Below are 57,671 nucleotides of genomic sequence, written 5' to 3'. Positions count from 1 at the left end.
TGTGAATACGCATAGAAAATCATCGGCCCCACGGATCCAACGGAAAGAATCGCAGCGGTTCCCATCAAAATTTCGATTGGAAGATCATAAAAATCGAATCCGGACCAGTAGTTCATTAAAAGTAAAGGAGCGCTAAATAGAATATTGATTACCATCAACGGATGAACGGAATAATTGATTAAATGAACGATGGCTTCGGACTTGATCCTCCAGGGAAGGTCCGCACGAAAAATTCTCGGAAGCAATTTAACCGCAGTTTGGATCGATCCCTTACACCAACGGAATTGTTGGGATTTATAAGCGGATATCATCGCCGGAATCTCTGCCTTACATTCAATATCTTTAAAATACCGGAATTTCCAGCCTCTCATTTCCGCGCGGTAAGAAAGATCAAAGTCTTCCGTGAGAGTGTCGTGTTCCCATCCTCCCGAATCAATGATACATTCCTTTTTCCAGATTCCGGCGGTTCCATTAAAATTCATCCAAAGATGAGAACCGTTTCTTGCAACTTGCTCAATCATAAAGTGCCCGTCGATACCGAACGATTGAGCTTTGGTAAGAACGTTGTAATCCGCGTTGATATGTCCCCAACGAACCTGAACCATTCCAATTTGAGGATCCTCAAAGTAGGGTACGGTTTTAATCAAGAAATCAGGGTCCGGCATAAAATCCGCGTCGAAGATTGCAATATACTCTCCCCGAGCCACTTTCATTCCGGCTTCTAAAGCTCCGGCCTTATGTCCGGTGCGCTCCGCTCCGGCTCTGTGAAGGTGATGAATATCAAATCCGAGCGCTTTGTAATGATTGATAAGATTTCTGGACTTTTCGACCGTCTCGTCCGTGGAATCATCTAAAAGCTGAATTTCAAGTTTGTCTTTCGGATATTTGAGAGCTACCGTAGTTTCAATCAAACGATCCACAACATAGAATTCGTTAAAAATTGGAAGTTGTACGGTTACTACCGGCAAATTCGGATCATTGACGTCTAGGACTTTATCTGGCTCGGATTCGCAATATGCATGGTTCTTTTTATAAAGATATACCATAATATAAGTATGAATCCCGAAAAAAAAGAGAGCAACAATGTCGATCCCATAAATGGCCAGAAACAGTACAGTTACGACGGTCAGCATAATGATAGCCAGAAAAAACTCTACCCCTTAAAAGTCAAAGATTTTGCACCGCATAAAGTCTTTAGTTTTTTTAATTCACATCCATATTTTTTAACCCGAAGCCTAATGTGGGAATTCCTACAACCGATACTTTTCAATGGATGGACAACAACCTCCCTGGTTGTGTTCCTCCACTGCGAATTTTCATTTTGAAATGGACGGGGGGACGAAAGTTACACCGTCCCCTTTTTTTGTAGCCTACTCTTAAAACTTTCCGAGAATCAGATCTAATCTTTAGCAAATATTTTTTGTATCATCTTTTTCCAATGAGGATTTCCCACCGACTTTCGTAATCGTGTCTCCACCCCCATTTCTCATTTCTATCTTCCAGAAAAGTTCAAATACGGCGTAGCGACTCAGAATTGCCGAAACATTTTGTTCCTTACCACACGAAGCATTCAATGATTTAAACAATTCCTTGCCAAGTGAACTCGAAAGACTCTTCCGAATAATGATCGAGTTTTCCGATAGAAATCTTAATCCTTCTTCAAATCCAGAAATAAAAGAATACCCAAGTGGATCAAAGCGATACAGGGAAAAATTCCACCGATCAGACAAAAATGCGGGAACTCCTAAATCAAAGAAAAATCAACGATTCTATGCCTCACTCCGTCCAAAATTTAAAGGGATCTAAAAAATCAACTCATCAAAATCTTCTTAGAATCATTGACTTCCGGTTAAGCAGGTTTAAACAGGAATAGAACCCTGCTAGCCTAATTAGACTGAGGGATTTTTGAAAATTTTCAGGATATCTAATGTCAAAATCAAAAGTACAGGGCCAAACTCCTATGACTGCAATCCAAAGCGATTCTTCCGACAAAAACGAACCTGAAATTCATTTGAATAACCCGAATATATTTTTCGATCGGGAACTTTCCTGGATCGATTTCAACCGACGCGTATTGGAAGAAGCAAACGATCCCGAAAACCCGCTTTTGGAAAGACTGAAATTCCTAAGTATCACCGAAACAAACCTAGATGAGTTTTATATGGTCCGGGTCGCCGGACTTCGTAACCTCGTAAAGGAAGGAAACGATGAAAGAAGTTTAAACGGAGATAGTGCATCCGAAATTCTTTCCGACTTATCAGATAAAGTCCGCACATTCGTCCGAGAAGAATATGAGACCTTTTCCAAAACATTAGAAGAATTGAAAATGGCCGGAATCCATCTCATTCTCAATCCGGAAGAATTGACAATCAACGAGATCAAACAGATTCAGAATTATTACAAGGAAGACGTATCTCCAATTCTCACCCCTCTTGCAATCGACACGGCACATCCCTTCCCTCATATTCTCAACAAGTCCTTGAACCTCGCCATGGTCTTAAGCACCGAAGACGAAAAGACCGGAGGAAAAAAAGATTTGTTCGCAGTTGTACAAGTACCGTCTGTGCTTCCCCGATTCCTACAATTGAAAGGGAAAGGAGAGGAACGAAGATTTTTTCCTTTGGAAGAAATAATCAAACTACACGTAGACGACCTTTTTTACGGAATGACCGTTAAGGAAATCTATCCGTTCCGAATCATAAGAGACGCCGACATCTCCATCGACGAAGAGAAGTCTGTCAAAGACTTACTCATCACGATGAAGGACGAACTTCGAAACCGAATCTGGGGAGACGCGGTTCGGATGGACATACATCAGGGGACTTCTCCCTTTATTAAAAACACATTGAGGGAACTTTTGGAACTTCAAGATCATGAGGTATTCGATGTTGCCTCCATCTTGAACATAAACGACGCGATGTTCTTTTACGGATTAGATCATACGTCCAAACTCAAGTATCCTTTTTTTCAACAGAAGATTACCCTTAAGTTCGATACTCCCGAAAAGATTTTCGAAGCGATTAAAAAGAAAGATAGACTTCTTCATCATCCATACCAATCCTTCTCGGCCATTGAGGACCTGCTCAGAATCTCTTCCGAAGATCCCAAAGTTCTCGGAATCAAAATGACCCTATATCGTACAAGCGGAGATTCTCCCATCATCCAGTATTTGGGAGAAGCGGCGGAAAACGGAAAACAAGTGACCGTTCTTGTGGAACTTAAGGCACGTTTCGACGAGGAAAGAAACATCAAATGGGCTCAAAAACTCGAAGCCCGCGGAGTTCACGTAGTTTACGGCTTAGTCGGATTAAAAATTCACTGTAAAATGCTTCTGATCGTTCGAAAGGAAGACGATCATATGGTGCGTTATGTGCACCTTGGAACTGGAAATTACAATTCCACCACTTCCAAATATTATACGGATCTCAGCTTTTTTACGGTCAATAAACAGATTACGGAAGACGTCGCTACGATTTTTAATACAATCACGAGTTATGCGAAGATGCCAACTCTAAATTTCTTATCTGCGTCTCCCCATAATCTGAAATCGACTTTCATCACGATGATCGATCAGGAAAGAGAAAATGCGCTTGCGGGGAAACCGGCAAGAATTATATTCAAAATGAATTCACTAGTGGATCCTCATATTATTCTTTCCTTATATAAAGCCAGTCAGGCCGGAGTAAAAATCGATCTAATTATCCGAGGCATTTGTTGTCTCAAACCGGGACTAAAAGGAATTTCAGAAAACATAACTGTTCTTTCCATCGTCGGAAGATTTTTAGAACATACGAGAATCTATTACTTTCATTCAAACGGTTCCGAGTCCATTTTTCTCGCGTCCGCCGATTGTATGCCAAGAAATTTCGAGAGAAGAATCGAAGTCCTTTTTCCAATCGTGGAAAGCAAGAACAAGGATCGAATCAAAAAAATCTTAGACGTTCAACTGCAGGATAACGTAAAAGCAAGATTTTTACGTCCAGACGGACATTACATAAAAAGAATATTAGGAAAGGATGAAAAACCGGTAGATTCCCAAATCGAAAGAATGATCTTCGCGGAATAAAATTTCAAAAACAAGCATGACCACGATCTCCACAATCAACAAATCGGAACTCAAATCCCTGATCGGCGCCGGAAAGATATTCTTTAGAAACGATCCGGACTTTGACGAAACGACCTTTCTTTCTTTCGGAACGGATAGAACCAAGGTTTATAAACCCGATTTCGATATTCTCGCTTTTCCGACTACGACGGAAGAAGTTGCAAAAATCGTAAAGTATGCCTACGAAAACGAGATTTCGATCGTTCCTTCCGGAGGAAGAACCGGATACGCAGGCGGAGCGATCGCAAAAAATAAGGAACTTGTTCTTTCTCTTTCTAAAATGGACAAGGTCTTGGACTTCGATCCTTTTTTCGGAAGTATCAAAGTTCAAGCGGGAATGATCACTAAAAATCTTCACAAAGAAGTTGAAGAAAGAAATTTTTATTTTCCGGTGGACTTTGCTTCCACCGGTTCTTCTCATATCGGAGGAAACATCGCCACAAACGCAGGCGGAGTTAGAGTCGTCCACTACGGCCTGATTCGTCAATGGGTGTTAGGACTCACCGTTGTTACAGGGACCGGAGAAATTTTAGAATTCAACGGAGAATTACTCAAAAACAATACGGGATACGATCTTAAACAATTATTCATCGGTTCGGAAGGAACGTTAGGCGTTATTACCGAAGCAACCTTAAAGCTGACAACAAAACCTCTAGACAACCGAGTTTTACTCGTAGCAGTTCCTGACTTTTCCTCCATTCTTTCCTTATTCAAAGAAACGCACCAGGTTAAGGTTGCTTTGCTTGCATTCGAATTCTTTACCGAATACTGTCTCGGAAAAGTAAAAGCCCATCTCGGAATTCCGGATCCGTTTCAATCTCCAAGCCCATATTACGTTTTGATGGAATTTGAGATTGCGGACGAATCCGACGACGAAAAACTGTTCGGTTTTTTAGAAACAATCACACAAAAAGGCCTAATCGCCGACGGAAGTCTAGCGCAAAACTCCAGACAATCGGAAACGTTTTGGAAATACAGAGAAGGAATCAGCGAAAGTATCTCCATAGAATACACAGTTCATAAAAACGACGTTTCTCTTCCTTTGAGAAACATGGAACCATTCCTCGCTGATATGGAAGCTTTGTTAAAAGAAAAATATCCCGGTTTTGAAATCGCCCTTTTCGGTCACGTGGGAGACGGAAATCTTCACTTGAACATTGTAAAGCCTAAAGATCTTTCCAACGAGGATTTTTTCAAAAAATGCAAGAATGTGGATCCGGATATGTTTCGTTTATTACAAAAATATCATGGATCGATCAGCGCGGAACACGGAATCGGTCTTTTAAAAAAAGACTTTCTCCATTTTTCCAGAACCCGGGCGGAAATTCTCTTGATGAAAGAAATCAAAAAATCCATGGACCCTAAAAATATTATGAACCCGGGCAAAGTGTTCCAATGATTTCCACAAACGGTTCCGGCGGCAAAAAACCGAGTAAGAAAAAAAGAAAAATCCAATCCGAGCACAGGATTGTTATGCGAAGCCTTACTCTGGAAGATTACCCAGACGTAAAGGAGATTATGGATATTGTTTTTTCGGAATTCGACGGAGCCTGGAAAAAAAATCAATTCGAAGCTCAGATCTCTAAATTCCCTGAAGGACAAATTTGTATCGAAGACAACGGAAAAGTCGTCGGGGCGGCCATCGGCCAAATCGTCAAGTGGTCCGATTACGGAGATAATCACACTTACGAGGAAATCGTAGGAAAGGGTGACCTCAAAAATCACAACGAAAACGGAGATTCTCTCTACGGCGTGGATATTTTCGTTCATCCGGAGTATAGGGGTCTGCGTCTTGGCCGAAGACTTTACGACGCGAGAAAGGAACTCTGCGAAAAACTGAATCTCAAGAGAATCGTGGTCGGAGCCTGGATGCCTGGTTATGAAAACTACGAAGATTCCATGACTCCGGCTCAATACATCGAAAAAGTAAGAGACAAAGAAATCTACGATCCTGTGCTTTCTTTTCAGCTCGCGAACGGGTTCCACGTTCGAAAACTCAAACGGGGATATTTTGGGCATACCAAAGGTTTCAGCTCTTACGCCGTTTTATTAGAATGGTTGAATATATATTACGAGAAGGAAGAAACCGCCTTGATCGGAGGACAAAAAACCGTCGTCCGTGTGGGAGTCGTTCAGATGCAGATGCGTCCCGTGGCGGGAATCGAGGAATTGATGCATCAGGTGGAATTTTTCGTCGACACCGTGGCGGGATACAACGTTGACTTCGTATTATTTCCGGAATTTTTTAATGCGTCTTTGCTTGCAAGATACAACGACAGAAGCCCTTCGGACGCGATGCGCGCGCTTTCGAGCCATACCGAAAGCATCATCGAAAAGATGGTGGAATTTGCAGTTTCATACAACGTAAATATTATTTCTGGTAGTATGCCGGAATACAGGGACAATACTCTCCATAATGTCTCTTACCTCTGTAGAAGAGACGGGACTTACGAAGAACAATATAAACTTCATGTAACTCCGGACGAAGATTTTTACTGGGGAGTTAAGGGTGGTTATAACCTTTCGGTATTTAATACGGACGCGTGTAAGATCGGAATTCTAATCTGTTTTGACGTGGAGTTTCCGGAACTTCCTAGGTTCTTAGCAGAACAAGGAATGGACATTCTATTTGTTCCATTCTATACAGATACAAAAAACGGTTACAATCGAGTCAGGCACTGTGCAATGGCAAGAGCGATCGAAAACGAATGTTACGTCGTGATTTCCGGTTCCGTCGGCGCGCTTCCTCATGTGGAGAATATGGACATTCAGTACGCACAGTCCGCCGTCTTTACTCCTTCCGACTTTGCATTTCCTCACGACTGTGTGGCTGCGGAATCCGTTCCGAATACGGAAATGACTTTGATTGCCGACTTGGACTTGGATCTTTTAAAGGAACTTCGCAAAAAAGGTTCCGTTCGAAATCTATCCAACCGAAGAAGAGATCTTTACGAACTCAAATGGATTTACGAATCATGAAAATTTTTTCAATCGTTACGATTTTGATCTGGCTCGTTTTTGCAGGACTTCAGTGGAACGACCCCGATCCTTGGCTTTGGATTCCCCTTTATATGAGCGTCGTCGCATTATATGCAGGATTTTTAATATATCCCGAAAAAACGGAACTTTGGCTTGGAGCGTCTCTATTTCTTTTGGTATTTTTTTCAGCGGGAACCGTACTTGCTGCGATGCAGATCCAAAACTTATCCTTTGACGACGAGGTCACGAGGGAAATGGGCGGTTTGATTTTATCGGCGGTTTGGTCCGGAATCTTAGTGTATTGGATTCGTAAGAGAAAGACGAGTGCAATTTCAAAAAGATGAAATCTTTCAATACCACTTTTTATTCCGACTTGATCTTTCTAGGTTCAGTTTTACTCACAGTGATCTTTTAATACCAACCGCTTCCGGGATCCTTAAGAGCTTATCCTAAAACCTTAGTTGCAATCATTCGTAATCAAGCGTAGGAATTCCTCCAGATTACATCCCTTTTAGTAGTTTATAAACTTTCTAACGAACTTTATCGTTGGAACGTTTCCGTAGGAATAACATCCCTTTTACAAAGAAACACTTTGAAAATGATGGAGATCCCACATTACAACCCACAAGGGACATGCAGGGCTTGGTCCGAGAGACTCAAAGGCACCTCGTTCTTTAAGAGTTGTCTCAAAGGACCGAGCGGGACTTTGCGAGCCGGGTCTGCAAAACGGATGTAGCCGAAAAAGTTTTACGGGAATTTCCCATAAATTCTGTTATTTTTTTTGGGTCCTATTCCTAAATTTTTCCTTCGAACTCGAATCTTTTCTCTTCATTCTCCCTTGACTCTGAAAGCCATCGACAAATATTGAGAATCATTTTCAAAATTTAAAGCCCAATGGAACAAAAATCAATTCCGTCTTTTTGTATTTTTCTCCTTTTCCTACTTTCTGAGGGAGTTCTCGCACAATCAGAAGAAACACAACGTCCTTCTTTGAATGGAGAAGAATCTGAACGCGCAGCCATTTCGGTGATAGGCAAACGAAAGGTAGACCTCAAAAGAATTCCCGGTTCAGCGATCGTCATTGAGAAGGAATTTTTGGAACAGACGAAACCGGTTGATTCGATGGAAGTTCTGAGAAGAGTTCCCGGAGCTTCAATCCGTTACCAAGATACTGGTTTGATTTTAAACCTGGGTTTTCGAGGCGTAAACAACGATCTCGGAAGAAAAGTTCTTATTTTAGAAGACGGAATTTTTACATCTCTCAATCCTTACTCCGCGCCAGAACAATATTATACTCCAAATATCGATCGTATGGAAAGAATCGAAGTCATCAAAGGTTCAGGGGCGATTCTTTTTGGGCCTTCTACAATCGGAGGAGTGGTTAACTTTATCACAAAACGTCCTTCGAAAGAACCGATTCTTTCCGTGTCCGCACAAGGTGGCTCCTACGGATTCTTTTCCTCTCAAGTTTCTTACGGAGGAACTTTCGGAAATACCGGTATCGATATTTCGCTTCTCAGAAAACAAGGAAACGGATTTCGAGATCACCAAGACTTTCGGCTGCATGAATTTTCCTTTAAGTCCATAACCGATCTGAATGAAAAACATATTCTCACTTCTAAATTTTTAGCAACCGCCCAAGATGCAAACATGACTTATCTCGGTTTGACGACCGCCCAGTTTTGGAATCATTCTTCCTCCAACTTCGCAGAACAGGATAACCGAAAACTTCAGAGATATTCCGGCGATATCGGCCACGAATGGAAGTTCACCGATCATTCCAAACTCGTGACAAAAGTTTATGCCGCGTATACTGAAAGGAACTGGGCAAGACAGAATTACCTTAGAAATACGGGTTCCAACTTCGGCGCTATTCCGGGCAACGTAATCAAAACCTATGATACAGAACCATTTGTGAATCGCCCTGGCGATACGGTTTATATGTTGGACAGCGTAGGTCACAGAAACCGTTCTTATCGTTTTGTAGGAGCAGAATCCCGCTATCAACAAGACTATCAGTTTTTTGGAATTAAGAATCAACTCGACGCGGGTCTGCGTTACCACTATGAGACGGCGGATATCAAATACTTAGACGGGCCGCCTACTCCCGATTATGCGATCTTCGGCAACGGCTTTGACAAGCCCGCGACCGGAGCCGCTTCTTCGGAATATTCCCTCTCCAAATCGGGAAACATAAGAGACCATGAAGTCAATCAGACAAAATCCATCGCGGGTTTTGTTCAAAACAGCTTCAAGTTCTACGATCAGTTTTCGGTGATTCCCGGAATTCGCTACGAATCGTTTGCACAAAACAGAACGATTCTTCGTCAACAGTCCCTGGATCCGGTTACCAACCAACCTCTTCCGAATTCCCCCTCCCAAGAAGTGGATAAAGGAAGCAAACATACGTATCATGTTGTAATTCCCGGTCTCGGACTTACTTACGACCTCAATAAAGATGTGACTTGGTTCGCAGGTGCACACAAAGGCTTTTCACCTCCGAGATATCAGGACGCATTGAACAATTCCGGCGTCGTCAATCGGATCGATCCAGAATATTCCTATAACTACGAAACCGGCTTTCGAGGAGATATTACAAATTACTTAAATGCCCAGGTAAGCTACTTCGATCTGAACTACATCAACCAGATCATAATCACTTCTTCCACTTCCGGAAACGACTCCGCCTCCTCTGCAAAAAACGGAGGAAGAACCTACAGTCGAGGCCTGGAAACCAACGTCACGTTCGATCCGGCCAAATTGTTCGAAGCCTCCTTTAAACTTCCGATCGACTTGATTTACACAAGAGCAGATGCAAGAATGAATCAGTATTCCATCGACGTCGCAAAAATCACACCAAATCAATCTCTTCTCGATTTTACCGTCACGCAGAAAGATAAAAACGGTAACTATGTCCCTTACGTTTCCAGAGACACCGTGACCCTCGCTCTTGGTTTTATCCACCAAAAGGGTTTTTATTCAAGAGTAGAATATCAATATTTCTCCGCCCAATATCACGACGACTCAAACACTCGAACCGTATACTGGGCCGACCTGATCACAGATCCTCTCGGCAAAAAAATATTACAATATCTTAATATTACTTCGAATAGTTCCGGTGAAACCGGTGTGATTCCCGCATATGGGCTCATTAACTTTTCCCTGGGTTATAAAGACCCGATTAAACGTTGGAGTCTTTTTGTCACCGGAAAAAATTTAGCCGATGTTCGCTACATTTCCGGGCGCCTTCCCGAAGGAATTCAAGTCGGTCCGTTTCGCCAGATCAACGTAGGTGTCACTTTTGAACTCTGATCTATGTTTTAGTAATTTCCCTCAAGAATCGGAAAATCGTATGAGTTCCCACATTTTAGAAAAAATTTCTCTCTTCAAGACTCTACGCAAAAAATGCATAAACTTTCCCCTCAAACTAGAAATTTTTTGTGGGAATTCCCACAAATTCACCCTAAAACAAATTTTTCGTTTGACTATAATTTTGATATTGAGAATTGGTATCAATATCATAACAACCAGTTCATCGAAAATTCCCCGGTTGCGGATAACGCTGCCGGGATCTTTTTAAAAACTTTCAGGAAACTTTAATGAATCTCAAAAAATTTACTTTCCCCTTTTTTCTTTCAATCGCGGTACAGGCCTTACTTTTAAATTGTAAGCCGGGAGAAAAACCAAACGATTCCTTACTCTCTCTACTTGCAGTAGGATTCCAACCGACCGCGACTAAAGCTCAAGTAGTCGATCGTTATCTACAACTCGGTTACGAATCGTACGACCAAAGCTACAAAGACGCTATCAATCTTCAAACCGCAGTAACGGCATTCGCTGCAAATGCAAATCCGAGCGCAGCGGATCATGCAAATCTTAAAAATCTATACATCATCGCAAGAGCTTCTTATCTAGTAACCGAAGCGTTCCGTTTTTCTTCCGGACCGATCGATAACGTAGACGTCTTAGGTTGCGGAAGTAATCCGGATGGATCCGGAGAAGAAGAATGCGAAGGTTTGATCAACTCATGGCCGTTAGACGAAAGTGCGATAGATAATTATATTGGTGACAATAATGCGCAAACAAACTACGCCGCTATCCTAACCGCAAACGGAGATGCAGGAGTACATAATGCTGTCGATGGTGACGACGAAACCGCAATCACGGTAGGATGGCACGCAATCGAATATATTCTCTGGGGACAAGATTTGTCTAACGGAGGAGTCAACGAAATCGCAGGACAACGTACCGCAAATGAACTTGCAAACGCAAATGCAAACGGAGCCAGAAGAAGAGCTTATATGAAAGCCGTTACGGACGGACTTGTTCTTCAACTAGGACTGATCCGAGATCAATTTGCGGACGGTTCCAGATATTCGGACGCACTGAAATCCAATCCTAACGCCGCAATCACTACTATCTTTCAGGGTCTTGGAAAATTCATCGCAGGAGAATGGGGTGGAGAAAGACTCACCGGAACCTTTGACGGACAACAAGAAGAAGAACATTCCTGTTTCAGCGATACTACCAAAGCCGACTTTTACTACAATGCTCAAAGTGTATTGAACATTTGGTCAGGATCTTACGAACTGAAAAAAGGAACTGTAACTTCCACAGGGCCGGGACTAAGAAGTCTTTTCGGGACTCTCAGCGCTCCACCAATCAGCGCCCAGGCAACCGCATCCAGAGACGTATTTTGTATCAATCTTCCGGAACAAACAGCCGATCCGAACTACACGACTACTTGCCCAGCCAAATCTTTGACGGGAAGATACGACCAAATTATCAGAAATACAGACTCCGAATATAAAATTCTTTTTGATACCCAGAAGCTGATCGGAGATACCATGAAAAAGACGATCACCGATGCCGCAAAAGGAGTTGGCGTTTCGATTACCGATTTTTCTATTTAAGTTCGATAGGAAAGATGAATGAAAATCAAAATACCATGACGAAAAAAGAGTTTCCCTTTATGATTTCAATCAATTCAAAAATTCGAATAGGATTCCTTAGCGGAATCCTATTCTGTTTGCTCACTCAGTGTAACCTTAAAATTTTTGACCATAAAAAAAACAACGATCAAGAATTGGCGGTAATCCTGCTTATCCTTGCAAATATGGATCCCGGTGAGCAGTATTCCGGCGGCTTAACGACAGTTTTTGATACCACCGTAAACGCCTTCGATCTGGCCGCTGCAAATCTCCGAGAAGGTGGAAATATAGACTTTCAAGGTGGGAACTCATTCTTCAATCGAGTTTGGGTTCAAGGCGGAAATTCCGCTTCCGACGGATTGGGACCGGTTTTTAACAGCACCTCCTGCAATGGTTGTCACGTAAAAGACGGAAGAGGAACTCCTCCTCCCAGTGGGAGTAACGTTTTTTCCACTATGTTGATTCGAGTCAGCCAAAACGGAAAAGATTCGACCACAGGTGGACCGGTAGGACTCGACAACTACGGACTTCAGATTAATAATCGTGGAATTGGGGCAGTCCCACCGGAAGCAACTACAACCGTAAACTTTGCGGAAGAACCAGGAAATTTTCCCGATGGAGAAGCGTATTCCCTGAGGAGACCTACGTTCACCATCACGAACTGGGGTTTTGGTCAACCTCCAGTCGTAAACCAATCTCCTCGAACCTCTCCTATGATCCCAGGACTCGGACTTTTAGAAGCGATTCCAGAATCGACCATTCTTTCCTTTGCAGATGAAAACGATTCAAATGGCGACGGAATCTCTGGAAAACCGAATTTCGTTTGGGACGCAAAACTCCAAAAGAAAGTATTGGGAAGATTCGGATGGAAAGCCAACGAACCGAGTTTATCACAACAAAATCAGGGAGCATTTTTAGGAGATATAGGAATCACGAGCCCTCTTTTTCCAAATCAAAATTGTGTAGGCGCACAGGCGGCCTGTTTTGCTTCCCCTCCTGGCGTAAACGGAACTCCCGAAGGAACCGAAATTTCGACCAAAACTGCGGAGTTAATAACTTTTTACACCAAACTTGTAGGTGTTCCCGGAAGAAGAAACTGGACCCGTCCCGATGTGATTCGAGGAAAAGAAATCTTTTCGGAAATCGGATGTAACGCTTGTCATAAGCCTTACATTTTCACGGGCCACTCGGAGGGTTTTCCGGAAATTTCTTTTCAACACATAAAACCGTATACCGATCTTCTTCTTCACGACATGGGACCCGATCTCGCAGACAACCGGGAAGACTTCGAAGCCTCCGGAACGGAATGGAGAACCCCTCCTCTTTGGGGAACGGGACTCATCCAAAAAGTCAACGGCCATAACCATCTCCTTCATGACGGACGTGCAAGAGGCCATAAAGAAGCGATTCTATGGCACGGGGGAGAAGCTTTGACATCCAGAAATAAATTTGTCAATCTTGCAAAAGAAGATCGGGATAAGTTGATTCTATTCCTGGAATCTCTATGAGAATTTTAGAATCTATTAATATTCCTTTGGCGAGAACATATCTCGCCAAAGGAATCGAAATTCTCACTCTGAGCGCGGCGATCCTATTATCTGGAATTCGCTGCAAAGACTTCGGAAAAATTACAGGAACAGAAACTTTGTTAGTCGCGTTATTCGCGAACGCAAGTACAGGGGAATTTCTGAATTATACGGCCAACCGAGTCGCCGTTCCTCAACTCGCCCATCTTCTAACAGCAACCGACGAGTTAAAAACGAGCGCCGCCTCGTACCAAGCGAATCAGAACGCGGCCACTCTTGCGGATCTTCAAACGAAATGGTTGGCTGCGAGAAGAATTTTCAAACAATCCGAAACCTTTTATATCAACCGATCCTATCTTCCTTCGAACTTCTTTCACAAATTAGATGGTTATATTTTAGGAGAAAACAACCGTCCGACGGCAAACGATTTGAATCTAGCCGCCGCAACCAATCCCAATACGAGTACGGTCGATTCGTATCCTCTTACTCGAAAGGGATTTGCCGCATTGGAATATTTCATTTTCGATGACGGTAACGGGGCGCATACGATTGCCGCAATCAATGCGGCAAATGCAAATGCGGGAAGAAGAGCCTATATCGTTTCTCTCGCAAATGTGATTCAATTGGACGCACAACGACTTCTTGGTTCCTGGAATTCTTCTTCCGGGAATTTTGCGGAAGAATTAGCTTCAGGAAAAGGTTCCTTCGGCGGGATCAAGGATGCGACTGACTCGTTCATCAACGGATTAGTTCAGTTGGAATATACGAATCAAGATATTCGAGTCGGAGTTCCGGCGGGCCTCACGGTTGCAGGAACGACTCAATATCCCACAAAGCTGGAATCAATTTATAGCGATACCGCCTATCAAGATCTATTGTCATCTCTAGAAGGATTAGAACTCGTTTATTACGGTAATGCAGGAGATAACGAAGCGAGATCCCTAAGTTATCTCGTTCAGTTTCAAAACAGCGCGTTAGATGCTCGCGTTAAAACAAAAATTACCACATTAAAATCTCTCATTCAAGAAAGAATTAACGCATCCGCGACACTTAAGGCCGACCTCGTCGGAAATCTCAACTTCGTAAATACGGAAATTTATTTAAGATTCAGAGAACTTCGCATAATCTTTGCGACGGAAATCATAGGAATTTTAGGAGCAAACGCCCTACCTTCCAATTCGGATGGAGACTAAAAAAACAAAACGAATCTAAACTTATCATATCCTTGATATAGTTATGCGGTCAAAAAGAATGATTCGACAAAAAATCTTGTCAAAATGAGTCTGTAGACCGGGATACGAATGTGTTAAACTTTTTTCTTATCCTTTAAATTCAATTCGTACAATTTAATATACTTTAGAAAATTATAATAGAATCCCAAAATTGCCAGAACAAAACCTTGTTTCCCGTCTAGAAATCCAAATCGAATAAAATACATCCAAAACGCCTTGTAGAATCCTTCCAGAACCGCGTAAAAAAGACCGCTCGTTTTCCCAGCTCCATATTTTTCCCGGGCACCTAATTCGGAATATGTATTAATGTAACGGACATGATCTCCGATGCTTTTATAGGAATAATGATATATGGGAGAATTCAATTTTTTGCATATACCTTGAAGTTGAATTGTCTCGTGAACAAGTCCCCCTCCGAATTTTCCTTTGGATTTGTGGAAGAGCCGAATCCTTCGATTGGGATACCAACCTCCATGACGGATCCATTTCCCCAAATACCAAGTGAGCCTCGGAGTGGAATATCCGTCTACAGCGGGGAGCCCGTTTTGAAACAAAGCCAGAATTTCTTCTTTTAATTCCGGAGAGACTTCTTCATCCGCATCTAGAGTTAAAACCCATTCGTTTTTAACGAGAGAAATAGCAAAGTTTTTCTGACTTACATAATCGTCGAATTTTCTTTTGTAAACTTTGGCCTTATGTTTTTTGGCAATCTCTACGGTTTTATCCTTAGAACCGGAATCGACTACGATGATTTCGGAAACGAAATTTAGAGGTCTAAGACAACGCTCTATGTTGTCTTGCTCGTTGAGTGTGATAATACAAACGGAGAGAGGAAGCCGCATTTAATTTTTTATGATCGAGTTTTTCGAACACTCTGAAAATTAGGGGTGAGAGGGATTTCTAATCTTGCAATCGTAACGTCTTCTTGAATGATGATTCTAAAATAGGAAGGATCGATTCCTTCGCCCTTGAGCATAATTAAAATGAGAGCGAGTCCCAGACCAGCACCTTCGGTGTTATCTTCGTTGTCCAAATAAAATTGCGCGATGTCGTTATAACGCATCCCTTTTTCTAATTTCTCGCGGAGAGATTTTTCTTCCTGTTCTGTAATGGGAGCATTATTGACTACTTCGATACGAATTCCGTCCGAAGAGTAATAAAAACTAATAAGACAATAATATCCTTTTTTCTTCGCCTTTTGACCGTAACATTCGGACATTTCTTCGCTGAAAATACTCTTATACTCTCTGACTCCTTTTTCGTAGTCGGATATATCGTTTAGATTCAAACCTTTTTCTTCGAAAAAAATCCTTTTTTGGTTTGCTTTGCAGGCATTGATCACCAACTCTTTTATTATAGTATAAACCGTAGGAATCAAAGTAGGATAAGTTACTCTATCCAAAATCAGTCCGACTGCCTTTTGGATATGCTCTTCGACAGAACGAGTCATCCTATGGGTTTTCAGAGACAGAATTCTTCCGTTCTCAATTGTTAACCGGATATTATCGGATATATATTCCTGCTCCATCATCCATGAACATTTCGGAATCTGTTTTGTTTGTCAAGAGAGTCATTTTAGGAAAAAGAAAAAAGAGACATTTTTCAAGATTCCGACAAATCGGCGTTCTTTTTGAATCTTCCTTTTTTTCTCTCATGTTACTGTTTATCACTTCATCAGTGAATCCCGAATCCATAATCTTAAACCCCGTGAGATATCTTCTTCCCGGAAAAAAAGAATATTCCGAACCTTCCGAGATTAGAATTGAAAAGGGAAAAATCATCTCGATCAGAAAAATAAATTCTTTCTCAGGAAAAGTTTCTTATGCACTTCCCGGTTTTTGTGATGCGAATGTCACTCTTTCAACAGACTCGCTCGGAGGACAAAAAGACAGAGCCGGAATTTTTCTTTCACTACAATCTTTCTTTGCCCACGGCTTTACCGGAATCCTTTCGGTGGGAGATCCGGCTTGGGTCGAAACACTTTTGAAAGACGCACAACGTTTAAAGAGAAGTTCCCCCTGGGTAAAAAAATCGGATACTCCTTGGATCGCCGAAAGTTCCGAAACGAAAAAGTTAGGAAACCTCCCGGGCTATAACGTAATTCGTTCTTCCCGAGAAGCGGTAACGAATATGAAAAAGAGACCAACCTCTCCCGTTCATTTATTCTATCGTTATCAAGAAGGAGAATCGTTTGTCTTTGACGGTCCGTTCTTATATCAGTTGAAAAAAACTGCAGACGCCGAGAAAATCAAACTAGCGTTATCCGCCTTTGGTGACGAGTTCAGTATTTTAGAGGGAATCAACGCGGGGATTCCAATCTTATATCATCCAATTCCCGAAGGAATCACGGAAAGAACCTCTCCAGGTGTGTTTCAGAATCTAATCTGGGGTCCTATGTTTTCCGTATATTACTATCAGAAGATAGCGGGAACTCCTGAATGGGAAGCCGACTTAATTGCCATAAAAGAATGGAGTCCCTACTTTGCAAAAAATATCGCACCCGAACCCGAATTTGCTGGGAAACTGACTCACATTCAGGAAGAAGATCGAAAAGATGCGGAGAAAGAATACAATTCCTATCTTGCTTTTTTAGGAAGGCAAAAAAACCTGAGTCAAAGAATGCTTCTCGCATCCGGCACAGGTTATCTTCACGTGCACCCTGGAATCGGAGGTTGGAAAGAAATGGAGATTCTTGCGGGCGCGCTCGGTAACGAAGAAACGATTCGGATCGCCACTGAATCCACTTGTAGTTTCATCGAAGCTCCGCACGAAGGCAAAATCAGAGAAGACAAACCCGCATTCATAAATATTTTTACGGAAGACCCGCTCGTCGATTTAAAGAATTTGAAATCTCTCCGCAAGATCATCGCCGGAGAAATTTCATATCCATCTGAAAAAAGGGAACCGGCTTCCAGTCAAAAAAAGAGGAAAAAATGAAAGAATCCGAAAAAGAACTCTTTGAGAAAATGTTAGACGCTTCCTTTAAAAAGAAAAAGGCAATGGAATCGGGGACTAGAGTCACCGCGATCGTGAACTCCGCGAAAAAAGACTTCGTTTTCGTTACCACAAAAGAAGGAAACCTCCCCGGAATTATTTCTTCGGAAGAATTTATAGAATCGGAACTTCCAAAGCAAGGCAACGAAATCGAAGCTTATTTTCTCAAAGAAGATCACGGAGACATTCACTTTACTACATGTCTCAGCGGCGATTCTCTGAACAAAGATCTATTAGAAATTGCTAAAAGAGCCGAGATTCCAGTACTTGGACAATTCATCGGACAAAATGACTCCGGAGCCGAGGTTAGAATCGGGGAATTTATTGCATTTTGTCCATTTTCCCAAATCGATCCCGAGTTTAAAAAATCGGGATTGTCCGGGAAACGATCAAAGTTTTTGATCCAAGACACTAAAGGCAAGTTCATCGTTTCTCAAAAGAAAATTTCCGATAAGGCAAAGGAAGCAAAATTAGGAATTTTGAAACAAGAACTCAAAGAAGGAATGTTCGTCACCTGTAAAGTGAAAACGATTCAGAACTTCGGACTTATCGTGGAGATGGACGGCCTTACCGCGCTCATTCCGATCAGCGAAGCGACCTACAAAAAGAATCCCGAACTAGAAAAAGAATTTCAAGTCGGTCAAACTTTAAGAGCAAGAATTCTCCGAATCGATTGGGAAAATCAGAAGTTCGCATTAACGGTTAAGGATTTTCTAAAGGATCCTTGGGCGCAAACCGTTCCGTTTAAGGAAGGAGACATTGTTCAAGGAACAATCGATTCTCTCAAACCTTTTGGTTTGTTCGTAAAGTTAGACGATCATTTCAATGGCCTTGTTCCGGCGAGAGAAACCGGAACTCCAAACCGAGTTTCTTTGACTCAGAGTTTCAAGCCCGGAGAAGTAATTGACGTTTTTGTAATGGAAGTAAATCCGGAAAAAAAACAGATCTCGCTTTCGATTCAGAAAGCGAAGGAGATTCAGGAAAGGATGGACTACAGTAGTTATCTGAGTGCGGATACAAGCGGTTCTACGAGTTCGTTCGGAGCACTCCTTCAAAACTCTTTGAACAAAAATAAGAAAAGATGATTCTATGTCCTTGCACATAGGTCTTTACAGACCCGAAATCCCTCCCAATACCGGAAACATCGCGAGACTCTGTGTTGCTTTAGGAGCGGAACTTCATATCATAGGACAAGCATCCTTCGACCTTTCCGAAAAAGCGGCGCGTAGAGCCGGGCTAGATTACTGGGATAAAGTGAAAATTTCTTTCCATTCTTCTTTAGAAAAATATAAAGCCATCCTTCCATCCGGAACCGATCTATATCTAATTTCAGTTTACGGCAAACGTTCTTACACTGATGTTCGATATAAGGAAGGTGATGCTTTTTTGTTTGGAAATGAAACCTCTGGAGTCCCTACGGAAATGAAAAATTCCTGGAGTGAAGAACGGGTCTTAAAAATTCCGATGGAAGATCCTTCCCGTTGTTTGAATTTAAGCAATTCGGTCGCCGTGATTTCGTACGAAGCAATGCGTCAAATCCGATCCTGGTAAAAACGAATTTACACATTCAGAATTCCGCACCCGAATGGATAAAGTATGAGCTTCCACCTTTCCAGAGGAAAAATCGAAAAACAGATTCAGTCGATGCTTTCTCAGGGATTAACCGGAACCGCAAACGACTTTTTCGCTTGGATTCGGATGGAAACTCTTCGCAAATTCAAAGACGAACCCGACATTGAAAATTTCGTCGTAAGAAATATCCTGGAAAGTTTCGTAGATTCCGGTTACGTGAAACGAAACGAACTCAACTCCAAAGAATTTCATATTCATCCCGATCAAATCCGAGGAAAAAAATTTCCATCTAAAGATTGTTATATTCTGCTCGGTAAAATTGCTTATCAACCGATGCAATACGTCCGAAGTCGTTTCGAATTTTTTCTCAAAAACCAAGAAACTCCAGAAGATATCGTAACCGATGTTTGTATTGGAGTTTTGGAAGCCGTAGAAAACGCAGTCAAATACGGAGACGGCACTGAAGTCGAAGTGGAGTATTCCATAGACAGTTCCCTGACTCTTTTTATCAAAATCATCAATAATCTTAAAGAACTGAATTTGGAACAGGACATTGAAAGAGGAAAATTTTCTTCCACTGCGACTCTGATGCGCGGTATGATGGTCATGCAAAAACTTTTTGACGAACTCGATCTTGAAATTCTAGAGGGTAAAAAACAAGCTCAGTTCAACGCCAAGAAAAAACTGTCTTAGTCCTTATGGCTTCCATTTTTAAAATCCATTCCGCATACGAACCTGCCGGAGATCAGATTAAAGCGATCGAAAATATCGCGAACTCCTTTCAAAAAGGTGCAGAAAAAGTCACACTGGTCGGAGTAACCGGCTCTGGTAAAACTTTCACGATGGCTCAGGTGATTCAAAACCTCGGACTTCCGACCTTAGTCTTGTCGCATAACAAAACCTTGGCAGCCCAACTTTTCCGGGAGTTTAAGGAATTTTTTCCTGAGAATGCAGTAGAATATTTTGTTTCCTATTATGATTATTATCAGCCGGAAGCATATGTTCCCTCTTCGGATACATTTATCGAAAAGGATAGTTCCATCAACGAAGAGATCGACAAACTCAGACTCAGGGCTACGTCCTCCCTTTTGGAAAGAGAGGACGTCGTTATCGTCAGCTCGGTTTCTTGTATCTACGGTTTAGGCTCTCCGGAAGAATATACGAATTCAGTAGTCACTTTAAAAGTGGGAGACACGGTCGAAAGGGACACGGTAATCCGCAAACTGTTACATATCCAATACAATAGAAACGACATAGACTTTTCTAGAGGGAACTTTAGAGTCCGCGGGGATTCGATCGAAATTTATCCCGCGTATCACACAGATGGGATCCGAATCGAATTTTTCGGAGACGAGATTGATTCGATCAGCAGAATCAATCCAGTAACCGCACAAACGATTTTTAAATTAGAAAAAACTTATATTTATCCCGCAAAACACTTTATCACTTCCGGTCCGAAAGTGAAAGAGGCGATCGAAAACATCAAAGCGGAATTGGAAGCCCAAGCCCTTTTTTTTAGGAAAAACGAAAAACTTTTGGAAGCGGAAAGAATTATATCCCGCACGAATTACGATATGGAAATGCTTCAGGAAATGGGGTACTGCAACGGGATCGAAAATTATTCCAGACATCTCACGGGGAGAAAGGCGGGAGAACGTCCAGCTTGTTTGATCGATTATTTTCAAGGAGAGTTTCTTCTGATCGTGGACGAGTCTCATGTGACGATTCCCCAGATCGGAGGAATGTTCGCGGGAGACAAAGCACGTAAACAAACATTAGTCGACTTCGGTTTTAGACTTCCGAGCGCGCTCGATAATAGACCTCTCAATTTTGAAGAGTTCGAAACTTTGACTCCGAAAACTCTCTATGTTTCCGCAACTCCGGCAGATTACGAAATGAAAAAAAGTTCCAAAATCGTGGAACAGATTATCCGACCAACCGGACTTTTGGATCCGATCGTGGAAGTGCGTTCCACTAAAAATCAGATCGAAGATCTTCTTGTGGAAATCCGCAAACGAATCGACGCAGGCGAGCGCATCCTTGTCACGACACTGACTAAAAAAATGTCGGAAGATCTTACTGACTATTACAAAGAGATCGGCCTGAAGGTAGCGTATCTTCATTCCGAGGTGGAAACCTTAGATCGGGTTGCTATCATCCGAGATCTGAGAAAAGGTATCTACGACGTTCTGATCGGAATCAACCTTTTACGAGAAGGTCTGGATATTCCCGAGGTTTCTTTAGTCGCGATTTTGGATGCGGATAAGGAAGGTTTTTTAAGAAATTATAAATCCTTAATACAAACGGTCGGTCGCGCCGCGAGAAACGTGAACGGAACCGCAATCCTTTACGCGGACAAGATCACGGACTCTATGGCCAAAGCGATTGATGAAACAAAACGCAGAAGAAAAATTCAGGAAGATCATAATCTTAAATTCGGAATCACCCCTCTTACGATCCGAAAAGAAGTCAGCGATATTATCGAACGAGAGGAAAAGGAAAGGACTTCGGCAGATCTGGTTCTTGAAGACGTGGAGAAAAAATTTAATTCCAAAAAGTTCCCAAACAAGGAAGAATTGAAGGACAAACTCAGAGAAGAAATGATGAAGGCAGCAAAAGAACTCGACTTTGAAAGAGCCGCTATCTTAAGAGATAAGATGTTATCTATCCAAACGACTGAAAACTAACAAAAAGGAAATCTATTTTGATCACAATACTGATTTGTCTCGTCACTTTCGGTTTAAGTATTTGGTGTTTTGCTTCCGAGGATAAACTAGCTCAGTTTATTCTTACCCCGTATCGATTGAAAAGAAACAAGAATTATTATACTCTTTTCACTTCCGGCTTTATACACGCAGATTGGATGCATTTAATCTTCAATATGATTTCGTTTTATTCCTTCGGAAAAAATTTAGAAATGACTGTAGGTCCCATCAAGTTTCTTCTTTTTTATCTCGGGACGATCTTAATTACGAGCGTCATCTCTTGGAGAAAAAATCTAGAAAACCCTCTTTATGCAACGTTAGGTGCATCCGGTGGTGTTTGCGGCGTTTTGTTTGCTACGATTCTTTTTTATCCGAATCTATCCCTTTACATGATGTTCATACCAATCCCGATTCCAGGAGCGATTTACGCGGTCTTGTATTTAGTTTACACGTATTTTTCCTCGAAAAGCGGACACTCGGACGGAATCAATCACGACGCTCATCTTTGGGGTGCATTGTGCGGAATTGTATTCGCTCTTTTGCTTGAGCCTGAAATCCTCGGTAGAGTTCTTCGGAATATTTCAGGCAGTTAAAAGAACATTCCGTTACAATTTCATCTTAAACTCAATCAAATACAATCATTCAACAAGTTGTAAAAAAGGTAAATACCCAGAAATTCCCGCAGATTACGTCCCTTGATTTTCAAACAGACTTTACTAAATTCTCATAGGAGTTCTATCATCCTATATTTTCAGTACAAGTTTTTAATAAACTTACAATTCCTTTTTTTGAGTCCGACATTTTTCCACGAAGAAAAGAAAAAATCCAATGAACCTGATTTTTAGAGAGTGTCCGTTTCAATCCAGACCTCAGGGCTTTTGAATTTCTCTGATCTCATTCCGTATGTCGAAACCAAAACCGCCGATACAAGAAAGTCATTTTAATTTTCAGATTTAAAATTAATAAAAAGATTAAAAACCCACACGACCCTAGAGGTAGTGTGGGTCCTCACTTTAGAGTCCTACGACTGACCCGCAAGTAGCCGATAAGTTTTTATTATTTGCATAAGATTGATCCGAAGTGACCGCACCTAAGGCGAGATTGATCGTATTCTTCGTAAAATTCGAATGAACACAATCTCCTCCACTTGTAGTACACTTCGCGTTTCCAGGCTTTACTCCTGTAGAAAGAGTCGTGAGCCAAACAAGAAAATTAGTTCCTCCAGAATCCAATCTATACATATCTTCCGATGTGGTGATCGTATGCACATCACCTGGAGCGATATAATACGAATAATTAGCCGCCGCACCAGAGATTCCATTCATAGAAGTGACCGCTTGTTGCGTCCAACCGCAGGTCGATCCGTCCGTAGACGCGAGAGTGCCATCCGGAACCGAACTCCCGTCGGTATCGCCAAACAGTGCGGAATATGTTTTAGAGGAATCATAAGGATCGGTTGTTTTTTCATTCGAATAAGCCGGAGCCGCATTGATGATATTCATTACCTTATAAAAGAATCTTTGGTTTCCGTCAAAAACAGCCGTGTATTGTCCGGTCTTGTCTCCCAAACCTAGATAGTAAGTGGAAACCTTTGTGAAAAAATCCTGGATGGAAGGATTACCGACAGTGAGATAGTTGGCAGTGATCCCTGTTACCCAGGTCGGAAGACTAGAATCAGCTCCCCACTGAGTACTTAGATTGGAAAAAAATCCATTTGGAATCACTCCGTTAGACGCATCGATAAGCATGTTGACCTTTGCGGATGCATTCAAACCCGTAATCGTTTCACGAACAATCGGATAATTTAATAAAGTCCCGTAACCTCCCGCACTCTGTCCGGTAACGAATACATTCTGAACTCCTGGATATTCCGACTGAACGTATTTCAAAGCCGCAAGGACGTTGTCGTAACCCCGATGTTGTACGACGACTTGAGATCCTGTATTTGGGTCAGTATAAGTCATGTCCTTGGAACCGAAGTGAAGATCTCCCGTGCAATACGGAATAAAAACCACATCATAGTCCTTAAACGGATTTAAAGCGTTATTCGCATTCATTACACCTTGAAAGACGAACTTTACAAACAAATCGGGAACACTATTGAGTTGATTGAAATATGTAGTCGTATTCGATCCGAAGCAGTTGTATCCGCTCCAACAAGCTCCCCCTCCCATAAAATTGATGAGAAGTTTTTTATTGGATGTACTTACCTTTTTTCTATAAAAAGAGAATGTAGTATTCCCACTCGACCCAGAACAAGAAGGATTATAAGCTCTATTTGAATAATTTGCTCCAGAAACCGTGATCGTTCCGGCGGAAGGAGTAATCTTTTCGTAAGGATTATGTAAAAGATCCGCTATTATCAATCCTAGAAACATTTTTTCCTTATCATCATCGTCGTCTTTCGCTTTACAATCGGTAAAGACGAGCATAAAGCAAATCGCCACGAGGTATATTATCCATCTTTTCATTTTTTTCGAGCTCCTTTTCTATTGTTTTTTCGATTTTGAATTTTTTAATTATAGTACTTCTCTAAACGAAAGTCAACCGATGCAAAAAAAATCAAACTTGATTCCCCAAAACTCCCTCTTAGGTAAAATTTTGAAGTATTCTTTCGTTTTAGACTTGAATACGGCTTGAGCACAAAACAAAAGTACGATGGTAAAATACGAGATGAGAATAAATTTCTATATAGAAATGCAACTACAAAAATTCATACGCTTATTACTCGAACGCATGAAAAGAATACTGTAATAAATTTATTTAAAAAGTTAGAATGTTCGATCTTATTCAAAAAGCCAACGATTTTGGATTCGATGCAGTTTTGTGAGGACTTCTATATCTTTGCAAAAATCGTCCCTTAATTTTTGGCATCATTTTTATGCATCCGAGTAGTATAATAAAGAAAACTCAAAGTTTTTTTTGGAAAAGATCGGTATAAAATACGAAAATAAATTCTTGTACTGTAAATGGAACTTTCAGACTACAAGGATCATTTCAAACAATCCCATCTAAGTAAGGATTCCCTCGTCGGCATTTGCTTTTATTAACGTTTTCTAAATTGAGATTTTCCGGAAGATTTACAGTCTTTAAAACTTAATCTTTTCTGAATCCATATAAGACTTTTTGCATTTTTATGTACTCAAAAATGCCGTCAAATAACCGGACACTTTTTCTTATACTGCGGGACTTCAGATTTCTAAAATCGCGAAACCTTTTTTGATTGTTTCTTTTTTGTTTCCGATTCGGATTTTACCGGAAACCTTCCCTTCCACTCTTTCCATTGGAATTTTTTTCCCGAAAAAACCGGAAATTATTTGGCGGGTCGTTCTTACCGGAGTGACCGTAAGTTCGATTTGATCGGAAGAGTCGTGAAGAACATAAGACAGAGATTCTTTCTTAAAACTAGCGGTTTCTAAGAATGTAGGAACTCCGTTTTTCCAAAGTAGAATTCCAGAGTTTTTATTGCAGTTCAAACGAAACGAATTTTTCCCCGACCCAAAACCGTAGATGCGCGATTCTGGTAGAAAAGACATACTTTCAAAACCAGTGGTGACGCTATAGGCTAATCTCTCCGAAGATTCCAAATTCCAAGTCCTATCGTCGATAGCAAGTTGACCTCTCACTTGAAGATCCGGAGAAATCAACCGAAATAACCAATCCTTCCCGGAAATTCCCAAAGAAGAAACGGGTTTGTTTGTTTTTTCCACGATGCTTACGAGAGCGTCAAGTTGTAGATTTAAATCCGAAGTAAAAATAGAAGAATGAGTATAACCTTGTTGAATCGTATCATCCAAACGAAAGTTGAATCGTTGATTCCCTTGCGTAAAACTCCAATATCCATTTCGAAATGTACCCTTGGATAAAAATTCTTTGCCCGGACTTCCAACCCATTCGAAGTCTCTAAAATTTCCGGATTCAAAAAACCAAAGATTGAGAAGAGTTTTACAGGCCCCTGGACCTCGAAAAATTCGAAGTCCTAAAAGAAACTCTCCTGTAATCAAATCGACTAAAATGGAGTCTATTTTTTTCAAGGAAGACAAGAAAGAAGTTTTGTATTCTCTAGAGTTATCAATTCCAAGAGTCCCTGAATAGAGACCAAAATTGGGTTCTAATGTTGAAGGGTTGAGTAAATGGCCAATCGCCTCTTTCATGCCAATACCTTTAAGATTGTCAGTTTTTTCAGAGGTTTCAAAAAAAAAAGAAGAATGTAATCTTTTCTTCTACTTAATTTGATACTTTTTATCCAGAATTTTGCTTGTCGGAACCCATTTAATGGATTTTAGTAAATAGATTTTTAAAGAAGATCATGTTATACAGCCAGGATAAAAGCAATTTACTTTCCTACGGCGAGAACTACTATCAGCCTCATTATCAACCCATTCTAGAAGTTACCAATTGTAATATTATAGGATACGAGGTTCTAGGAAGATTTTATTTTCCCGAAAAAAACGAATATCGTTCTCTTGGTTATCAGTTCCACAATCCAGAACTAGATACAATTCGTCTCATCCAAATTGACCGACTAATTCGGGAAAAAGCGATCCGTCATCTTAAAGACTCGGGCGTAAAAACCAAACTTTTTCTTAACATGATGCCTAACTTTCTCTCTATGATTCATACGGGAGATGTTTTAGATCTCAAAAGACTTCACGTTCTGAATCTTATGGAAAAATACGACATTTCACCTTCGGAAGTCGTTTTAGAAATCACGGAAGATAAGTTCGACGGAAGTATCGAAAAACTTCTTTCGATCGTAAACGTATTCAAAGACTACGGGTTCAAGATCGCGGTCGACGATCTTGGAGTTGGGTTTTCCAATTTGGAAAGAATCGGTTATATCCATCCAGATATAATAAAGGTCGACATTAAGATCATGCGGGAAAGTTTAAACCGAAGGTCCTTCAAAAATGTACTGAGTGCAATCGCCGACATGTCCCAAAAACTAGGTTCCGATCTTTTGTTCGAAGGAATTGAAACCGAAGAAGAATTACATCTCGCGCTTTCCATGGGAGCAAATTTACTCCAAGGATTTTATTTTTCAAGACCACAAGTCGAATTTCAGGATAAGAAACAATTCAACAGAACTCTTAGAGACGCTTTGGAAAAGTTCTCGGGTCTTCGATTTATGGAACTGCTGGAAGAATTTCAAAAAGGCCAGGAGATCATTGACGCCTTAGGTGAGAAATTGGAAACGCTTCGTCACAACGGAAGGGATGATCTTCCTTTAGTCCTTCATCTCATGCTCTCCAACTTACCATCCGAAATTCTTTCCGTCTTTGCCTGTGATATCTTCGGTTATCAGATCACTCCCACGTATTTCCGTTCCCATCCCGGAGAAGAATGGGATTCCAACCTGACCGAAATTGGAAATAACTATGCATGGAGACCTTTTTTCATTCGTCATAAGGCAAAGGTAGTTCAGAGTTCTGCGAAGTGGACCGTCACGGAGCCTGTTTATGATATGGATCTTCATAAACAGGTTGTAATCTTTACCTATACGCTCAGAGATAATTACATTCTCGTTATCAAAATGGACTGGGAAAGGGTTTAATCTTTTTCCCGTTTTATATCGAGAAGTACTACGTTTTTACTAACCACCGAGTCATTATGATTTCGTTGAAGTTTTGGAACAAGTTTTCAGATATCCGCTTTATATACATTATCACATCGGGATTGTTAAAACCTATCTCAAAAATATCTGAGAATGATCGGAATCATCGTTTTAAATAAAGATAAAGTATTTTTGAGATAGGTTTTAGTAATTTTGAAATGACTCCCCACCCTTTAACGATGCTTCCAATTGCAATTTCCAAACGAGAAAAAAATTAGGGAACTATGTTTTGAAGTTTGAGGCGTTTTCGAATTTCCTTACCACGTTTTTGATTCACTTCTAAAACTTGAAGAAGAGTATCAATCGGAAAAACGGTTTCTTGAAACATTCTCCTCATCGTCCTTTCTGACATATCATACCAACGCGCTTTGGAAGAAACCAAAAGTTCGCCAGTTTTGAAAAGATGAATCGTAGCCTTTGTATAAAGCCTTCTTCTTCTTACCATCGTGACCCAACAGCGAACTTCAACCTCCTCGTTGAGTGGAACCGCTTTGTGATAACGCATATAAAGTTGGTCGGTCATTACGAAATGCCCGAGATGAAAGCAAAGAACTCCCTGAGCTTCGTCGAGAAGAGTCGCTAAAACTCCTCCGTGAGCGTAACCCGGCGCCCCTTCGAAAGCTTTTTCTATTTTAAACGGAAATCGAACTTCTCCGCTTTCTTCGTGAAAGGGAAAACTTGCATGAATCCCTTTTGTGTTATCAGGACCACAACCGAAGCAGTTTTTATGATGCCAGTCTTGTCCGTTTTGGCTAGCTTTGATCTCCCGGTAGATTGTTTCTGGTTCCATATTATTCCTTCGGAAGGGTTTTTGTCCCAAACTGCAAAACACAAACAGTTACCCTGTTGCATACTGGGCAACTGTTTTTCGAGGATAGACTTTTATCTATTGATCGAATCACTGATTTTACATTGAGAACAATTCTAATTCCATGAAAAAACCGGATCTTCCTGATTCAAGTGCGAAACCCGAAAAAATTCCGAACTCATAGACGTTTTTCAAGAATAGAATTTCCAAAAATCAATGGGAAAGGATGTATATCTAATCATCTTGACCGACATATCAATGATCTTAATTTACGTCACGTTTTTATAAAGGAGAATGGAAAATGAAAGCCGCAGTTTTAGAATCCGGTAAAAAAATTTTAGACATCAGAGAAGTTCCAGTTCCGCAACTCAAACCCGGACAAGTAAAAATAAAAATCAAAGCCTGCGGAATCTGCGGATCCGATGTTCATCTTGTAATCCATGGAACCCTCAAATGTAAACATTTTCCAAGAATTCCCGGCCACGAATCGTCAGGTGTAATCGAGGAAGTAGGTGAAAACGTAAGTCGTTTTCAAAAAGGAGATCGAGTCGTAATCTCCGCAGGTACCTCCTGCGGAGTTTGTTCCTACTGCAAAGCGGGATACGAAAACTTATGTAAAGACGTAGGAGTTTTCGGATTTGATAGAGACGGAGGTTTTGCAGAATATAATATCGTAGAAGAACGTTATTTGTATTCCCTTCCGGATGCGATCCCGTTTGATCAAGGAGCAATTCTTGCGGATGCAGTTTCCACTCCTTACCACGCGATTCGATACAGAGGAAACATACAAAACGGAGATACAGTTGCTATCTTCGGTTGTGGCGGCCTTGGAATCCATGCGGTCGCAGTTGCGAGAGCTATGACCGACGGAAAAGTAATCGCTTTAGACGTGGAAAGAGGACCATTGGAAAATGCGGCTAAGTACGGAGCCGATGAAATTATCAATTTGAAAGAGATTCGAAACCCGGGAAAAACTCTCAAAGAAATTACAAACGGAGTGGATCTACTCGCGGACTTTTCGGGATATATGTCCAACATAGAAGAATCTCTACGCGCAATGAATCCCGGAGGCAGAATCGTTCTCGTGGGAATTGGAAGACAACCTTTGAAATTTCAGATTCCTTTTATTTTAATCGAAAGAATGATTTCAGTCCTGGGTTCGTACGGTTCCGATCGTAGAGCGATTCCCGAAATAATCGACCTATACCTTAAAGGGAAAATCAATCTTTCTCATTCGATTACTTCCCACCACACATTAGAGGAATTGAATCAATGTCTGGAAGACTTGGACGAAAGAAAAGGAAACCCAATTCGTTTTATCATTCAACCTTGATAAAACTGGAATTAGAGATTTACCCCACACAAACAATTTAAAGACAAGGCCTCGTAAAAGAATTACCCCAAAAAAACACGGAGGTCCCCCCATTTTTCCGGAAACGAAAACCCAGCACTCTTAAGTTTTAGTCAAAACCAACACCTAAAACCGCTCCAAACCCAACCTTAATAATTTGTCCCGCAAACGGTTTCAGATTTTTTAGAAAATTGTGATTGCATTGTATTATGAAAATCACAAGATTCGTCTTTGTTACAAAACCGAACATAGATCCGCGTGACTACACTTCCGATGAAGTCAGCTAATCTTTGTTAGAAATTGAATTTGTAACGGTTTTGTTAGTCTTTAAAAAACGATGTTAGAAAGAATCAAACGATCTAAAACGAGTCCGGCGTCCGGGAATAAAAATTTCCCCTATCGTCTTCCGTTTTTAGTCTTTTTTCTTTTGCATGGAATTACTGCTTTTACGGTATTATCCGTTTTAGTCGACTCGGTTTCTAATAAAACATTAGATCCTATTTTAGGATGGTCTTTTGAGTCGGAAAGTGAATTAGAACCTAATTTGCTTGAGTTACAAAAAGAAATAAACACGACTAAAAAACCAAAGATAAAATCGAAAGAATTAAAAACGGAAGAATTTGATTCAGAAACTTTTTCAGAAACGGTAAATCCAGTTTCTACAAATCAGCCCTGCAGCTTCTCTGTGAAACCTGAAAAGGTTTGTCCGGATATTCGGACAGCGGGAAAGCTACTTCAACAAGAACCGCAAGCGTCACCACTGTTGATCTTTGGTCTATTGGAAGCGGCTTGTTTGATCTGTTCGGAGAACAAGAGCCTGTCGGGAATGGCGCCGTTTAAAACTTCGTTGGGGGAATACCCGAATAAAACACCGCTGGGACGAGAATTGTAAATCGGGACAGCGGTTTCTAAGGTTCGAATGACATCTTGAAAAGAGGCGAGATTTTTAGGAAACAAGAATCTGTATTTCATAATTTTGTTAAGTGCTTCGACCATACTGTTTGAGAAATGAATGTCGACTTGAGCGATTAACTTTTTGATAAAAAGACCGGGTCGATTGAGGAAGGAATCGACTTCACCTGCATTTTCAGAACCGTCGTCGCAGAGAAGTCGAATGGGTTTGTAAAAGAGATTGAATTTTTCGCAAACCTCTTGAAGGTTCGTAAGAGTATTTTTAGAATTCCATTCGACTGAAGCTTTCCAACCGAGAATTGCTCGGGAGAAATTATCCATAATAAAATGAATATATACTTTAGAACCATCTTGCACGCGTAAGATGGTAGTATCCATATGAAGAAGAGTTAAAGGAGAAGAAGCACGAATCCCGGTTCTTCTCCTTGCCTTTCGAATGATTTCTCGTGCAGGACCGAGAACTTTGGCGTATTTGTAAAACGTAGCCAAACTGAAAAACGCGGAACCGTCCTTTAGAATTTTGTAAAATAGAGAACGCAAAGGCCAATTGAAGAATTCAGGATTTTTAAGATATTTGGAGATAATCTGTTGTTCTTCTATCGTAAGTTGTTTAGGATGCAACTTTCTACAAAGATTGAATGCGGAAGATACACAATGAATTTCTTTTTTCCATCTGCGATAACGTTGAACGGAAATCTTCATAAAACGACAGGCACGTTTGAGACTGAAAAAAGGAGCAATTTTCTCAATCAGAGAAGCAATTTCTTTTTTTCGATCATTCCAAATCCTTCTTTTCCCTTGAATATTCTCGGACAAAGAATTATAAAAAGAATAAAGGGAGAAAAGGGACTTGAACGCTTTGATAAAAGTTTTGCTTTCCAACGCTTTTTTGTATAAATTCAAATTTTTAAAGATCGGATCATTCTCGTCATATCCGATCATACTGTTCAGATCACGATTTTTCCAGTCGTGGCGAGTGGATCTCGGAATCATTTCCTTTTCCAAAGTAGAAAGAAGGTTCAATTGTGTTTTTAAAACGAGTGCAGTGTGATACGAGTTTTTGATTTTAAAAGGAATGAGATTCATTTGTAGACCTTTCCGATTTGGGTGTATTAATTTTCCTTTGTGAATATATCGGAATAAAATAATCACAAAAGAATGAAAATTTGGAGCTTTTTTAAAAAATGAGTATTTTATTAGAGAATTTGCAGGAAAAATCCCCGCCACTGATCTCTATAAATTGAGTAACGTTAATTTTATCGCAAAACACTGATCCCACGCAAAAAACATACCGCCGTATAACAGAAAAGAGATTAATTGATAAATTTTAACTGTAATAGTTAAAGTTGATCTTACACTCCGTTCCCGTTTATAACGAAAACTGTAAGTTGTCGAGATACTTATTCTTAGCTAATTCCTTCGTGTCAAGGAAAGTCTGTATCGGAGTTTTACAAAAACAATACTTGCCTTGATGCGTACGTTCCTTGTTATACGAATCGATCCACTGATCCAAATCCTTTTGTAAATCTTCAATCGAATTGTATACCTTCTTTCTGAAAGCAATCGCATAGAATTCATCTTGAATGGTTCTGTGAAATCTTTCACAAATATCGTTGGACTGAGGATGCCTTGCTTTTGTTTTCGAATGATCTATATCTTCCAAAGCAAGGAACAATTGGAATTCATGGTGCTCCCTATTTCCACAATACTTTAGTTCCTCTATCGGTTAAAATCCTCAACAACCGAAGTCCTTCTTCTTCGAACCAGGGGATCACTTTGTCGTTTAACATATCAGCAGCTACTAAAGCGTTCTTCCTGTCGTAAAGTTTTGTCATCGCCACTTTAGAATAGGAATCGATAAAGGTCTGTTGGTAAATCCTTCCTACGCCCTTGATTGTGCCCACGTAATACGTATCTTGGCATCCCAAGTATCCGGGATGTTTTAGTTTCTATCTCACCTTCAACCTGCTTCTCTAATTTTCTTTTTTCTAATGCTTGCACTTGTGATTCGGTTAATACGGGAGGATTGCCTTGGGCCATGAACGCTTCTAAAGCCTTTAGTCTTTTAGAGAAGGTTTCCAAATCGTGACAAACCCATACACTCCGAACGGTTGCAGGGCAACGATGATCCCTTGTTTCTTGAGTTCATTCGATGATCTCTGTTGACCATACGCGGGAAAGTTGATCACCATCTTCTTTACCGCTTCTTCTTTTTCCGGTTCGATACGATTTTTAGAATTCGGTTTACGTCTGCTCAGATCTTGGAGAGCGAGTTCTCCTCCCTTCTCGTATAGCTCTTGAAAACGATAGAAGCTATCTCGGGAATAGCCCATAACGTTACACGCCTTTGAGACGTTCCCCAAAGTCTCCGCTAACTTCAAAAGGCCCAGAACGCGCCCTTAGGAAGCGTTCTGTTGAGTTTCTCTTTGTTTTATTTTAAGAAGTGTAAGATCAACTTCCAACTATTACATTTTATGTGGGTTATGCAGTCCACTGACTCCTTGTAACATTTTCCAAACGAGTTTCGAAAAATGTTCGAAAGAATTCTTACCCAAACATATCTTGATTGAAAAATGAACCACTTTTTAAAGACTTTTTATCTGTTAATCTATCTATCAGTTTCAGGATGCGGAAAAACGAATCATGAGGATCAGAGGGAAAAAGATTTTAAATCAAGACTACTTTCCATCGTTACCGCTGCGGAGAACGGACAAAATCAAAATCCAAACAACGATTCCTACTATGTTGGGGGGACCATAACTGGCCTAGCTTTATCTAGTAGCGTCATCATTCAGAACAACAATTCTGATTTACTGACGATCAATTTAAACGGCGTATTTCGATTTGCAAAGGCCTATAAAAACGGAGACTCATATTCGGTTACAGTGTTAACACAGCCAAACGCCAAAATCTGCACAATCCCAAACGGAGTGGGAAACATTTCCGGAACGAGCGTATTCAGCATACTCATCACTTGTCAATGAGATTTCTCTTCGATCGAATGGGAAGTTTGTTCCTTTGGAACTTTGACTTTTTGACCTTCCTTGAGTTCATTCAAATCGGAAACCGCAATATATCGCCCTAATTCAAGATTTCCTAATACTTCCGCAAAATCGCCTTCCTCTTTAACGATTTCCACTTCCACGCCAAACAACCGATTTTCCTCGTTTGCAACAAAGACGGTTCCATTCTTGCCTTCCTTATTCTTAATGAGAGCTTTGAGCGGAATTAAAAAGGTTTTTTTTCGAGCGTCCTCTTGAAGGATGTAACCACGTGTAAACATACCCGGCTTTAAAAGTTTTTTTTCATTTTGAGCGAGAACCTTTACTTCCACCGTCCTACTCTGCGGATCGACGATTGGGCTGATGATATAAACTCTTCCTTCAAAGTTTTGCCCCGGATAAGCATCAACGATAAAATTCGCTTTCTGATCCTTTTTCAGTTTCCACAGTTCCGATTCACCGACGTTAAACTTCAAGATCACTTTAGAAGTGTCGACAATGATATACAAAGCCTCCCCTTCCTTGACCGCTTCTCCCTGTTCCTTAATTCTGGAAGCAACCATTCCTGATAATGGACTTTTAATATTCGATTCCTTTAATAAAAGTTGTGTGGATTCCATATTTTTAAGCGTCGATTTAAGGTTTGCCTCGGCCATGTCCAATTCGGCGCTCTCAATCATAGTATTTAATTTTATATAAGCATCCTTTAATCCTGTCTTAGTTTTCGGAATCTGAATATTCGCTTTATTTAAATCTTCCGGTCTATAACCCATTCTAAGACTGGCGAGATTTTTTTCGGCTTTGAAAAGTGAAATTTCGGCAGAGTTCAAAGATGTTTCCACGGATTTCAATTCCGTTTCAGAAACAGCTCCGGCTTCGTTTAGCTTTTTTTTGTTTTCTGCGCTGCGCAAAAGATTATTCCGAATTTCTTTCGAGTCCCTCACGTCTGCCTCTGCCTTTTCGATATTCGCCAATTCCCGATCCACCCTTTGTTTGGCGATGAGTAGTTTGGCGGACGCCAGGTCCCTTTGACGGGTTTGAACTTCCACACTGGATTGATCCTTAGATAATTGAATTTCTAAATTCAAAGTTTCCATTTTTGCAAGAACATCTCCGGTAAGAACTGAATCCCCTTCTTCTTTGAAATATTGTTGAATTCTCCCCAAAATTTTGGAAGTAACCTCCGCCTTCTTGAAAAAAGAAACGGAACCCAAAACTTTAAGGCCGGAACTTGATTCGCTCAAATCAATCTTGGCAAGTTTGATCCGATCCTCAAGAGGTAATACTTCTTCCTTTTTCTCGCTTTTTTTACAATCCGTAAAAAGAAACAGTAATATGACAATCCAGGCGCACTTCTGAAAAATCCTATAATAAGAATATGATCCTAATTTCATGGGATCAAACATAACGAACAAGATATCCGTAAGCCGTTATTTACAAATCGTTTTACTCGACTTGATTCCGGTTTTGTGGAACGATTTTTATCTTTCATATCTATATCCTCTTATTGTAATTCAAATAAATGCAAATCGTCTAAATTTAAGCCGGTCGATAGCTCCATCTGAGCAATCGCGTTCAAATATTTCAACCTGGCTCCGATTTGGGCGTTTTTCGCCTCTAAAAAACGTATTTCAGTTTCGGCCAATTGAGGTCGAGTAGCTTCCCCGAGTTTTACTTGCAGTTCCTGTATATTGAGTCTTTTTTCAAATATTATAATATTTTCATCCGCTTGTTTCATAGCCTGCCAACTGATATTCAGTCCTCTAAGAGACTTTCTGATTTCAGTTTCGATAATATCTCCCAATTGTTTACTGGCAATTTTAGCCTGATACGCATCCACTCCCGTTGAAACTATTTGCTTTTTATAACTCAATTGATCGTAAATCGAAACAGTAGTAGAGGAGGAAAGAGAACGATCCGTATCGTCCCTGCGTGAAACGAAGTTCGAGGAATCGGTAATTTGGTTCGGACCCATCAACATAGAAATTCGAAAATTCAAACCCCACTCCGGCTGTCTGGGTGGATAATCGGCTCCCGAATAACCGTAAAAACCGCCTAAAGAAACAGTAGGAATATAAAAAGATTTCGCATAACGATGCTGAGACTCCGTCTGCAATTCCTTTGCCTTAGCCCGATCAAAGTCCACTCTATATTTTCTTGCCAAGGAAATTAAGTTTATTTCTTCAAACTGGATAAAGTTATATTTCACGGAATTTAAGAGATCTCCCTTTAATTCCAATTCGCCGCTCGCTTGAAGACGTAGTAGAATTTTAAAATCCTCAAGGAGATTATTATATTCCATTCGGGCGTTTTCATGCTGCATTTTGATTTCATTCAAACGATTTTCGACTTCCAGAATTCGGATTACGGTACTTTCTCCAAGCTCCAGTTCTTTCTTGCCCAATTCCAATTGTTGTTTTTGGCGATCGATGGATCGTTCGTAGACTTCAATTGCCGATTTTCGACTCAGAACTTCATAAAATTTAGATCTGATTTTAAATCTAAGTTCATTCAGAGCGAGACGAAGATCATATTTTGCCAAGGCTAAATCGCTCATTGCGGCATCTAAAGCGAGAGAACGTCTTCCTCCGTCAAATACCACCTGGTCTACATTCAAACTCAAACGTTGATTTCTACTATCATCCGTATTCGATATGATATTGTGGGAGCGATCCCAGCGAACCGTCGCGGTGGGAAAATAAGCCCTCCAATTTTCATTCAACAACAATCGTTTGATCTGTTGTTGGGAGCTGATTAAACGAATTTCGGGACTATTCTCGACTCCTAGTCTTTCCGCGGAACTGATATCTAGAATAATTTTTTCCTTTGCTTCTAAAATATTCGTATAATGGAATATTCCAAAACACACAAAAACCAGAATCCATTGGAATTGAAGCGATTTTAGAAACAAAAAAGAGAACACGGGCCACACCCAAAATTTAAATAAAATCCACGATTATTTACTTCGTAATAGTTCCACGATCTTATTCGCAAAAACTCTCGCGACTTCCGAACTGTTATCGTATAATTCCAGCGACTCGTCCCCTATATACTGCATTTGAACCACTTGAGACCCGTTTTTATTATAGAGATACGCCATAATGCCTGAACTCTGATCGGGATTTAAAAAATTCCCTGCTTTCGTTTCATGAACAAATCCAGTGATAACATAATCCGAATTTGTCTCGGAACAGATTTCCTTTGCCTGCTCTGGATTCAAAAGATATGCAGAATTCATTTTTTGTGTGGCCGTAACAATGGAAACATTAGAGTTCGGTTGCGGTTCTTCGATTTTAGAGGAAGGATTTGAAATCGTTCCCTTAATACCTTTTGTGTGGAGAAAAAATAACAAATTATCGGAAAAGACAGAAGAAACTATGTCCGCTTGATTAGAAGATTTGGAAAGGAAACGAACGATACTAATGCGATTTCCACCCTTTAAAGCGGTTTTGTCCATTTCAGAAAACGATACATTAAATGTTATATCATGATAATAGCGCAAAGAAGGCCTACACGCCGCAAAACAAAGAACTGTAAAGGTAAAGATTCTGAGTAAAATTTGAAAACGATCATTTAACATAGTTTTTAAGAGATATTCATATTTTCGAATGAGAAAAATCAGTGATCTTAAAAAAACCAATACTTCACATATGGCGTTAAAATGCAAGAAATAGAAATTAATAAAATAAAATGTTATATTAGAATCCAAAAGATTGACATTTTTTCCATTAAGTCGGCTACCTGTCTATTTGGGAAGGGTATAGAAAAGATGAAAAATAAAAGTTATACGGTCTTTTTATGTTTTTTTTTATTTTCCATACTGATTCTAAACGATTGTTCTAAGCGGAAGGAGAAAGAACTCTTGAATGACGCAGAAAAACAAAACACACTTGGAATCAGTGCCTTACAATTGAATGATCTTGAAAAAGCAGAAAAACATTTCAAGGAAGCGCATCGTTTGAATCCTAAAGATCCGAATTACGCGAACAACGTAGGTGTAACATTGATTCCACGAGATCGATTTGAACAGGCGATAATCTATTTTTCAAAATCGGTTGAAATTGATCCGAACTTTCAAAGAGGTTATTTCAATCTGGGAGTCGCTTATCAAAATCTCCAAAAAGATACAGAAGCGTTGCATTACTACGAAAAGGCAGCTGCAATCCCGGCAGCTATGCCCGAGATTTATTTTAATTTAGGTATTATCAATACTCGATTGAACCGAAAAGCGGAAGCGAAAAAAAATTATGAGATCTTCATCCAGAAAGCTCCTCCTCAATTTGGTCAGCAAATCAAAGACGCGTATCTGAAAATTAAAGAATTGGGCATTTGAAAATGAAAAACATCACTTGGGTATTATTTTGTTCCATCCTACTATCCTGCAAGGGTTCGATCGACTTGGAAAAATTTTCATCGGCGCGAATCGGTGAAAGGAAGGGAACTCCAGCGTTGTTTTACTTAAACGAATCCGAATTTTCTGCAAAAAATTTCAGGAAAGAATTTTTTTTCGAAAGAAAACATATTGCGAGGAAATTCGAACCCGTTACGCCCCCGGAAATAGAAGCCGAACTTCAAAGATACATTGAAGAGACTATCATTTTAAACGAAGCAATCGCCAAAGCCGATCTCAATTCAGCCGAAGCTCAAAAGTATTTATGGCCTTTCATCCGCAAAGCGGTCATTTCTTATTATTTATCCAAAGAGTCCGGAGAATTCGAAGTCGCTGAAAACTCGAATGAAGTGGAAGTTTCTGACGAATTGATCGAACAATACTACTCTCAAAATAAGGAACTTCTGAAAGAAAAAAATCCGACGGAACTCAAAAAGAAACTCAGAAACACCGCCATTCTAATTAAGATTCAAGAAAGGTTAGCATTGTCCCAAGAAAAAAAGAAAATCATATTAGGAAAGATGAGACAAAACGACAAAGTTCGCATCGTTCAAAAAGAAGTATTTACGAAAGATTTATATGAAAAATAATTTTGAAGGAATTACCAACGATCTGAAAATCAAATCGATAATGCGACTTAAAAAGCAAGCGTATCACGGCTTGATTTTATTCTCTATAGTTTCCACCTCTCTTATCCTCACTTTAAACGCATGCGGCAAGGATGAACAATCCAAATTGGAAACCTTTCAAAAAGGAAAAAAGGAATACACTTCCCGAAATTTAGAAAAGGCCGCCGAATTTTTTCGACAAGTCGTTTCGGAGGATAAGGAATTCTTACCAGCCCAAATTATGTTAGGTAAGAGCCTCTTTTTTTTGGGAAAAATGGAGGAATCAGAGGAAATATTTCAAAAAGGATTAACTCGTTTCCCGGGAAATTCGACGATTCGATTTTGGATAGCAAGGATCCACATGTTACAGGAAGGCAAGACGAAGGAAGCAAAGCAAGAACTCGAATACATACTGGAAACAGAAGAAACTTTTTTCGATGCGCACTATTATTTGGCGAAAATATATGAAAAAGAAGGAATGTTGAAGGAAGCCTTGATTGAATACAACCGCGCTAAGATGATCAAAATCGGTTTTGATAAAATCCATAGAGATCTGGGCAAACTATACGGTGTTGCGGGTTTACACGAAAAGGCGGCTTTAGAAAAAGGGCTACTTCTCGAAAAAGCAGAATGAAAAAAATAATTCAATATTTTCTAATATTCTTATGTTTTTATTGCAACGCTGATATCAACCAATTAGGAGACAAACTGAAATACCTCGGTCTTGCAAATAGTGGGGAGTTCGAAGCGCCGACCGTCCTTGTAATTACACCGATCTCCGAAGCTAAAAACGTTTCCGTTAACGAAGAAGTATCCGTTCTTTTTTCTCAACCAATGGATAAAAATTCGGTCGAAACCGGAATTACAATTGGAGCCGTTTCCGGAGATAGCTCGGTTCGATACATTTGGACCTCTGACATACTTCTCAAAATCATTCCTAAGTCTCATTTTACCGCCGGTAGAAGATACGAAATCAGGCTCAACCGTAACGTCGTTAAGGACTTGCGGGGAAATTTTTTAGCTAAAAATTTTCTTTCCGTTTTTTATACAACGGGATTCGGACCTCAGCCGTTTATTACGGAATCGAATCCTCCAGTTGCCAACCAAATCGTATACGGATTCGGTGTGAATTCCAATCCCTACGTACAATTTTCTGAACCGATGGATCGAATCAAAACAGCAGAAGCCGTTTCAGTTACCGGCGGCCCCGCAATTTACGTAAAAGAGTGGAATGACGATTCGACTCGTCTCACTCTATCGCTGACAAAAAGCCTGGACCCTTCCACCACATATACTTTCAAAATATTAAAATCCGCCGAGAACGCTTCCGGAAACGTTCTCGATAAGGACTACTCTATTTTATTTTATACCGGAATCGCATCCTTAAATCCTTATATTCAAGATATCGGAATGAGCGTTCCAAGTACACCTTGGCCAGTCCTACAACCCGTTCCCTCTACCAATCCGTTGATCAACGGAGTTTCAAAAAATAGTTTTTTGACGATCACTTTTTCAAAACCAATGGATCAATCAAAAACTCAAAATGCCATTCAGTTTACTCCTCCTATAACAGGTCAATTTACTTGGATATCTCAAAGTTTACTTCAATTTACCCCGACCGATAAACTGACTCAAGGGGCAACTTATAGACTGGCAATCAACTCGACCGCTACGGATACCGGAAATATGCCGCTGGAAAATTCCTATATTGTAGATTTTAAAGTGGATAATGTAGCCGACAGTATTCCGGTAACGGTAACTGGAATTAACAATTTTTCCGTCACTGCATTGTGTGCGCCAACTGCAGACGGGAATGCGAACGCTCCCGTAATTCCCGCAAATCTTTCCACAGTATATAAGATATCATTAATATCGACCGCATGCGCTTTAGAAGATTACATATTTAGATTGAATTTCGCAACGGCAGGTAACGTGCCTCTTCAAAGTTTGGGAGACAACGATATTTACAACCAGGTTTCCGTTTCGTATTTTTCGGGCGGCCCGGGAGTGGGGTCTCCGAACATTTATTATAAAAATTACAATTGTGGTCCGTCTTGTTCCATCGCGGGATCATTCGAATTCGGAATCAAAAACGTACCGACCGGAACCCAATATAAATTCCGATTGAAAGGTGGTTCGGGAGGAGTCAGGGATATCAACGATAACTATCTCACAAACGATATTATATTCCTTTTTGAAAGACAATGAAAACACACAAGCCAAACAAAAAATCAAAGGATACGAAGTACACCTCTTCAACGTTCGTTAAAATTTTATACTGGATATCCGCGATTTGCGTCCTATCTTTTTTTACCGGATGTAGTCAGTTAATAGACAATGGAAAAGGACCTTTGAGTTTAATTCCCGGTTTATCCGTATTTTCGGACGGAGAATCTCCGAGAGTGATCGGAAGCTGGCCATTGAACGACCAAACGATTGCCGATCCAAAGGCGGCTCTTTCCATCTCCTTTTCCAAAGAGATGAATCAGACGTTTACGGAATCCGCTCTTTCCCTGAAAAGTTCACAAAATACCATTGCGGGAAGTTATTCCTGGGTAGGTTCAACGCTACATTTTCAACCCACCGTATCTCTTACGGATCCTGGAATTTATACCCTAACCGTTTCCAAATCTCAGGCGGAAGATAAGCAAGGCAAAAACTTAGAACAAGATTTTATACTGAAATTCAATTATAATGCGGACACGATCGAACCTACGTTAGTTGGCACTTCTCCTTCAAACGGAGCCATCGGAATCACTTCAGACACACACGTACTTCTCAGGTTTTCCAAGCCAATGAACGTAAACCTGGTCCTTACCGAAATTACCGCAAATCCTTCTGTAACCTTCAACCTTCCCGCTACTATTGTATCTCCGGATAGAACGACGTTTGAATTTATACCGATTCAACCTTTGGCTTTTGGTACTACTTATAATGTCACGATTCCAAATACCATCAAAGACAGTATCGGAAATCCGCTTTTACAGACGTATCGAATCGGATTTACTGTCGGTTCTGATTTTGTACAACCCACTCTGACGAACATTAGATCCACTACGAATACTGGAAACTTTGTGTTGAATGAATTCACGATCATCGGAGGTTTTGAAAAGACCGACGATTTTATGATCGATTTTTCGGAATCCGTATTACCTTCCAGCTTATTGACCGGAATTACATTTAGCCCTTCAGTAACGTTTACCGTAATCGAAAATTCGGGAGGAGCCAATACCGGATTTATCATACATCCGAATTCGAATTTATCGATCAATCAAATATACCAGATACAGGTGACAAATTCCGTCAAAGACGCTCAAGGAAATAGCCTGAACAAAACGTTCACTTACAATACTCAAGTGAACGGACCTAGAAGTAAGTATCTTTTCGTACAGAACATCTATCTGAGTAACGCGCATTCCCTCGCAAATCGATTGTTAGACGGTGTAATCAATTCGCTTCAACACGACGGCGGTCTAGGGCCTGCGTATAATTATTCTGCAGGGGGTACGAAAGCGTTTTACATAGCCTTTTGCAGAGACGATTTTAGGTCGAATACTTGTTCCGAAGCCGATTTGAATATGGTATTGTCTTCCGTGCAATTTTCGGTGAGCTTCGACTTCGGACCCAATTCAGGAAATCCTTACCTACTTCTACCTCAGGTAGGAGCAGCGCCTAACATCTATAAAACTTCCATTTTCGGACTTACCGAATCTCCGAACTCTTACATCTTTACGGTAAAAGGCGGACCAGACGGAGCTAAGGATTTGTACGGAAATTATCTTGAACAGGATTATTCCGTCAGATTTTCAGTCTCTCCTTAAAGTTGACTTCAAAATGAGATTTTGTCCGTGATTGAATTTTTCTTAAGAAGAAAGGTAACGACATTAGTCGTATTCTTCTTACTCGTCCTGTTCGGATACGTAGGGCTGACAAAATTAAAGATGGAACTCCTTCCTGATGTAAGTTTTCCGTCTCTCACGATCGTAACGGTTTATAGCAACGTGGCTCCGACGGAAATCGAATCCTTAGTGACCAAACCCATTGAGGAAATCCTTTCCTCCGTGGGAGGCGTCGACAGAATTTTATCCGAATCAATCGAGGGAATATCTATCGTAACGGTAAGATTTCGATGGGGAACCGAAATCGACCAAGCATTGATTCAAGTCAGGGAAAAACTGGACTTGGTCAAAGGTTCACTGCCTCAGGACGTAAAAAAATCCATCGTAATTCGTTTCGATCCGAATAGCGCGCCTATCATGCAGATTGCAGTCAAAACAAACGGTATCGATTTGAAAGACGTTCGACTATTTTTACGTAAAAACGTAATTCCATATTTCGAGCGCGTGGACGGTGTAGCAGCCATCTCATTATCCGGAGGATTTGAAAGACAAATTCAGGTTAACGTAGATAAAGGAAGATTAGAAGCTCATAATATACGAATTCAAGATTTGGTCAATCAAATCGATTCCAGCAATTTCGGATTTCCCGCCGGTAACGTAAGGGAAGGAGATAAAGAAATATTAGTTCGGACCGACGGACTTTTCCCTTCGGTCACCTCCATTGAGGATACGGTAGTTGGGGTTACAAAGGCCGGAGTTCCCATTTATCTCGGGACCGTAGGCGATGTAAAAGATACTTTCAAAGAAAGAACCAGCATCAGTGGTTTAATGGACGAGGAATGTATTTCTATGGTTCTGAAAAAGGAATCCGGAAAAAATACGGTATCGGTCGCGTCCGACTTGAGGGATTTAATCAAGGAACTGAACGAAAAATTCGGGGACAAGATTCATTTTCAAATCATATCGGATCAATCGATATTGATCGAAGACTCCATCGCTTCCGTTGCCTGGGCGGGAATCCTTGCGGTGATCATTTGTTATTGTGTATTGAGCTTTTTCTTAGGAAATATCAGGGAACCGATCGTCGTCATCAGCGCGGTGCCCATTTCGGTCATGGCAACTTTTTTGATGATGTTCGGGTTCGGTCTTACGATCAATACGATGTCGTTAGGCGGATTAGCTATCGGAGTTGGAATGGTTGTCGATTCCGCAACAGTCGTTTTAGAATCAATAGCTTCTAAAAAGAAAACGGTCTCGGATCCAATTCAAGCAAGTATCGAAGGAACAAAAGAGGTATTCGGATCCATTCTGGGATCAACGATCACAAGCGTTGTTGTATTCCTGCCAATCCTATTCGTTGAAGGTATCGCCGCCGAAATTTTCGGGGAGTTCGCATTAACAATTTCATTTTCGCTCATCTCCTCACTTTTTACCTCGGCAACGCTTGTGCCCGTTTTAACACAATACGATTTCTTTTCGAAAGGAGTGGGAACGTTTCCGAAAGCAATCGAAATTCGCAGAGAAAAAATCCTCTCCACAATCAGGAACTCTTTCGCGTCTATGGCAGTTTTTTTCATCCGAAGGAAAATTTTCGCCGTATACGTAGGGTTAGGTTCCGTACTTGTAGCAGGTTTGTTTTTCATCGTGATTCCGAAAGAAATGCTGACCGAGATTGATCAGGGAGAATTCTACATCGATATCGTTTCACCAGAAGGATCCAATCTAAATTATACAAAAAAAGTCGTAGATATGATCACAAAAAAGCTCACTCAAGATAAAACGGTTGAAACCGCATTTTCAAGAATCGGATACGAGGAAAAGGATATCATATTAAATCCAAAAGGGGATTTCGGTCTGAATCGAGCTTCAATCTTTGTCAAACTCTCTGATAAAAACAAAGCCGAGAAGTTTTTAATAGGATTCTCTAAGGAACTATCGGAGATAGAAAAAAATTATCGTTCTAAAATTGGAACTCGAATGGCCGGTAGTGTGTTAGGCGGTATTTTCGGTTCCGGCGGTGGAGGAATCTCCGTGGAAATTTCGGGACAAGATTTAAATCTCATCCGTAAAATCGCAAGCGAAGTCGAAAACGAATTGGTCTCAACGAACAAAACGATTTCCGTTTCCTCGTCGGCTCGGGAAGAAACTCCCCAATTAAAAGTGGAATTGGACCGAGAAAAGATGGCTTACTTCGGCTTAAGCGTGGAGGATATAGCGACCACACTAAAAACGTCCATCAAAGGAGATATCGCCACAAGATTTAGAGAAAACGATTTCGAATACGATGTATTAGTTCGATTTCGATCGGTGGATAGACTTGGATTCGATTCACTACGCGAAATTCCGATTCGTTTACCAAGCGGAAAAAACATTTTCTTAGACGCGATAGCGGAAGTGTCACAAACAAAAACCTTACGTAAAATAATGCGGTTAGAGGGAAAGAGAATCGCGATCGTATCCGCTGTTCCTAAGGAATCGGCGGAAATCATAGAACAAAAGATTTCGGAGATCATTACACGTTTTGAAAAAGATAAGGACATCTCCGTTCTTCCAGGCGAAATTGCAAAAGAAACGAACAAATCCTTCGAAGCCTTGGCCTGGGCCGGTATTTTCGCATTAATTTTGGTCTACATGACCTTAGCGTCTCAGTTTGAAAATTTAATTTTACCGTTAGTTGTAATGGTATCAATCGTGATGGTGGGATCCGGTTCCCTGATGTTTTTAATATCCTCGGGCAATTCATTGAATATAGTTTCAGGAATGGGAATGGTCATGTTAAGCGGGCTAGTAGTTAATAATGCGATCATTCTAATAGAGTTTTTCACCTTGGCCGATAAGGGGAAAAATGTTGAAGAAGCAGTATATGCTACGATCTATCGGAGAATCGACACTATCCTTAATACCACTCTGACTACGGTTTTAGGACTTTTGCCGGCAGCGCTTGCAATCGGCGGAGAATCTCCTCAAGAACCGATGGCCTTAGCGGTGTTAGGCGGCTTAACGGCTTCCACCATTTTTACTGTAGTTATCATACCGGCGGCTTATTTTTCGATCGTAAAACAGAAATAGATAAATGGATTCTTTAATCGGTCTATTATATAGAAGACATATAACAACGTTTATGTTGTTTATAGCGGTCGGGATTTTTGGATTGATTTCCATTCCAAGACTGCCTATTTCGTTAATGCCTCCGTCCAGTTCGCCGGCTATCACCATACTGACTCGATATCCCGGAATTTCACCCAGTAAAATCGAAGAAATCATAACGAAGCCGATAGAAGAACAGATTTCCGGCGTAGGCGGAATCGAAGATATACTATCCTCTTCCGAAGAAGGGGAATCGAGAATCAACGTCATATTCAAACCCGGCACTAAAGTCTCGTATCGTTCCCTTGAAGTACGTTCTAAGATCGATCTCATACGAGGTAATTTTCCCAGAGAAGTGGAAGAGCCCGCCATTCTCAGATACGATCCGACTAACAAACCGATCTTCATTGTAAAACTCGAATCCGAAAAATACAAATTGAAAGAATTGAGAGAATTCGGTGAGAACAAATATAAAAAGAAGTTCGAAAGAATCGACGGAGTAAGTGAAATTCACGTCGGAGGTGGATTTCAAAGAGAGATAAACATAGATATAGACAAAGGTAAGTTATTACAGACCGGAGTCGGGTTGGAAGAAGTCTTATCCAAGATCAGAACTGCAAACGTAGACGTTCCTGCCGGAAATTTACTGATCGGAGACAACTATATCAATATACGAGTGATCGGTAAGCTGATTCAAATTAAAGAGATCGGAAAAATACCGATTACAATCGGCAAATCGGAACAAATTGTTTACTTATCAGATATATCGAATGTGAAGGATGGATTCAGAGAAAAGGAAGACATAGCAAGAGACGCAGGTAAAGAAGTCGTATCCGTTTATATCCAAAAAGCTGGCGATGCAAATTCACTAGCGTTATGTGAAGAACTCCGAAAGGAACTTTCCTCGATTCGTATAGAAGGGATTCAACAAAGTATCAACTATGATCAATCTCAGACGATCAAAACGGCCATCGCAAAAGTTGCGGATTCCGCTATCTCGGGAGGCATAATCGCAGTCGTCGTATTGTTTCTTTTTTTAAGGAACTTCTACGCTACAATTCTCGTATCCGTATCAATTCCACTTTCGATTATTTCAACGTTCGGACTGATGTATTTTTTCAACGTAGGAATTAACGTTATCTCCCTTTGTGGTTTAGCTTTGGGCGTAGGAATGCTTGTAGATTGTTCGGTAGTGGTTATCGACCGTATCTTTTTTGTACACCACGAAAACGGATTCGTAGAAGATGGAATTTTAAAAGCCTCTTCCGGATTATCGAAGGAATTGTTCGCGTCCGTTTTAACTAGCATTGCCGTTTTTTTTCCGATCTTTTTCAGTTCCCGGGAGCTACGAGATCTCTACGGAGGCCTGGCAATTACCGTTTCAGCGTCATTGGTTACCTCTTTAATCGTATCCCTGACTTTTCTGCCTACTCTTGCCAAATTTATTTTAACGAAAGAGAGCCGATTTCAAACCCTCGTTCCACCACAGTACGTTCTTACATATATTTCGAAAATGAAATCTTATATTGAAACCGAAATGTATCATAAGATTCTATCTTGGCTTAAAATTTTGCGGCGTCATCAAACGAAATTAAATCCCAAATCGCCGGATCAACATGAGCTTCTCCGATTTGATTTAACAAAATCTTTACGGTTTCTACTCAAACATTATAAAAAAACTGCGCTTTACTCCACAGCGATCATCGTAGTCTGTTTTTGTCTTTCTTATTTTTTAAAACAGGAATACATTGATCCAACCGATTCCAACGAAATCAGCGCTTCGTTGGAAGTAGAAACGGGAACCCACCTTGATGCGACTGATTTGATCACAAAGAATGTGGAAAGGGTAATCGAAAATAATCCAAACGTGGAAAAAGTATCCTCCAAAGTTGAAAAATGGCATTCGGATCTGATGATAAAGTTAAAACCCGTTTCTTCCCGGGAAGGTAAATCAGCCAATGACGTTATAACCGAACTAAAAAAGGAAACAGACGAGCTAAAGAACGCATTTGTATTTTATACCGAATCCGGTGCCGGAGAAGGGTCAAAAGAAATCGATATTGAAATTATAGGAGACGAAGCTGAAACGATCAAAGAATTAGCCAAAGAATCTGCAAAAGAAGTAGGAGGGATACCCGGAATTCAGCAAGTTGCCCTTCGTTTTAAAGAAGGAAAAGATCAAATCACGTTTTCTATCGATAAAGTGAAAGCCTCACAATCCGGATTGCTACCCAATCAAATCGCAAACTTTATGAAAACTGCATATACTGGCTCTATTCCCACTAAATTTTACGATAAAGATAAGGAGATCGACATTCGAGTCCGATTTTCCGAGGAAGACAGAGAAGGTCCTGAGTCGGTTTTTGGAGTCGCAATTCCCTCTTCTCTCTCGAAAACGCCCTTGATTGAACTTAGTTCGATCAAAAAGGAAAAAGCAGAATCCAGGATTTATAGAAAAAATAAACGAAGAACTTATGGACTCACCGCTAAGTTAGGCGATATTGATACCGGTTCGGCCGTTATCAAAATTGAAGCCGCTTTAAAAAAAATTTCTTTTCCGGAAAATTATCATTACGAAATGACCGGAAATTACAAAAAACTGAAAGAGAGTAAAACCGAGATGATCCATTTAATCATTTTGGCCTTTATCATAATCGTTTGTATTTTATCATCTTTATTCGAGTCCTTTTTACTTCCGTTTCTAATCATACTTACCATTCCATTCTCGGCAGCGGGAGTAATTTTAACTTTATTTGTGTTTCGTATGTCCTTAAATATATCCGTATATATCGGTTTCGTTATGTTGGCCGGAATTACCGTGAACAATTCGATATTAATTGTGGAGACTTTTTTAGAAAAATTGAAATCAAATCGATATTACGAAATTGACGAATTATTAACCGAAGGAATCCGAGAGCGAATTCGTCCAATCCTGATCACAACCATAACCACGGTCCTGGGACTACTTCCGTCCGTCTTGGATTCGGGAGAAGGAAGCCAACTGTGGAGACCCCTTGCTGTGACGGTAGTCGCAGGATTGTCCATCTCGACGGCTCTTACAATACTCTTATTTCCCGCATTTTTTAAAATTGCGGTTCCTTATCTTCTGGAAGATCATAAAAGTATTCCGCTACAAAATAAAATCAAAAAACGTTCTAAAAAAATATGAAGGAGATCCAAGACGATGGAGCCTATCGGTATATGTTTTGAAGATGAATACATTAAGGAAAACTTATATTCTGGAAAGAAAATTCCGATCTTTTTTAGAAATCATATTAGGGATTGCGATCTCTGTCAGGAGAAAGCGAAAATGTTCCATTTTGAAAATTTCATTCCGAAAAGCTCATTCGGAAAAGATTTTACGAAAGTGATAGCTTCATGGAAAACCGGGCTTTCGGACAATTCCCCAAATAACCAGGATATTTTTCCAAATTCCAATCATGTCTATGATACGATACTATTTCAATTCGTGTACAAACACAGGCTTTGGATTTATATAATCGGCTACCTTTCCGTGATAATTGCATTTTCATACTACTGGTTCTTGTTGTAGGTCGAGAAGATACGATTTCGCCAAGTTTATCTCTAAACTTACTTGTACTTGAACAATAAGTTTAACACTAGGTTTTGGGATAGACTCTAAAGTTCAATGGAGACCCCTTTTTAGTATCCGTGTAAAGTTCTGTAATTACGCAAAAACAGCTTGCCAATTCGTTCCTTACAAGGAATTTCACGCATCATGTGTGATACATTTGTCGCCACGCCATCTTTTACCGGAAATGGTTCGATGATCTTTGGAAAGAATTCGGACAGGGAGCCTAACGAGGCCCAGGCTCTATTGAGAGTTCTACCGCACTTACGGGAAGCCGAAACTTTCTGTACTTATATACAAGTTCCCGGAGTAAAACAAACTCAGGAAATCATTCTTTCCAAACCTTTTCAGATGTGGGGAGCGGAGATGGGAGCGAACGCTTCCGGAGTCGTGATCGGAAACGAAGCGGTCTTTACAAAAATCCCTTTTGAAAAAAAGAACCAAGGACTCACTGGAATGGACCTATTGCGTCTCGCTTTGGAAAGAAGTAAAGACGCCGAGACTGCGAGAGAAACGATTCTTCAACTTTTAGAACGATTCGGTCAGGATGCTTGCGGCGGTTATATGAATTCTTCTTTTTACTACCATAACAGTTTTTTGATCGCAGATTTTCGAAATGCGTTCGTATTGGAAACCGCCGGAAAGTTCTGGGCTTGGAAAAGGATCGAAGGTTTTTATTCGATTTCCAACGGACTGACTTTGGAAGACGATTACGACGCGATTCATCCGAAAGCGATCGAATTCGCTTCCAAAAAGGATTGGGTGAAAAAAGGAGAAACATTCTCTTTTCGCAAAGCGTTCTCGGATTCTTTTTTTACTTTTTTCAGCAAGTGTAGAACGAGAATGGAAAAAACCAGAACGATGGGGGCATTCAAAAAAGGGAATTTAGACGTACATGCCGCGACGGAGATTCTCAGAACGGAAGGAGAACCGTTGCAAATGGCGGACTTTTATCCTTCTTCCTCGGATATGGGCTCGGTTTGTCTTCATGCCACTGGTCCGATTACACCTAACGGTACTACCGCTTCTTTAGTCGCCGAGTTGAAACCGAATCTTTCTAAAAACCGTTTTTGGTTTACCGGAACTTCGATTCCTTCCATTTCTTTTTATTTGCCAGCTGGTTTTTCAGGAATAAGTTTTTTAGAAAAGAGTTTTGAACAACCCGGTTCTAAATTGGATACTTCACTTTGGTGGACCCACGAAAAGTTCTACAGAAAGATCCAGCGATTTTATCCCGATGCGAAAAGACTCGTGCAACCTCGGATTGCCGCTTTGGAAAAAGAATGGTTCCGGGAATTGAAAAAGTTGGAAAAGAATCCAACCCCTTCGAAAGGTTTGGATTCTTTGAGTGAAAGAGCCGTTAAAATGGCTCTTCAAGAATATAGGTTTTGGGATGAGAATTTGTTAATCGAACTGAGTAAAAATCGGCCTAAAAAAACATTCGCGCCTTTCTATAATCTACAGTGGTCTTACTGGAATCGAAAAGCGGGCATCATTGTCTCTTAGCATTTGCCTTGCGAATTCTCATATTAATCAATTCCACACCAAGTGAAAAGGCCATGGAAAAATACACGTATCCTTTCGGTATGTGAAAGTGAAGCCCGTCTGCAAATAACATCGCTCCGATCATGATCAGAAACGAAAGCGCCAAAACTTTCATCGTAGGATGTTCGTTGATGAAATCGCTGACCGTTCCGGAAAAAACGAGCATAACAATCATCGAAAGAATTACCGCTGCTACCATCACTTGAAACTGACCTGAGAGCCCGACCGCGGTCACGATCGAATCTACGGAAAAAATGATATCGAGAAGAATCAATTGAAGGATTACCCCCCAGAAAGAAATTTTTTCCTTTTTGGGCTTTTCCTCTTCGATTCCTTCCACTTTGCCGTGGATTTCACTCGTACTCTTTGCGATTAAAAACAGACCTCCTCCTAGCATAATCAAGTCCCTGCCTGAGATTACGAAATCGGCGATTGTGACAAGAGGCACTGTCAAGGATGCGATCCAACTGACTGCGAATAACAAGCCGATTCTAAATCCCAGAGCCAAGGTGAGACCGAGATTTCTTGCTTGATTTTGTCTATTTTTGGGAAGTTTACCGGAAACGATCGAAAGAAAAACAATATTGTCGATTCCAAGAACGATTTCCATCAGGGTAAGGGTCAGAATTGCGACAACTTTATCGAGTGTGAGTAGTTCCATGCAGAGCAATTAATTTTTCGAAAACAAAGAAATCAATCGATTTACAAAGGAATTTAAGGAGGCATACTTGTAGGCATGAAGTTTCTTCCGGAAAGTTTCGAAATAAGAGAAGCGGTCGGAATTCATCTAAGGAGTAAGACAATTCTTCCCTGTTTACCCCCTTGTCTCAGTCTTTTGGTATTTTTAAGACATTCGGGATGTATCTTCAGCCGGGAGGCGATTGCCGATCTTAAGAAAATTTTCGAAACCTGTCTTTCTTTTCCACCAATCCTGTTTTTTTTTCCGGGAAATCTAGGAGATTGTGAAAGATTCTTTGAAGGAGTTTGGAAAGACGCTTGTGTCGTTTCCGATCCCGAAACGGAATTCTATCAAGACTTGGAGCTAAAAACCGCCAACATAATTCAACTTGCGAGTCCCGAAGTATTGATTGGAACTGCAAGAGCCGCACTCAAGGGACATTTTTATGGAATTCCGGGAAGCAACACATTGCAGATGCCCGGAGTGTTTCTTGTGGTTCGAGATCGTATCGTATGGGAACATAGATATAGACATATCGGAGATCATCCCGATTGGAAAAATCTTCCAGGGGTGACACTTTTACCGGGACCGGAATTCAATCCTGGTGTATTACCCGCCTAGTTTTAGCGGACGACCGTAACCGAACAAGTCGCGTGATGAACAATCCGATCCGAAACCGAACCCACTAAAAATCTTCCCACTGCAGAAAGACCTCTCGAACCGATTACAATCATATCATAATTCCCTTTTGTAGCCGTTTCCACGATCGTGTCCGCGGGATAACCTTCCAGGACCAGACGATCCCATTTGAGATCGGGGAACTCATCCAAAGGAGAATGAATCTTTTCGAATCTTTGTTCCGAAATCCATTTCACTCTATCTTTTCCTTCGGGAGCTTTTTCGTAATAACCGGGGAGAGGGCCGAATTCTTCAATAACTTCTAAAACCGTAAGATTTGCGTTTGCCGCTTTTGCGATTGCAATTGCCACTTCCAGCGCCTTTTTGGAACTCTCCGAACCGTCTACGGGGACTAAGATTTTTTTGATGAATCTTTGCATATTTTTTCTCTTCGCAAGGAGTGTATCTCTCCTAAATCCGTTTTCCAATCAAAAAATTAGAAATTTTAGATTTGTAAGGTCCGATTTTGATCAACCGGAGAATAAGGATTCCTATAAAAACTTGGACAAATAAGGCTTGATACGGATTTTTTTCAGTCATGCAACAAAAAACAGAATTGGATCGTATATTCATAAATTCTTATTTAGAATACAAAAACTTTGGCGATTCGAAAGCTTTGATAGAGCAAGCTTACTTTTGGATTCGTAGAATCGCGGTTCGTAAATATTCTTTAAGCGAGGACGGACGGAACGAGGTTTTGCTCAAGTTCATTCAGAAAATGGAATATTTTTCCGAACTTTACGAGACCCGAGGATTCGAAAATTTTTCCGCGTATGCTATCGTATTTTTAAAGCATCTCATATTGAATCAGTGGAAAAAGGAAATTCAATCTTCAAAAACGGAACCACTCTTTCTGGAACCGGACGGCTTGCCTGGATCGGTCGTTTACGAACCTGATTATAGTATGGAGCTTTCTCAGGATAGAATTTTCCTGCGAGAAATTTTACGAACTCTTGATCCAAGAGGTGTTCTGATACTTAAACTAAAACATAATTTGTTTCTAGAAAGAAAGGAGATTCTACTTTTGAAAAGTATTCTTTCCGCATCCGGAAATTCGGTTCAGGATTTTTTAAAGGAAAGAATGGAGAAAAGATTTATGGCTCGAAGCCAAGAATTGGCCCTTTTGGAAAGGATGGAAGTGTCTCATCAAATTCTTTTTTCCAAACGGGAGAACGCTGCGAGTTTTTCTTCCAAGGCAAAACAAAAACTTAGGAAAAAACTTTTGAGAGTCGAGATGATTTATACGTACGATGAAATTTCTCGTTGGTTCAGCTGGAACCATTCCGTAATCAAAAGGTTATATCTACAAACTATGAATTCTTTGAAAAACTCTCGCAAAGACTTGAAGTTTATCGCATTTCCGAACAAGAAAAAAAAATCTGCGTGATTAGGAATTCATGAATAAGAAGTTTTTGGAACTTAGTGCCCGTCTCAAAACTTCAAAATGTAGGAATTACTACAATCTTAAACGACAGGAAAAATCGCCAATGTGAGTAATCTGTAGGAACTCCCACGTTTTTTAGAAACTTGCTGGATCGTTTAGAGATATTTTTTTAAGGTTTTGAGACGGGTTCTTATTTCAAAAACTTCTTTCTGGCCGAACTTTCATATGATTTTAAAGACTATTTTTGAGATAAGTTTTCGTGGAATTTGGAACTCATATACATTTGCTCATTGTCATTTTCCATGACAACTTTTTCTAACTCCTGTCTTTTGCCTGAAATGCGTTTTCCTTTTTTTGAGAGAAAAAAAGGAAAATGAACAAAAAACAAAAGTTACTGATAAAAAAATCGAACCGTCGATTGCAAAGGTTCAGCGCACTATTGGATTGACGATTATAATTCCTTCGCACCACATAAGGGATTGCAAATGATGTCGCCGAAAGAATTTATAGAAAAAGAACTAACATTGGCTGTATGATTTTTGGGGGTAACTACAACATATAACAACTGGATTTTAACTTTAATACCAATATATTCAATTATTGAAAATGTAAAATAAATGGATAATAAATTAGGAAATTCATTATACCGGTTGATCTCAATTGAAAAGACTTCGAAATAACTTTTATCCTTTATAAGTTTTCCGAATATATTAGTGTTTATATAATATCTTGCGGTCAAATTTTTACCTTTCACTTATCAATAAATAACCGAATAGCTTGAAATTGTGGTAAAACAATTATTCAAATAAAATCTCCGACATTAGCGTTACATCGTATACAAGTATAGATTTTTATTTAACATACAGCGCAAAACTACGAACGTACGCATCAAGGCAAGTATTGTTTTGGTAAAACTCCGATTCAAACATTCCTTGACACGAAGGAATTAGCTAAGAATAAGTATCTCGACAACTTACAATTTTCGTTATAAACAAGAACGGAGTGTAAGATTAACTTCTAACTATTACAAATTATTTTCGGGGATCAATTGAATCTCGATTCTTCTTAAAGAACATTATTTACACAGCATTCCTTGATGAGTCTCGTTCTCTTTTCCAACTCCGCTTACGAACCACTCACAACGTTCCTCTGCTCATTAACCGAGTCGTCCTCTATACACCGCTCGACAAATAAAAAAGGAGAGGCGAACCTCTCCTTTTACGATCTGAAATAGGTTTCGATTTCCGAAACCTATAGAACTATTCTTACCAACGATAGTGACTGAACGCTTTGTTCGCTTCTGCCATCTTCCGGATATCTTCTTTTTTCTTGATAGCCGAACCGGTACCTTTTTGAGCCTCAATAAATTCTGCAGCCAGTTTGGAAGCCATTCCCTTTTCGTTTCTATCTCTGGAATAACGAATCAACCAGCGAATACCGAGAGCCAGTCTTCTTTCAGGACGGACTTCAATCGGAACCTGGTACGTAACCCCGCCCACTCTTCTGGACTTTACTTCCACTTGTGGTTTAGCATTTTCTAATGCTTCCCGAAAAGTAGTGTAAGGATCGTTACCTGTTTTTTTCTGAATGATCTCAAGCGCATCATAGAATAATTTCTCAGCTACGGATTTACCACCACTTAACATTAGGCAGTTAATAAACTTCGCAACTTGAACGTCGTTGTAAACCGGATCCGGAGTGATTTTCCGTGGTTCGACTTTTCCTCTTCTTCTAGACATGATTCAATTCTCCCGATTAAGCCTTAGGACGTTTCGCACCGTATTTGGAGCGACCGTTTCTTCTCTTATCCACACCCAAGGTGTCGAGGGTTCCGCGAATGATATGATAACGAACCCCAGGAAGATCTTTTACCCTTCCGCCGCGAATCAGAACCACGTTGTGTTCCTGAAGGTTATGTCCCTCACCGGGAATGTATGCGGTAACTTCGATTCCGGTCGTTAAACGAACCCTTGCGACTTTTCTCAAAGCCGAGTTCGGTTTTTTAGGAGTAAACGTCATTACTCTCGTACAAACTCCTCTTCTTTGAGGAGAGCTTTTTAACGCAGGAGATTTCGTTCTCTTCTTCTGCTTTTGCCTGCCGTGGCGAATCAATTGACTGATTGTTGGCATGAATATCCTTCTCTAAAAAAATTTCAGATCGTTTTTACCAGATCGTCAAACACTCTCGATTTGTAAAGTGAATGACGATCATTCTCATCAGGCTGAACTCAAGAGGTAAAATCCCTCGGAACTTGGCCCTTTCCATCTACCAAGACTCTCTGTTTCGTTTGATTTTGAAAGAGAGAGTCGCAAATATTTCTTTTTCGATAACCAAAGTTTCGCGGACTCGCACAAAATAAAAACCTATAACGTCCTACTTTGTATTTCATTCATCCGAATCGTCCGCAATCGCTTGAGGGATTTCTTCTTCCTCTTCTTCTTCGAGAGGACGATCGAGATCCCCATAAGTGGATTTGAAAACCGCGATATCCTTATATTTCTTCGTTCCGGTTCCCGCAGGAATCATATGACCGATGATGACGTTCTCTTTGAGACCCATCAGGTTATCGGTCTTACCTTTGATTGCCGCGTCGGTAAGAACCTTGGTGGTTTCCTGGAAGGAAGCCGCCGAAAAAAAGGATTCCGTGTTCAAGGATGCTTTTGTAAGTCCGAGAAGAATCGGAACCGAATCCGCAGGAGAACCACCTTCCGCGATCACTCTTTTGTTTTCTTCGTTAAACACAAGTCTGTCGATTTGTTGCTGATTTACGAAACCGGTATCTCCGGAGTCGGTAATCAGAACTTTTCGGAGCATCTGACGAACCACAACCTCGATGTGTTTATCATTGATATGAACCCCTTGCAGCCTGTAGACCTCTTGGACTTCCTGAACGAGATACACTTGAAGCGCAGTCACGCCTTTGACTCGGAGAATATCGTGAGGATCGAGATTACCGTCGTCGATCTGGTCTCCTCTCTTCACGAAGTCTCCATTACGAACCCGAATCTGTTTACCGATCGGAATCGCAACCTTTACTCTTTCCTGATCCGGATTGTCCGGATGGATATAAAGAATCCGTTTTTCTTTTACGATCTCACCACTAATTTCGATCTTACCGTCCGTTTCAGCAAGAGTGGTCGCATCCTTAGGTCTTCTCGCTTCAAAAAGTTCGTCGACTCTTGGAAGTCCCCCGGTGATATCCCGAGTTTTTTCAGCGACCGTAGGAATTTTGAAAAGAATGTCTCCGGCTTTCACCTTGTCCCCGTCTTGAACGGAAATGATCGCATCCACAGGAACCGAGTATTCTTCTCTTGAGCTTCCGGAAATGACCGTGATTCTCGGGTTGAGTTTTTCTCTTCTTTGTTCGATTACTTTCAGAAGAATGTTAGATGTTTTGACGTCCTCGTCTCTTCTAACGTTCTTACCGATTTCCAGATCCATCCACTGAATACTTCCGTCGATCTCGGAAATCCCCACTTCGTTGTAAGGGTCGAACTCTGCGAGAGGTTGATTTGGAGTCGTGATATCGTTTACTTTTACGTTGACGACAGTTCCGGTTTTCACTGGAATCACGGCTTCTTCTCCCAAGATGCGGAAAAGACCTTTTTCGATATGAATGGTTCCCGGCATTTCGGAGGTGATATTTTCTCCGTTCGGAGAAGTAGCCACCAATTCTCCCTTGTCAACTTTCTGTCCGTTTTCAACGCGTAAGTTGGAGAGTTCTTCTATTTTGTATTGTTGGATCAATCTTTGGATTACGATCGAACCGCGACGAGAAAATACACTCTGTGATTTTTCGTTCGTAATCAAACGTCCGTTGATGTTGTTGATAATCGCCGTGTAAGAAACTTTGTGTTCCTTCTCTTGAACTTTTGCGGACGCCGCACCACCAATGTGGAAGGTTCTCATCGTCAACTGAGTTCCAGGCTGACCGATGGACTGAGCCGCGATAGTTCCCACCGCTTCCCCGATTTCTGCAGGAATGAGTCTCGCCATGTCCATACCGTAACAGCAGATACAAACCCCTTGTTTGGATTCGCAAGTCAGAGGAGAACGAACTCGGATCTTATCGTAGCCTAAGTTTTCGATTTTCTGTCCGACCTCTCTCGTGATCAGAGTGTTTCTCGGATACACAAC

At 40.6% G+C, this 57,671-nt stretch carries 43 protein-coding genes and 2 pseudogenes (2 of these 45 only partly in view); 29 read left to right on the top strand and 16 right to left on the bottom strand.

Annotated elements, in window-relative coordinates; genetic code table 11:
- On the bottom strand, positions 1-1,133 hold the 5' portion of the coding sequence (locus LEP1GSC190_RS04230; protein WP_173380579.1) for a cellulose synthase family protein. Its footprint begins 421 nt before the window's first position; only the first 1,133 of its 1,554 coding nucleotides appear in the window; it begins with the start codon at positions 1,131-1,133; its stop codon lies off the left edge, out of view.
- Between the two features lie 794 nt (positions 1,134-1,927).
- On the opposite strand from LEP1GSC190_RS04230, the gene ppk1 reads away from it, so the two are divergent.
- The 8 genes from ppk1 to LEP1GSC190_RS04175 all read left to right on the top strand — a co-directional run bounded on the left by ppk1 (position 1,928) and on the right by LEP1GSC190_RS04175 (position 14,734).
- Positions 1,928-4,066, top strand: coding sequence for a polyphosphate kinase 1 (gene ppk1 / locus LEP1GSC190_RS04215; protein ID WP_002745513.1), 2,139 nt, complete (start codon positions 1,928-1,930; stop codon positions 4,064-4,066).
- 16 nt (positions 4,067-4,082) lie between these two features.
- Positions 4,083-5,504 carry an FAD-binding oxidoreductase gene (locus LEP1GSC190_RS04210; RefSeq protein WP_002745469.1) on the top strand — a complete coding sequence of 474 codons (1,422 nt, stop codon included), beginning with the start codon at positions 4,083-4,085 and terminating at the stop codon, positions 5,502-5,504.
- Complete coding sequence (locus LEP1GSC190_RS04205) at positions 5,501-7,084, top strand: bifunctional GNAT family N-acetyltransferase/carbon-nitrogen hydrolase family protein (RefSeq protein ID WP_002745418.1); 1,584 nt, start codon at positions 5,501-5,503, stop codon at positions 7,082-7,084. The genes LEP1GSC190_RS04210 and LEP1GSC190_RS04205 overlap by 4 nt, the downstream gene beginning before the upstream one ends.
- Entirely contained in the window at positions 7,066-7,428 is a 363-nt protein-coding gene (locus LEP1GSC190_RS04200) for a transmembrane 220 family protein (protein WP_173380578.1), read from the top strand. Before LEP1GSC190_RS04205 ends, LEP1GSC190_RS04200 begins: the two co-directional genes overlap by 19 nt.
- Positions 7,429-7,978: 550 nt before the next feature.
- Positions 7,979-10,396: a TonB-dependent receptor family protein gene (locus LEP1GSC190_RS04195; protein ID WP_002745557.1), complete on the top strand. Its 2,418-nt coding sequence runs from the start codon at positions 7,979-7,981 to the stop codon at positions 10,394-10,396.
- Positions 10,397-10,683: 287 nt separating this feature from the next.
- Positions 10,684-11,997, top strand: a complete 1,314-nt coding sequence (gene lruB / locus LEP1GSC190_RS04185; protein WP_002745646.1) for an imelysin LruB — start codon at positions 10,684-10,686, stop codon at positions 11,995-11,997.
- Positions 11,998-12,032: 35 nt separating this feature from the next.
- The gene (locus LEP1GSC190_RS04180) at positions 12,033-13,523 is read left to right on the top strand and encodes a di-heme oxidoreductase family protein (RefSeq protein WP_002745629.1); all 1,491 of its coding nucleotides are present in this window, start codon (positions 12,033-12,035) and stop codon (positions 13,521-13,523) included.
- Positions 13,520-14,734: an imelysin family protein gene (locus tag LEP1GSC190_RS04175; protein ID WP_002745465.1), complete on the top strand. Its 1,215-nt coding sequence runs from the start codon at positions 13,520-13,522 to the stop codon at positions 14,732-14,734. The genes LEP1GSC190_RS04180 and LEP1GSC190_RS04175 overlap by 4 nt, the downstream gene beginning before the upstream one ends.
- Positions 14,735-14,847: 113 nt before the next feature.
- Here the strand turns inward: LEP1GSC190_RS04175 and LEP1GSC190_RS04170 are convergent, their stop codons facing one another.
- Both LEP1GSC190_RS04170 and LEP1GSC190_RS04165 read right to left on the bottom strand, forming a co-directional pair.
- Positions 14,848-15,615: a glycosyltransferase family 2 protein gene (locus LEP1GSC190_RS04170; protein ID WP_002745381.1), complete on the bottom strand. Its 768-nt coding sequence runs from the start codon at positions 15,613-15,615 to the stop codon at positions 14,848-14,850.
- A gap of 8 nt (positions 15,616-15,623) precedes the next feature.
- On the bottom strand, positions 15,624-16,304 hold the full coding sequence (locus LEP1GSC190_RS04165; protein ID WP_036035770.1) for a histidine kinase: 681 nt from the start codon (positions 16,302-16,304) through the stop codon (positions 15,624-15,626).
- A 2-nt stretch (positions 16,305-16,306) separates the two neighbouring features.
- Here LEP1GSC190_RS04165 and LEP1GSC190_RS04160 point away from each other — a divergent pair, with 2 nt between their 5' ends.
- Genes LEP1GSC190_RS04160 through LEP1GSC190_RS04135 form a run of 6 tightly spaced genes read left to right on the top strand, consistent with a single transcriptional unit; the run spans position 16,307 to position 22,637 of the window.
- Positions 16,307-17,710, top strand: a complete 1,404-nt coding sequence (locus LEP1GSC190_RS04160; RefSeq protein ID WP_036047582.1) for a hypothetical protein — start codon at positions 16,307-16,309, stop codon at positions 17,708-17,710.
- Positions 17,707-18,852 carry a S1 RNA-binding domain-containing protein gene (locus tag LEP1GSC190_RS04155; protein WP_002745425.1) on the top strand — a complete coding sequence of 382 codons (1,146 nt, stop codon included), beginning with the start codon at positions 17,707-17,709 and terminating at the stop codon, positions 18,850-18,852. Before LEP1GSC190_RS04160 ends, LEP1GSC190_RS04155 begins: the two co-directional genes overlap by 4 nt.
- 4 nt (positions 18,853-18,856) lie before the next feature.
- Positions 18,857-19,318 (top strand): tRNA (cytidine(34)-2'-O)-methyltransferase, encoded by a 462-nt coding sequence (locus LEP1GSC190_RS04150; protein ID WP_002745650.1) that lies wholly within the window; start codon positions 18,857-18,859, stop codon positions 19,316-19,318.
- A gap of 45 nt (positions 19,319-19,363) precedes the next feature.
- A complete protein-coding gene (locus tag LEP1GSC190_RS04145) occupies positions 19,364-20,032 on the top strand; it encodes an ATP-binding protein (RefSeq protein WP_002745499.1) in 669 nt (222 codons plus the stop codon).
- Between the two features lie 5 nt (positions 20,033-20,037).
- Complete coding sequence (gene uvrB / locus LEP1GSC190_RS04140) at positions 20,038-22,026, top strand: excinuclease ABC subunit UvrB (RefSeq protein WP_002745619.1); 1,989 nt, start codon at positions 20,038-20,040, stop codon at positions 22,024-22,026.
- Between the two features lie 17 nt (positions 22,027-22,043).
- The gene (locus LEP1GSC190_RS04135; RefSeq protein ID WP_002745441.1) at positions 22,044-22,637 is read left to right on the top strand and encodes a rhomboid family intramembrane serine protease; all 594 of its coding nucleotides are present in this window, start codon (positions 22,044-22,046) and stop codon (positions 22,635-22,637) included.
- Between the two features lie 420 nt (positions 22,638-23,057).
- On the opposite strand, the gene LEP1GSC190_RS04130 is transcribed toward LEP1GSC190_RS04135, so the two are convergent.
- Positions 23,058-24,515, bottom strand: a complete 1,458-nt coding sequence (locus LEP1GSC190_RS04130) for a pectin acetylesterase-family hydrolase (RefSeq protein ID WP_002745579.1) — start codon at positions 24,513-24,515, stop codon at positions 23,058-23,060.
- Positions 24,516-25,235: 720 nt separating this feature from the next.
- Entirely contained in the window at positions 25,236-26,198 is a 963-nt protein-coding gene (locus LEP1GSC190_RS04120) for a hypothetical protein (protein ID WP_002745561.1), read from the bottom strand.
- A 155-nt stretch (positions 26,199-26,353) separates the two neighbouring features.
- Here LEP1GSC190_RS04120 and LEP1GSC190_RS04115 point away from each other — a divergent pair, with 155 nt between their 5' ends.
- Positions 26,354-27,598 (top strand): EAL domain-containing protein, encoded by a 1,245-nt coding sequence (locus LEP1GSC190_RS04115; protein WP_002745610.1) that lies wholly within the window; start codon positions 26,354-26,356, stop codon positions 27,596-27,598.
- Positions 27,599-27,872: 274 nt separating this feature from the next.
- Here LEP1GSC190_RS04115 and LEP1GSC190_RS04110 read toward each other — a convergent pair whose 3' ends face one another.
- The gene (locus LEP1GSC190_RS04110) at positions 27,873-28,448 is read right to left on the bottom strand and encodes a PaaI family thioesterase (RefSeq protein ID WP_002745540.1); all 576 of its coding nucleotides are present in this window, start codon (positions 28,446-28,448) and stop codon (positions 27,873-27,875) included.
- 319 nt (positions 28,449-28,767) lie between these two features.
- Here LEP1GSC190_RS04110 and LEP1GSC190_RS04105 point away from each other — a divergent pair, with 319 nt between their 5' ends.
- Entirely contained in the window at positions 28,768-29,799 is a 1,032-nt protein-coding gene (locus tag LEP1GSC190_RS04105; protein WP_002745627.1) for a zinc-binding dehydrogenase, read from the top strand.
- A gap of 753 nt (positions 29,800-30,552) precedes the next feature.
- On the opposite strand, the gene LEP1GSC190_RS04095 is transcribed toward LEP1GSC190_RS04105, so the two are convergent.
- Positions 30,553-31,815 (bottom strand): DDE-type integrase/transposase/recombinase, encoded by a 1,263-nt coding sequence (locus tag LEP1GSC190_RS04095; RefSeq protein WP_002745321.1) that lies wholly within the window; start codon positions 31,813-31,815, stop codon positions 30,553-30,555.
- A 283-nt stretch (positions 31,816-32,098) separates the two neighbouring features.
- Positions 32,099-33,119 (bottom strand): annotated as a pseudogene (locus LEP1GSC190_RS04090) (IS481 family transposase).
- A 183-nt stretch (positions 33,120-33,302) separates the two neighbouring features.
- Between LEP1GSC190_RS04090 and LEP1GSC190_RS04085 the strand changes: the two are divergent.
- Positions 33,303-33,713 carry a hypothetical protein gene (locus tag LEP1GSC190_RS04085; protein WP_002763428.1) on the top strand — a complete coding sequence of 137 codons (411 nt, stop codon included), beginning with the start codon at positions 33,303-33,305 and terminating at the stop codon, positions 33,711-33,713.
- On the opposite strand, the gene LEP1GSC190_RS04080 is transcribed toward LEP1GSC190_RS04085, so the two are convergent.
- The 3 genes from LEP1GSC190_RS04080 to LEP1GSC190_RS04070 form a co-directional block, all read right to left on the bottom strand.
- Complete coding sequence (locus tag LEP1GSC190_RS04080) at positions 33,707-35,137, bottom strand: efflux RND transporter periplasmic adaptor subunit (RefSeq protein WP_002748186.1); 1,431 nt, start codon at positions 35,135-35,137, stop codon at positions 33,707-33,709. The genes LEP1GSC190_RS04085 and LEP1GSC190_RS04080 overlap by 7 nt on opposite strands.
- Before the next feature lie 98 nt (positions 35,138-35,235).
- Positions 35,236-36,654, bottom strand: a complete 1,419-nt coding sequence (locus LEP1GSC190_RS04075) for a TolC family protein (RefSeq protein WP_002763403.1) — start codon at positions 36,652-36,654, stop codon at positions 35,236-35,238.
- A 33-nt stretch (positions 36,655-36,687) separates the two neighbouring features.
- Positions 36,688-37,311, bottom strand: coding sequence for a lipoprotein (locus tag LEP1GSC190_RS04070; protein WP_036048328.1), 624 nt, complete (start codon positions 37,309-37,311; stop codon positions 36,688-36,690).
- Positions 37,312-37,500: 189 nt separating this feature from the next.
- Between LEP1GSC190_RS04070 and LEP1GSC190_RS20130 the strand changes: the two genes are divergently transcribed.
- From LEP1GSC190_RS20130 to LEP1GSC190_RS04030, 9 genes are all read left to right on the top strand, one after another.
- Positions 37,501-38,064, top strand: coding sequence for a tetratricopeptide repeat protein (locus LEP1GSC190_RS20130; protein WP_002748193.1), 564 nt, complete (start codon positions 37,501-37,503; stop codon positions 38,062-38,064).
- Positions 38,061-38,711: a hypothetical protein gene (locus LEP1GSC190_RS20125; RefSeq protein WP_004280995.1), complete on the top strand. Its 651-nt coding sequence runs from the start codon at positions 38,061-38,063 to the stop codon at positions 38,709-38,711. The genes LEP1GSC190_RS20130 and LEP1GSC190_RS20125 overlap by 4 nt, the downstream gene beginning before the upstream one ends.
- Positions 38,701-39,363 (top strand): tetratricopeptide repeat protein, encoded by a 663-nt coding sequence (locus tag LEP1GSC190_RS04060; RefSeq protein WP_002748165.1) that lies wholly within the window; start codon positions 38,701-38,703, stop codon positions 39,361-39,363. The genes LEP1GSC190_RS20125 and LEP1GSC190_RS04060 overlap by 11 nt, the downstream gene beginning before the upstream one ends.
- Entirely contained in the window at positions 39,360-40,937 is a 1,578-nt protein-coding gene (locus tag LEP1GSC190_RS04055; protein ID WP_002748177.1) for an Ig-like domain-containing domain, read from the top strand. Before LEP1GSC190_RS04060 ends, LEP1GSC190_RS04055 begins: the two co-directional genes overlap by 4 nt.
- On the top strand, positions 40,934-42,550 hold the full coding sequence (locus LEP1GSC190_RS04050; RefSeq protein ID WP_173380602.1) for an Ig-like domain-containing domain: 1,617 nt from the start codon (positions 40,934-40,936) through the stop codon (positions 42,548-42,550). The genes LEP1GSC190_RS04055 and LEP1GSC190_RS04050 overlap by 4 nt, the downstream gene beginning before the upstream one ends.
- 27 nt (positions 42,551-42,577) lie before the next feature.
- On the top strand, positions 42,578-45,637 hold the full coding sequence (locus tag LEP1GSC190_RS04045; RefSeq protein WP_173380603.1) for an efflux RND transporter permease subunit: 3,060 nt from the start codon (positions 42,578-42,580) through the stop codon (positions 45,635-45,637).
- A 4-nt stretch (positions 45,638-45,641) separates the two neighbouring features.
- Positions 45,642-48,824, top strand: a complete 3,183-nt coding sequence (locus tag LEP1GSC190_RS04040; protein ID WP_036048325.1) for an efflux RND transporter permease subunit — start codon at positions 45,642-45,644, stop codon at positions 48,822-48,824.
- A 15-nt stretch (positions 48,825-48,839) separates the two neighbouring features.
- Positions 48,840-49,208 (top strand): hypothetical protein, encoded by a 369-nt coding sequence (locus LEP1GSC190_RS04035; RefSeq protein ID WP_002748183.1) that lies wholly within the window; start codon positions 48,840-48,842, stop codon positions 49,206-49,208.
- Between the two features lie 186 nt (positions 49,209-49,394).
- Positions 49,395-50,753: an acyl-CoA--6-aminopenicillanic acid acyltransferase gene (locus LEP1GSC190_RS04030; protein WP_036048322.1), complete on the top strand. Its 1,359-nt coding sequence runs from the start codon at positions 49,395-49,397 to the stop codon at positions 50,751-50,753.
- On the opposite strand, the gene LEP1GSC190_RS04025 is transcribed toward LEP1GSC190_RS04030, so the two are convergent.
- The gene (locus LEP1GSC190_RS04025; RefSeq protein WP_002763405.1) at positions 50,740-51,453 is read right to left on the bottom strand and encodes a TerC family protein; all 714 of its coding nucleotides are present in this window, start codon (positions 51,451-51,453) and stop codon (positions 50,740-50,742) included. The genes LEP1GSC190_RS04030 and LEP1GSC190_RS04025 overlap by 14 nt on opposite strands.
- A 75-nt stretch (positions 51,454-51,528) precedes the next feature.
- On the opposite strand from LEP1GSC190_RS04025, the gene LEP1GSC190_RS04020 reads away from it, so the two are divergent.
- Entirely contained in the window at positions 51,529-52,092 is a 564-nt protein-coding gene (locus LEP1GSC190_RS04020) for a SelL-related redox protein (protein ID WP_002748191.1), read from the top strand.
- Positions 52,093-52,094: 2 nt separating this feature from the next.
- On the opposite strand, the gene LEP1GSC190_RS04015 is transcribed toward LEP1GSC190_RS04020, so the two are convergent.
- Positions 52,095-52,529 carry a universal stress protein gene (locus LEP1GSC190_RS04015; protein ID WP_002748169.1) on the bottom strand — a complete coding sequence of 145 codons (435 nt, stop codon included), beginning with the start codon at positions 52,527-52,529 and terminating at the stop codon, positions 52,095-52,097.
- A 158-nt stretch (positions 52,530-52,687) separates the two neighbouring features.
- Here LEP1GSC190_RS04015 and LEP1GSC190_RS04010 point away from each other — a divergent pair, with 158 nt between their 5' ends.
- Together LEP1GSC190_RS04010 and LEP1GSC190_RS20980 are read left to right on the top strand one after the other, a co-directional pair.
- Positions 52,688-53,536 (top strand): sigma-70 RNA polymerase sigma factor region 4 domain-containing protein, encoded by an 849-nt coding sequence (locus LEP1GSC190_RS04010; protein WP_002748150.1) that lies wholly within the window; start codon positions 52,688-52,690, stop codon positions 53,534-53,536.
- An 868-nt stretch (positions 53,537-54,404) separates the two neighbouring features.
- Positions 54,405-54,524: pseudogene (locus LEP1GSC190_RS20980) on the top strand (IS481 family transposase); the annotation flags it as partial.
- Between the two features lie 274 nt (positions 54,525-54,798).
- On the opposite strand, the gene rpsG reads toward LEP1GSC190_RS20980, so the two are convergent.
- The 3 genes from rpsG to rpoC all read right to left on the bottom strand — a co-directional run.
- The gene (gene rpsG / locus LEP1GSC190_RS03995; RefSeq protein WP_002748192.1) at positions 54,799-55,272 is read right to left on the bottom strand and encodes a 30S ribosomal protein S7; all 474 of its coding nucleotides are present in this window, start codon (positions 55,270-55,272) and stop codon (positions 54,799-54,801) included.
- Between the two features lie 16 nt (positions 55,273-55,288).
- Positions 55,289-55,663: a 30S ribosomal protein S12 gene (rpsL, locus tag LEP1GSC190_RS03990; RefSeq protein WP_001142358.1), complete on the bottom strand. Its 375-nt coding sequence runs from the start codon at positions 55,661-55,663 to the stop codon at positions 55,289-55,291.
- A gap of 256 nt (positions 55,664-55,919) precedes the next feature.
- Positions 55,920-57,671 carry the end of a DNA-directed RNA polymerase subunit beta' gene (gene rpoC, locus LEP1GSC190_RS03985; protein ID WP_002748159.1) on the bottom strand. Its footprint extends 2,457 nt past the window's final position, so only the last 1,752 of its 4,209 coding nucleotides appear in the window; its start codon lies beyond the right edge, outside the window; its stop codon occupies positions 55,920-55,922.

It is taken from the genome of Leptospira mayottensis 200901116, assembly GCF_000306675.2.
GTDB classification, from domain to species: domain Bacteria; phylum Spirochaetota; class Leptospiria; order Leptospirales; family Leptospiraceae; genus Leptospira; species Leptospira mayottensis.
This window is presented reverse-complemented; position numbering and strand designations above follow the sequence as displayed.

What these genes read in the sequence shown, in the direction of transcription:
- ppk1 (WP_002745513.1), top strand. Translation starts at nt 1,928, where the DNA reads ATGTCAAAATCAAAAGTACAGGGCCAAACTCCTATGACTGCAATCCAA.
- uvrB (WP_002745619.1), top strand. Translation starts at nt 20,038, where the DNA reads ATGGCTTCCATTTTTAAAATCCATTCCGCATACGAACCTGCCGGAGAT.
- LEP1GSC190_RS04070 (WP_036048328.1), bottom strand. Translation starts at nt 37,311, where the DNA reads ATGTTAAATGATCGTTTTCAAATTTTACTCAGAATCTTTACCTTTACA.
- LEP1GSC190_RS04010 (WP_002748150.1), top strand. Translation starts at nt 52,688, where the DNA reads ATGCAACAAAAAACAGAATTGGATCGTATATTCATAAATTCTTATTTA.
- LEP1GSC190_RS04210 (WP_002745469.1), top strand. Translation starts at nt 4,083, where the DNA reads ATGACCACGATCTCCACAATCAACAAATCGGAACTCAAATCCCTGATC.
- LEP1GSC190_RS04200 (WP_173380578.1), top strand. Translation starts at nt 7,066, where the DNA reads ATGGATTTACGAATCATGAAAATTTTTTCAATCGTTACGATTTTGATC.
- LEP1GSC190_RS04105 (WP_002745627.1), top strand. Translation starts at nt 28,768, where the DNA reads ATGAAAGCCGCAGTTTTAGAATCCGGTAAAAAAATTTTAGACATCAGA.
- rpsL (WP_001142358.1), bottom strand. Translation starts at nt 55,663, where the DNA reads ATGCCAACAATCAGTCAATTGATTCGCCACGGCAGGCAAAAGCAGAAG.
- lruB (WP_002745646.1), top strand. Translation starts at nt 10,684, where the DNA reads ATGAATCTCAAAAAATTTACTTTCCCCTTTTTTCTTTCAATCGCGGTA.
- LEP1GSC190_RS04170 (WP_002745381.1), bottom strand. Translation starts at nt 15,615, where the DNA reads ATGCGGCTTCCTCTCTCCGTTTGTATTATCACACTCAACGAGCAAGAC.
- LEP1GSC190_RS04145 (WP_002745499.1), top strand. Translation starts at nt 19,364, where the DNA reads ATGAGCTTCCACCTTTCCAGAGGAAAAATCGAAAAACAGATTCAGTCG.
- LEP1GSC190_RS04150 (WP_002745650.1), top strand. Translation starts at nt 18,857, where the DNA reads ATGTCCTTGCACATAGGTCTTTACAGACCCGAAATCCCTCCCAATACC.
- LEP1GSC190_RS04030 (WP_036048322.1), top strand. Translation starts at nt 49,395, where the DNA reads ATGTGTGATACATTTGTCGCCACGCCATCTTTTACCGGAAATGGTTCG.
- LEP1GSC190_RS04110 (WP_002745540.1), bottom strand. Translation starts at nt 28,448, where the DNA reads ATGGAACCAGAAACAATCTACCGGGAGATCAAAGCTAGCCAAAACGGA.
- LEP1GSC190_RS04080 (WP_002748186.1), bottom strand. Translation starts at nt 35,137, where the DNA reads ATGTTTGATCCCATGAAATTAGGATCATATTCTTATTATAGGATTTTT.
- LEP1GSC190_RS04175 (WP_002745465.1), top strand. Translation starts at nt 13,520, where the DNA reads ATGAGAATTTTAGAATCTATTAATATTCCTTTGGCGAGAACATATCTC.
- LEP1GSC190_RS04015 (WP_002748169.1), bottom strand. Translation starts at nt 52,529, where the DNA reads ATGCAAAGATTCATCAAAAAAATCTTAGTCCCCGTAGACGGTTCGGAG.
- LEP1GSC190_RS04095 (WP_002745321.1), bottom strand. Translation starts at nt 31,815, where the DNA reads ATGAATCTCATTCCTTTTAAAATCAAAAACTCGTATCACACTGCACTC.
- LEP1GSC190_RS04160 (WP_036047582.1), top strand. Translation starts at nt 16,307, where the DNA reads ATGAACATTTCGGAATCTGTTTTGTTTGTCAAGAGAGTCATTTTAGGA.
- LEP1GSC190_RS04115 (WP_002745610.1), top strand. Translation starts at nt 26,354, where the DNA reads ATGTTATACAGCCAGGATAAAAGCAATTTACTTTCCTACGGCGAGAAC.
- LEP1GSC190_RS04085 (WP_002763428.1), top strand. Translation starts at nt 33,303, where the DNA reads ATGAACCACTTTTTAAAGACTTTTTATCTGTTAATCTATCTATCAGTT.
- LEP1GSC190_RS04035 (WP_002748183.1), top strand. Translation starts at nt 48,840, where the DNA reads ATGGAGCCTATCGGTATATGTTTTGAAGATGAATACATTAAGGAAAAC.
- LEP1GSC190_RS04155 (WP_002745425.1), top strand. Translation starts at nt 17,707, where the DNA reads ATGAAAGAATCCGAAAAAGAACTCTTTGAGAAAATGTTAGACGCTTCC.
- rpsG (WP_002748192.1), bottom strand. Translation starts at nt 55,272, where the DNA reads ATGTCTAGAAGAAGAGGAAAAGTCGAACCACGGAAAATCACTCCGGAT.
- LEP1GSC190_RS04055 (WP_002748177.1), top strand. Translation starts at nt 39,360, where the DNA reads ATGAAAAAAATAATTCAATATTTTCTAATATTCTTATGTTTTTATTGC.
- LEP1GSC190_RS20130 (WP_002748193.1), top strand. Translation starts at nt 37,501, where the DNA reads ATGAAAAATAAAAGTTATACGGTCTTTTTATGTTTTTTTTTATTTTCC.
- LEP1GSC190_RS04120 (WP_002745561.1), bottom strand. Translation starts at nt 26,198, where the DNA reads ATGAAAGAGGCGATTGGCCATTTACTCAACCCTTCAACATTAGAACCC.
- LEP1GSC190_RS04195 (WP_002745557.1), top strand. Translation starts at nt 7,979, where the DNA reads ATGGAACAAAAATCAATTCCGTCTTTTTGTATTTTTCTCCTTTTCCTA.
- LEP1GSC190_RS04060 (WP_002748165.1), top strand. Translation starts at nt 38,701, where the DNA reads ATGAAAAATAATTTTGAAGGAATTACCAACGATCTGAAAATCAAATCG.
- LEP1GSC190_RS04020 (WP_002748191.1), top strand. Translation starts at nt 51,529, where the DNA reads ATGAAGTTTCTTCCGGAAAGTTTCGAAATAAGAGAAGCGGTCGGAATT.
- LEP1GSC190_RS04165 (WP_036035770.1), bottom strand. Translation starts at nt 16,304, where the DNA reads ATGATGGAGCAGGAATATATATCCGATAATATCCGGTTAACAATTGAG.
- LEP1GSC190_RS04180 (WP_002745629.1), top strand. Translation starts at nt 12,033, where the DNA reads ATGACGAAAAAAGAGTTTCCCTTTATGATTTCAATCAATTCAAAAATT.
- LEP1GSC190_RS04205 (WP_002745418.1), top strand. Translation starts at nt 5,501, where the DNA reads ATGATTTCCACAAACGGTTCCGGCGGCAAAAAACCGAGTAAGAAAAAA.
- LEP1GSC190_RS04050 (WP_173380602.1), top strand. Translation starts at nt 40,934, where the DNA reads ATGAAAACACACAAGCCAAACAAAAAATCAAAGGATACGAAGTACACC.
- LEP1GSC190_RS04040 (WP_036048325.1), top strand. Translation starts at nt 45,642, where the DNA reads ATGGATTCTTTAATCGGTCTATTATATAGAAGACATATAACAACGTTT.
- LEP1GSC190_RS04025 (WP_002763405.1), bottom strand. Translation starts at nt 51,453, where the DNA reads ATGGAACTACTCACACTCGATAAAGTTGTCGCAATTCTGACCCTTACC.
- LEP1GSC190_RS04130 (WP_002745579.1), bottom strand. Translation starts at nt 24,515, where the DNA reads ATGAAAAGATGGATAATATACCTCGTGGCGATTTGCTTTATGCTCGTC.